The 54,210-nt window shown below is 69.0% G+C and carries 60 protein-coding genes, 3 tRNA genes and 1 pseudogene (2 of these 64 only partly in view); 32 read left to right on the top strand and 32 right to left on the bottom strand.

Annotation, left to right across the window (positions count from 1 at the left end; genetic code table 11):
• The 3 genes from ACOCEP_RS13525 to ACOCEP_RS13515 all read right to left on the bottom strand — a co-directional run.
• A protein-coding gene (locus ACOCEP_RS13525) for an alpha/beta fold hydrolase (protein ID WP_482337538.1) crosses the window boundary here: on the bottom strand, positions 1–49 show its 5' portion. It extends 764 nt beyond the left edge of the window; 49 of the gene's 813 nt are visible here — the first part of the coding sequence; the start codon lies at positions 47–49; its stop codon lies beyond the left edge, outside the window.
• 168 nt (positions 50–217) lie between these two features.
• Positions 218–1,393 carry a L,D-transpeptidase gene (locus ACOCEP_RS13520; RefSeq protein WP_482337536.1) on the bottom strand — a complete coding sequence of 392 codons (1,176 nt, stop codon included), beginning with the start codon at positions 1,391–1,393 and terminating at the stop codon, positions 218–220.
• A 213-nt stretch (positions 1,394–1,606) separates the two neighbouring features.
• Positions 1,607–2,659, bottom strand: coding sequence for a UDP-N-acetylmuramate dehydrogenase (locus tag ACOCEP_RS13515; RefSeq protein WP_482337535.1), 1,053 nt, complete (start codon positions 2,657–2,659; stop codon positions 1,607–1,609).
• A 26-nt stretch (positions 2,660–2,685) separates the two neighbouring features.
• Here ACOCEP_RS13515 and ACOCEP_RS13510 point away from each other — a divergent pair, with 26 nt between their 5' ends.
• The 5 genes from ACOCEP_RS13510 (at position 2,686) to ACOCEP_RS13490 (ending at position 6,192) form a co-directional block, all read left to right on the top strand.
• The gene (locus ACOCEP_RS13510) at positions 2,686–3,183 is read left to right on the top strand and encodes a DUF2505 domain-containing protein (RefSeq protein WP_482337534.1); all 498 of its coding nucleotides are present in this window, start codon (positions 2,686–2,688) and stop codon (positions 3,181–3,183) included.
• Positions 3,165–3,962, top strand: a complete 798-nt coding sequence (locus ACOCEP_RS13505) for a class I SAM-dependent methyltransferase (RefSeq protein ID WP_482337532.1) — start codon at positions 3,165–3,167, stop codon at positions 3,960–3,962. Before ACOCEP_RS13510 ends, ACOCEP_RS13505 begins: the two co-directional genes overlap by 19 nt.
• Before the next feature lie 63 nt (positions 3,963–4,025).
• Positions 4,026–4,685 (top strand): DedA family protein, encoded by a 660-nt coding sequence (locus tag ACOCEP_RS13500; protein WP_482337531.1) that lies wholly within the window; start codon positions 4,026–4,028, stop codon positions 4,683–4,685.
• The gene (purU, locus tag ACOCEP_RS13495; protein ID WP_482337530.1) at positions 4,663–5,547 is read left to right on the top strand and encodes a formyltetrahydrofolate deformylase; all 885 of its coding nucleotides are present in this window, start codon (positions 4,663–4,665) and stop codon (positions 5,545–5,547) included. The genes ACOCEP_RS13500 and purU overlap by 23 nt, the downstream gene beginning before the upstream one ends.
• Before the next feature lie 15 nt (positions 5,548–5,562).
• On the top strand, positions 5,563–6,192 hold the full coding sequence (locus ACOCEP_RS13490) for a pyridoxamine 5'-phosphate oxidase family protein (protein WP_482337529.1): 630 nt from the start codon (positions 5,563–5,565) through the stop codon (positions 6,190–6,192).
• Positions 6,193–6,272: 80 nt separating this feature from the next.
• On the opposite strand, the gene ACOCEP_RS13485 is transcribed toward ACOCEP_RS13490, so the two are convergent.
• The 3 genes from ACOCEP_RS13485 to ACOCEP_RS13475 form a co-directional block, all read right to left on the bottom strand.
• Positions 6,273–7,271 (bottom strand): NADP-dependent oxidoreductase, encoded by a 999-nt coding sequence (locus ACOCEP_RS13485; protein WP_482337528.1) that lies wholly within the window; start codon positions 7,269–7,271, stop codon positions 6,273–6,275.
• A 99-nt stretch (positions 7,272–7,370) separates the two neighbouring features.
• Positions 7,371–7,805 (bottom strand): SRPBCC family protein, encoded by a 435-nt coding sequence (locus ACOCEP_RS13480; RefSeq protein WP_034310528.1) that lies wholly within the window; start codon positions 7,803–7,805, stop codon positions 7,371–7,373.
• 148 nt (positions 7,806–7,953) lie between these two features.
• Positions 7,954–8,874, bottom strand: a complete 921-nt coding sequence (locus ACOCEP_RS13475) for an ABC transporter substrate-binding protein (RefSeq protein ID WP_482337526.1) — start codon at positions 8,872–8,874, stop codon at positions 7,954–7,956.
• 149 nt (positions 8,875–9,023) lie between these two features.
• Between ACOCEP_RS13475 and ACOCEP_RS13470 the strand changes: the two genes are divergently transcribed.
• Together ACOCEP_RS13470 and ACOCEP_RS13465 are read left to right on the top strand one after the other, a co-directional pair.
• Positions 9,024–9,710, top strand: a complete 687-nt coding sequence (locus ACOCEP_RS13470) for an ABC transporter permease (RefSeq protein ID WP_073846211.1) — start codon at positions 9,024–9,026, stop codon at positions 9,708–9,710.
• On the top strand, positions 9,707–10,423 hold the full coding sequence (locus ACOCEP_RS13465; protein ID WP_482337525.1) for an ABC transporter permease: 717 nt from the start codon (positions 9,707–9,709) through the stop codon (positions 10,421–10,423). Before ACOCEP_RS13470 ends, ACOCEP_RS13465 begins: the two co-directional genes overlap by 4 nt.
• On the opposite strand, the gene ACOCEP_RS13460 is transcribed toward ACOCEP_RS13465, so the two are convergent.
• The 5 genes from ACOCEP_RS13460 to ACOCEP_RS13440 all read right to left on the bottom strand — a co-directional run bounded on the left by ACOCEP_RS13460 (position 10,362) and on the right by ACOCEP_RS13440 (position 13,835).
• Positions 10,362–11,813: an aromatic amino acid lyase gene (locus ACOCEP_RS13460; RefSeq protein WP_482337524.1), complete on the bottom strand. Its 1,452-nt coding sequence runs from the start codon at positions 11,811–11,813 to the stop codon at positions 10,362–10,364. The two genes, ACOCEP_RS13465 and ACOCEP_RS13460, sit on opposite strands and share 62 nt — an antisense overlap.
• Positions 11,810–12,364 (bottom strand): YbaK/EbsC family protein, encoded by a 555-nt coding sequence (locus ACOCEP_RS13455; RefSeq protein ID WP_350572961.1) that lies wholly within the window; start codon positions 12,362–12,364, stop codon positions 11,810–11,812. Before ACOCEP_RS13455 ends, ACOCEP_RS13460 begins: the two co-directional genes overlap by 4 nt.
• 14 nt (positions 12,365–12,378) lie before the next feature.
• Complete coding sequence (locus tag ACOCEP_RS13450) at positions 12,379–12,672, bottom strand: DUF2516 family protein (protein WP_482337523.1); 294 nt, start codon at positions 12,670–12,672, stop codon at positions 12,379–12,381.
• Positions 12,673–12,756: 84 nt separating this feature from the next.
• The gene (locus ACOCEP_RS13445; RefSeq protein ID WP_482337522.1) at positions 12,757–13,431 is read right to left on the bottom strand and encodes a hypothetical protein; all 675 of its coding nucleotides are present in this window, start codon (positions 13,429–13,431) and stop codon (positions 12,757–12,759) included.
• Complete coding sequence (locus ACOCEP_RS13440; protein ID WP_482339708.1) at positions 13,428–13,835, bottom strand: helix-turn-helix domain-containing protein; 408 nt, start codon at positions 13,833–13,835, stop codon at positions 13,428–13,430. The genes ACOCEP_RS13445 and ACOCEP_RS13440 overlap by 4 nt, the downstream gene beginning before the upstream one ends.
• Before the next feature lie 151 nt (positions 13,836–13,986).
• Here ACOCEP_RS13440 and ACOCEP_RS13435 point away from each other — a divergent pair, with 151 nt between their 5' ends.
• Positions 13,987–15,117, top strand: a complete 1,131-nt coding sequence (locus tag ACOCEP_RS13435; RefSeq protein WP_482337521.1) for a methyltransferase domain-containing protein — start codon at positions 13,987–13,989, stop codon at positions 15,115–15,117.
• Here the strand turns inward: ACOCEP_RS13435 and ACOCEP_RS13430 are convergent.
• The 3 genes from ACOCEP_RS13430 to ACOCEP_RS13420 are packed head-to-tail and all read right to left on the bottom strand — an operon-like array spanning position 15,082 to position 16,514.
• Complete coding sequence (locus ACOCEP_RS13430; protein WP_482337520.1) at positions 15,082–15,738, bottom strand: P-loop nucleotide/nucleoside kinase family protein; 657 nt, start codon at positions 15,736–15,738, stop codon at positions 15,082–15,084. The two genes, ACOCEP_RS13435 and ACOCEP_RS13430, sit on opposite strands and share 36 nt — an antisense overlap.
• Positions 15,739–15,740: 2 nt before the next feature.
• Positions 15,741–16,112, bottom strand: a complete 372-nt coding sequence (locus ACOCEP_RS13425) for a TFIIB-type zinc ribbon-containing protein (RefSeq protein WP_482337519.1) — start codon at positions 16,110–16,112, stop codon at positions 15,741–15,743.
• A 33-nt stretch (positions 16,113–16,145) separates the two neighbouring features.
• Positions 16,146–16,514: a VOC family protein gene (locus ACOCEP_RS13420; protein ID WP_482337518.1), complete on the bottom strand. Its 369-nt coding sequence runs from the start codon at positions 16,512–16,514 to the stop codon at positions 16,146–16,148.
• A gap of 93 nt (positions 16,515–16,607) precedes the next feature.
• Between ACOCEP_RS13420 and ACOCEP_RS13415 the strand changes: the two genes are divergently transcribed.
• Positions 16,608–17,075: a CGNR zinc finger domain-containing protein gene (locus tag ACOCEP_RS13415; protein ID WP_482337517.1), complete on the top strand. Its 468-nt coding sequence runs from the start codon at positions 16,608–16,610 to the stop codon at positions 17,073–17,075.
• A gap of 414 nt (positions 17,076–17,489) precedes the next feature.
• On the opposite strand, the gene ACOCEP_RS13410 is transcribed toward ACOCEP_RS13415, so the two are convergent.
• Positions 17,490–18,788, bottom strand: a complete 1,299-nt coding sequence (locus ACOCEP_RS13410; RefSeq protein WP_482337516.1) for a DUF445 domain-containing protein — start codon at positions 18,786–18,788, stop codon at positions 17,490–17,492.
• 29 nt (positions 18,789–18,817) lie between these two features.
• Between ACOCEP_RS13410 and ACOCEP_RS13405 the strand changes: the two genes are divergently transcribed.
• Entirely contained in the window at positions 18,818–19,981 is a 1,164-nt protein-coding gene (locus ACOCEP_RS13405; RefSeq protein ID WP_482337515.1) for a pyridoxal phosphate-dependent aminotransferase, read from the top strand.
• Positions 19,982–20,005: 24 nt separating this feature from the next.
• On the opposite strand, the gene ACOCEP_RS13400 is transcribed toward ACOCEP_RS13405, so the two are convergent.
• Positions 20,006–20,479 (bottom strand): sigma-70 family RNA polymerase sigma factor, encoded by a 474-nt coding sequence (locus tag ACOCEP_RS13400; protein ID WP_482337514.1) that lies wholly within the window; start codon positions 20,477–20,479, stop codon positions 20,006–20,008.
• A 365-nt stretch (positions 20,480–20,844) separates the two neighbouring features.
• Between ACOCEP_RS13400 and ACOCEP_RS13395 the strand changes: the two genes are divergently transcribed.
• Positions 20,845–21,897: a hypothetical protein gene (locus ACOCEP_RS13395; RefSeq protein ID WP_482337513.1), complete on the top strand. Its 1,053-nt coding sequence runs from the start codon at positions 20,845–20,847 to the stop codon at positions 21,895–21,897.
• A 514-nt stretch (positions 21,898–22,411) separates the two neighbouring features.
• Here the strand turns inward: ACOCEP_RS13395 and yczR are convergent.
• Positions 22,412–23,866 carry a MocR-like transcription factor YczR gene (gene yczR / locus ACOCEP_RS13390; protein ID WP_482337512.1) on the bottom strand — a complete coding sequence of 485 codons (1,455 nt, stop codon included), beginning with the start codon at positions 23,864–23,866 and terminating at the stop codon, positions 22,412–22,414.
• A 61-nt stretch (positions 23,867–23,927) separates the two neighbouring features.
• Here yczR and yczE point away from each other — a divergent pair, with 61 nt between their 5' ends.
• Entirely contained in the window at positions 23,928–24,560 is a 633-nt protein-coding gene (yczE, locus tag ACOCEP_RS13385; RefSeq protein ID WP_482337511.1) for a membrane protein YczE, read from the top strand.
• Positions 24,561–24,862: 302 nt separating this feature from the next.
• On the opposite strand, the gene ACOCEP_RS13380 is transcribed toward yczE, so the two are convergent.
• Complete coding sequence (locus tag ACOCEP_RS13380) at positions 24,863–25,387, bottom strand: Clp protease N-terminal domain-containing protein (protein WP_482337510.1); 525 nt, start codon at positions 25,385–25,387, stop codon at positions 24,863–24,865.
• On the bottom strand, positions 25,387–25,596 hold the full coding sequence (locus ACOCEP_RS13375) for a sigma factor-like helix-turn-helix DNA-binding protein (protein ID WP_004559389.1): 210 nt from the start codon (positions 25,594–25,596) through the stop codon (positions 25,387–25,389). The genes ACOCEP_RS13380 and ACOCEP_RS13375 overlap by 1 nt, the downstream gene beginning before the upstream one ends.
• Before the next feature lie 61 nt (positions 25,597–25,657).
• On the opposite strand from ACOCEP_RS13375, the gene ACOCEP_RS13370 reads away from it, so the two are divergent.
• Together ACOCEP_RS13370 and ACOCEP_RS13365 are read left to right on the top strand one after the other, a co-directional pair.
• Entirely contained in the window at positions 25,658–26,431 is a 774-nt protein-coding gene (locus ACOCEP_RS13370) for a protein phosphatase 2C domain-containing protein (RefSeq protein ID WP_482337509.1), read from the top strand.
• A gap of 53 nt (positions 26,432–26,484) precedes the next feature.
• A pseudogene (locus tag ACOCEP_RS13365) lies at positions 26,485–27,036 on the top strand (DUF998 domain-containing protein); the annotation flags it as partial.
• Positions 27,037–27,114: 78 nt separating this feature from the next.
• Here ACOCEP_RS13365 and ACOCEP_RS13360 read toward each other — a convergent pair.
• Positions 27,115–28,119: a D-cysteine desulfhydrase family protein gene (locus ACOCEP_RS13360; RefSeq protein ID WP_482337508.1), complete on the bottom strand. Its 1,005-nt coding sequence runs from the start codon at positions 28,117–28,119 to the stop codon at positions 27,115–27,117.
• 74 nt (positions 28,120–28,193) lie between these two features.
• On the opposite strand from ACOCEP_RS13360, the gene ACOCEP_RS13355 reads away from it, so the two are divergent.
• The 7 genes from ACOCEP_RS13355 (at position 28,194) to ACOCEP_RS13325 (ending at position 34,692) form a co-directional block, all read left to right on the top strand.
• A complete protein-coding gene (locus ACOCEP_RS13355; protein ID WP_482337507.1) occupies positions 28,194–29,576 on the top strand; it encodes an amidase in 1,383 nt (460 codons plus the stop codon).
• Positions 29,573–30,121: a TetR/AcrR family transcriptional regulator gene (locus tag ACOCEP_RS13350; protein WP_482339707.1), complete on the top strand. Its 549-nt coding sequence runs from the start codon at positions 29,573–29,575 to the stop codon at positions 30,119–30,121. The genes ACOCEP_RS13355 and ACOCEP_RS13350 overlap by 4 nt, the downstream gene beginning before the upstream one ends.
• The gene (locus tag ACOCEP_RS13345) at positions 30,118–30,969 is read left to right on the top strand and encodes an oxygenase MpaB family protein (RefSeq protein WP_482337506.1); all 852 of its coding nucleotides are present in this window, start codon (positions 30,118–30,120) and stop codon (positions 30,967–30,969) included. Before ACOCEP_RS13350 ends, ACOCEP_RS13345 begins: the two co-directional genes overlap by 4 nt.
• A 176-nt stretch (positions 30,970–31,145) precedes the next feature.
• The gene (locus ACOCEP_RS13340) at positions 31,146–32,594 is read left to right on the top strand and encodes a hypothetical protein (RefSeq protein WP_482337505.1); all 1,449 of its coding nucleotides are present in this window, start codon (positions 31,146–31,148) and stop codon (positions 32,592–32,594) included.
• Positions 32,591–32,998, top strand: a complete 408-nt coding sequence (locus ACOCEP_RS13335; RefSeq protein WP_482337504.1) for a FixH family protein — start codon at positions 32,591–32,593, stop codon at positions 32,996–32,998. The genes ACOCEP_RS13340 and ACOCEP_RS13335 overlap by 4 nt, the downstream gene beginning before the upstream one ends.
• A 19-nt stretch (positions 32,999–33,017) precedes the next feature.
• The gene (locus ACOCEP_RS13330) at positions 33,018–34,151 is read left to right on the top strand and encodes a hypothetical protein (protein ID WP_482337503.1); all 1,134 of its coding nucleotides are present in this window, start codon (positions 33,018–33,020) and stop codon (positions 34,149–34,151) included.
• Positions 34,144–34,692, top strand: coding sequence for a hypothetical protein (locus tag ACOCEP_RS13325; protein ID WP_482337502.1), 549 nt, complete (start codon positions 34,144–34,146; stop codon positions 34,690–34,692). Before ACOCEP_RS13330 ends, ACOCEP_RS13325 begins: the two co-directional genes overlap by 8 nt.
• A 58-nt stretch (positions 34,693–34,750) precedes the next feature.
• On the opposite strand, the gene ACOCEP_RS13320 is transcribed toward ACOCEP_RS13325, so the two are convergent.
• Complete coding sequence (locus tag ACOCEP_RS13320) at positions 34,751–35,005, bottom strand: DUF397 domain-containing protein (RefSeq protein ID WP_482337501.1); 255 nt, start codon at positions 35,003–35,005, stop codon at positions 34,751–34,753.
• A 306-nt stretch (positions 35,006–35,311) separates the two neighbouring features.
• Here ACOCEP_RS13320 and ACOCEP_RS13315 point away from each other — a divergent pair, with 306 nt between their 5' ends.
• The gene (locus ACOCEP_RS13315; RefSeq protein ID WP_482337500.1) at positions 35,312–35,584 is read left to right on the top strand and encodes a hypothetical protein; all 273 of its coding nucleotides are present in this window, start codon (positions 35,312–35,314) and stop codon (positions 35,582–35,584) included.
• Positions 35,581–35,853: a hypothetical protein gene (locus ACOCEP_RS13310; RefSeq protein ID WP_482337499.1), complete on the top strand. Its 273-nt coding sequence runs from the start codon at positions 35,581–35,583 to the stop codon at positions 35,851–35,853. The genes ACOCEP_RS13315 and ACOCEP_RS13310 overlap by 4 nt, the downstream gene beginning before the upstream one ends.
• Positions 35,854–35,859: 6 nt before the next feature.
• Here the strand turns inward: ACOCEP_RS13310 and ACOCEP_RS13305 are convergent, their stop codons facing one another.
• Genes ACOCEP_RS13305 through ACOCEP_RS13295 form a run of 3 tightly spaced genes read right to left on the bottom strand, consistent with a single transcriptional unit; the run spans position 35,860 to position 38,397 of the window.
• Entirely contained in the window at positions 35,860–36,708 is an 849-nt protein-coding gene (locus tag ACOCEP_RS13305) for an SAM-dependent methyltransferase (protein ID WP_482337498.1), read from the bottom strand.
• Between the two features lie 14 nt (positions 36,709–36,722).
• Positions 36,723–37,538, bottom strand: a complete 816-nt coding sequence (locus ACOCEP_RS13300) for an SAM-dependent methyltransferase (RefSeq protein WP_482337497.1) — start codon at positions 37,536–37,538, stop codon at positions 36,723–36,725.
• 1 nt (position 37,539) lies between these two features.
• The gene (locus ACOCEP_RS13295; RefSeq protein WP_126733165.1) at positions 37,540–38,397 is read right to left on the bottom strand and encodes a helix-turn-helix domain-containing protein; all 858 of its coding nucleotides are present in this window, start codon (positions 38,395–38,397) and stop codon (positions 37,540–37,542) included.
• A 217-nt stretch (positions 38,398–38,614) separates the two neighbouring features.
• Here ACOCEP_RS13295 and ACOCEP_RS13290 point away from each other — a divergent pair, with 217 nt between their 5' ends.
• Both ACOCEP_RS13290 and gndA read left to right on the top strand, forming a co-directional pair.
• Entirely contained in the window at positions 38,615–39,523 is a 909-nt protein-coding gene (locus ACOCEP_RS13290) for an MBL fold metallo-hydrolase (protein WP_482337496.1), read from the top strand.
• Between the two features lie 389 nt (positions 39,524–39,912).
• Positions 39,913–41,352 (top strand): NADP-dependent phosphogluconate dehydrogenase, encoded by a 1,440-nt coding sequence (gndA, locus tag ACOCEP_RS13285; protein ID WP_482337495.1) that lies wholly within the window; start codon positions 39,913–39,915, stop codon positions 41,350–41,352.
• Positions 41,353–41,430: 78 nt separating this feature from the next.
• Here gndA and ACOCEP_RS13280 read toward each other — a convergent pair whose 3' ends face one another.
• Positions 41,431–42,150 (bottom strand): Clp protease N-terminal domain-containing protein, encoded by a 720-nt coding sequence (locus ACOCEP_RS13280; RefSeq protein WP_482337494.1) that lies wholly within the window; start codon positions 42,148–42,150, stop codon positions 41,431–41,433.
• Positions 42,151–42,182: 32 nt separating this feature from the next.
• Positions 42,183–43,397: an NAD(P)/FAD-dependent oxidoreductase gene (locus tag ACOCEP_RS13275; RefSeq protein WP_482337493.1), complete on the bottom strand. Its 1,215-nt coding sequence runs from the start codon at positions 43,395–43,397 to the stop codon at positions 42,183–42,185.
• An 88-nt stretch (positions 43,398–43,485) separates the two neighbouring features.
• Between ACOCEP_RS13275 and ACOCEP_RS13270 the strand changes: the two genes are divergently transcribed.
• The 4 genes from ACOCEP_RS13270 (at position 43,486) to ACOCEP_RS13255 (ending at position 48,673) form a co-directional block, all read left to right on the top strand.
• Positions 43,486–44,835: a nucleobase:cation symporter-2 family protein gene (locus tag ACOCEP_RS13270; protein WP_482337492.1), complete on the top strand. Its 1,350-nt coding sequence runs from the start codon at positions 43,486–43,488 to the stop codon at positions 44,833–44,835.
• 24 nt (positions 44,836–44,859) lie between these two features.
• Positions 44,860–45,360, top strand: coding sequence for a hypothetical protein (locus tag ACOCEP_RS13265; protein ID WP_482337491.1), 501 nt, complete (start codon positions 44,860–44,862; stop codon positions 45,358–45,360).
• Between the two features lie 239 nt (positions 45,361–45,599).
• Positions 45,600–48,377: an EAL domain-containing protein gene (locus tag ACOCEP_RS13260; RefSeq protein ID WP_482337490.1), complete on the top strand. Its 2,778-nt coding sequence runs from the start codon at positions 45,600–45,602 to the stop codon at positions 48,375–48,377.
• Entirely contained in the window at positions 48,374–48,673 is a 300-nt protein-coding gene (locus ACOCEP_RS13255) for a GNAT family N-acetyltransferase (RefSeq protein ID WP_482337489.1), read from the top strand. Before ACOCEP_RS13260 ends, ACOCEP_RS13255 begins: the two co-directional genes overlap by 4 nt.
• A 4-nt stretch (positions 48,674–48,677) precedes the next feature.
• Here ACOCEP_RS13255 and ACOCEP_RS13250 read toward each other — a convergent pair whose 3' ends face one another.
• Complete coding sequence (locus tag ACOCEP_RS13250) at positions 48,678–49,499, bottom strand: arylamine N-acetyltransferase family protein (protein ID WP_482337488.1); 822 nt, start codon at positions 49,497–49,499, stop codon at positions 48,678–48,680.
• A 157-nt stretch (positions 49,500–49,656) separates the two neighbouring features.
• Here ACOCEP_RS13250 and ACOCEP_RS13245 point away from each other — a divergent pair, with 157 nt between their 5' ends.
• Positions 49,657–50,436, top strand: a complete 780-nt coding sequence (locus ACOCEP_RS13245; RefSeq protein ID WP_482337487.1) for a S1 family peptidase — start codon at positions 49,657–49,659, stop codon at positions 50,434–50,436.
• A 128-nt stretch (positions 50,437–50,564) separates the two neighbouring features.
• On the opposite strand, the gene ACOCEP_RS13240 is transcribed toward ACOCEP_RS13245, so the two are convergent.
• From ACOCEP_RS13240 to ACOCEP_RS13225, 4 genes are all read right to left on the bottom strand, one after another.
• Positions 50,565–50,638 (bottom strand) — tRNA-Phe (locus ACOCEP_RS13240).
• A gap of 31 nt (positions 50,639–50,669) precedes the next feature.
• Positions 50,670–50,743 (bottom strand) — tRNA-Asp (locus tag ACOCEP_RS13235).
• 28 nt (positions 50,744–50,771) lie between these two features.
• Positions 50,772–50,844 (bottom strand) — tRNA-Glu (locus ACOCEP_RS13230).
• A gap of 234 nt (positions 50,845–51,078) precedes the next feature.
• Positions 51,079–51,336, bottom strand: coding sequence for a hypothetical protein (locus tag ACOCEP_RS13225; RefSeq protein ID WP_020633070.1), 258 nt, complete (start codon positions 51,334–51,336; stop codon positions 51,079–51,081).
• A gap of 551 nt (positions 51,337–51,887) precedes the next feature.
• Here ACOCEP_RS13225 and ACOCEP_RS13220 point away from each other — a divergent pair.
• Positions 51,888–52,307 (top strand): hypothetical protein, encoded by a 420-nt coding sequence (locus tag ACOCEP_RS13220; RefSeq protein WP_482337486.1) that lies wholly within the window; start codon positions 51,888–51,890, stop codon positions 52,305–52,307.
• 116 nt (positions 52,308–52,423) lie between these two features.
• Here ACOCEP_RS13220 and ACOCEP_RS13215 read toward each other — a convergent pair whose 3' ends face one another.
• Positions 52,424–52,627: a cold-shock protein gene (locus tag ACOCEP_RS13215; protein ID WP_003097368.1), complete on the bottom strand. Its 204-nt coding sequence runs from the start codon at positions 52,625–52,627 to the stop codon at positions 52,424–52,426.
• 421 nt (positions 52,628–53,048) lie between these two features.
• On the opposite strand from ACOCEP_RS13215, the gene ACOCEP_RS13210 reads away from it, so the two are divergent.
• Positions 53,049–54,210 carry the 5' portion of a L,D-transpeptidase gene (locus ACOCEP_RS13210; RefSeq protein WP_482337485.1) on the top strand. Its footprint extends 80 nt past the window's final position, so only the first 1,162 of its 1,242 coding nucleotides appear in the window; it begins with the start codon at positions 53,049–53,051; its stop codon lies beyond the right edge, outside the window.

The raw sequence follows: 54,210 nt of genomic DNA, 5'->3' as shown, positions 1-54,210 counted from the left end.
CCCACAAGCCGATGCGGGTCCCGCCGTAGCCGACTACCTCGGTCTTCATACACCGCAGCCTAGGAGGTCAGTCCCACGGTGACCCAAGGCGCTTTCGTCTTTTGAAGTCGCGCGTCTTGGCCGCGAGGCCCCGCGAACGTGGCTGCGGGCCGCCCTCTGCGGAACCGCCGCACTCAGTGCCAGGCCACGGCCCGTAGACACGTTCGCGGTCGCGCGATTATTTGACAGCCGAAAGAGCCTTCCACGACTTCCAGTCGTAGAACCAGTTCTTGACGTCCGATTTGGTCGGGCTGCCCAGTTTCGAACCGGTGATCTCGACCGGGTCGCCGATCATGGCCGAGTCGAAGTACTTCTTGGCGTCGGCTTCGAGCAGGTTCACGCAGCCGTGCGAGGTGTTGGCCTTGCCGATGTTCGCCGCGTTGTCCTGGTTCTCGTGGATGTACTCGCCGTTGTTCGAGATCCGGCAGGACCACTTCTTGTTGACGTTGGTGTAGCCGTAGCGCGCGTTGTCGAACCGCGCCATCGGCTCCTTCGTCATCACGATGAACGTGCCGTTCGGGGTGTTGCGCTGGACGTCGGAGTCCAGCCCGTTCGAACACGGGTAGCTCGCCGATTGCGCGCCGCCCCGGTAGACCTTCATCACATGGTCCGGGGTGTTGATCTTGACCACCTGGTTGCGGCCGATCTTGAACTCGGTGGTCACGTCGGCCTTGCCGTACGCGCCACCGCCGAGCGCGACGCCGTAGAGCTTCGCCTCGACGTTGACCTTGATGTTGGCGGGCCAGTACTCCTTGGGCCGCCAGTCGACCTGCGTGTCCGACAGCCAGCCCCAGGAGCCCTCGACGTCCTTGTCGGTCTTCACCGTGAGCGCCTTTTCGGCGGCCGCCTTGTCCTTGACCGGGGACGCGAACTTCACGCTGATCGGCATCGCGACGCCGACCTCGGCGTCGTCGGTCGGGTTCAGCGTGGCGCGAACCTCCTTGGCGGGTTTGACCGTGCTGAACGAGCCCTTGAACTCGGCGGGCTTGTTGTCGCTGCCGGTGGCTTTCGCGGCGTAGGTGTACGTCTTGCCGTACCCGAGGACCTCGGTGCTGGTCCAGGTGAGCCCGTCGGGGGAGAGTTCGCCCTTGACGTCCTTGCCGCTGTCCCCGGTGACCTTGACCTCGGTGAGCTTGCCGTCGGCGACCTTCACCACGACCGGCGTCACCACGGAGGCGTCCTTGGCGTCGGCGGCGGGTTCGGCGGTGATCTTGGCGACCGGGGCGGCGTTCTGGTCCCCTCCGCCGCCGCCTTCCGGCTTGGCGGTGCCGTCTTCTCCGCTGGAGCAGGCAGCGGCCAGCATGGCCGCCCCCGCGGCGAGCGCGGCCTTGAACACCGTGCGCCGTTCGATCACGTGTACCTCCCATGAAGATCCCCGCGAGCCCCTACCCGCTCAGCGCTGGGAACCTCTCCGACGTTACCCGCGGCGACGGAACTCACCCGCGCCACTCACGGGGATAGACGCACGAGGGTGGCGTGGGGTTGTTCACCCTCCCGCGTTTCGTCCTCTAAATGCGATCTTTGCGCGTGCAAGTACCGCATTTAGAGGACGAAACGCGGGAGGTGGCTAAAGCGAGCAGTTGATCAACAGGGGTTCCGGATGCAGCGAAACGCCGAAGCGAGCTTCGACGCCATCGCGCACTTCGCGCGCCAGAGCGAGTAGGTCCTCTGTCGACGCCTTACCGCGGTTCGTGAGCGCGAGCGTGTGCTTCGTCGACAGCGAGACCCGGCCACCGGGCCCTTCGTGCCCCTTCGCGAACCCGGCCCGCTCGATCAGCCACGCGGCCGACAGCTTCGTGCCGCCGGGCGCCGGGTACTGCGGAACACGCACGTCCTCGCCGACGACCTCCACGATTCCCGCCAGCACCTTCGCCAGCCGCGCCTCCCCGATGATCGGGTTGGTGAAGAACGAGCCCGCGCTCCACGTGTCGTGGTCGTCAGCGTCCAGGACCATGCCCTTGCCGCGACGCAACCCGAGGACGGCTTCGCGTGCTTCGGCCGCCGAGACCCGGTCTCCGATCTCGACGCCGAGCGTGCGAGCGAGTTCGGCGTAGCGGATCGGGGCGGAGAGGCCGTCTTCGGTGACCTTGAAACGCACTGTGAGCACGACGCCCGCATCCGTCCCCTTCAGGATCGATGTGCGGTAGCCGAAGCCCAGCTCTTCGGCGCTCAACGTGCGGATTTCGCGGGTGGCGCGGTCGTAGAGATCGACCGAGACCAGGGACTCGGCCACCTCGCAGCCGTACGCGCCGACGTTCTGGATCGGCGTCGCGCCGACCGAACCGGGAATCCCGGACAGGCATTCGAGCCCGCCGACGCCCTTCGCGACCAGATCCTCGACGAAACCGTCCCAGTTCTCCCCCGCCGCGACCTCGACGAGATCCCCGTCACGTGTCCAGCCGGTGGTGCCGACCTTCAGCACCGTGCCGTCGAAGCCGTCGTCGGCGACGACGAGGTTCGAGCCACCGCCGAGCAGCAGCACGGGCTCACCGGCGTCGTCGGCTTCGCGGACCGCGTCGACCAGGGCCTGCACGGTCGTGGCCTCGGCATAACGCCGTGCCGGACCGCCGAGGCGCAACGTGGTGTGGTCGGCGAGGGTGGGAGTTTCGGCAGTGCTCACGCCCGTGAACGGTACTGTCTGGCGCCATGGCCTCCCGTATCGAGCACCGATCGACGTTCTCCGCAGACCTCGCGACCACGTTCGACGCGGTCGCCGGCGAGGCGGCGCTGCGGGCGAGGCTGGAGCAGATCGGCGGCGACGAGGCGGAGCTCCTGGAGTACGCCCCGGCCGGCGACGGCGTGCGCTACAAGCTGCGCCAGGGCATCAGCTCGGACAAGCTCCCCTCGGCCGTGCGGACGCTGCACCGGGGCGATCTGATCGTCGAACGAGAGCAGAGCTGGACGGCGGCCGGTGACGGCTACACCGGCAGCGCGACGGCGTCGGTCTCGGGCGTGCCGGGCGAGATCACCGCGAAGACGTCGCTGACCGGCGAAGGCGAGCGGACGACGCTGGTCAACAGCGGCACGGTCAAGGTGCGGATCCCGTTCGTCGGCGGGAAGCTGGAAGGCGTGATCGCCGAACAGGTCACCAAGCTGCTGGAGCGCGAGGCCGAATTCGTCGCGAAGTGGCTGGCCGAGCGCTGAAACCGGTCGGGGCACCGACACGGGGCACGACCAATCCCAACCGGCTCCGCCGCGTCGACCGATGGCTCGCGAGCGATCCTGGCGTGACCGCGCTGCTGCATCGCGCGGACGAACCGCTCGTGGTGGACCTCGGCTACGGCGCCTCACCGGTGACCACGGTCGAGATGGCGCGCCGGCTGCGCACGGTCCGGCGCGACGTCCGGGTGCTGGGCCTGGAGCTGGACGCCGAACGGGTCGCCGTCGCGCAAAGCGCCGTCGACCGGCCGTGGCTGGACTTCCGGCGCGGCGGTTTCGAGCTCGCCGGGACGCGGCCGGTGCTGGTGCGCGCGTTCAACGTGCTTCGCCAGTACGACGAAGCCGAGGTCCCGGGCGCCTGGTCGCTGATGCTGGACGCGATGGCGCCGGGCGGGCTGCTCGTCGAAGGCACCTGCGACGAGATCGGGCGGCTGAGCACCTGGGTCGCGGTCGGCTCCGGCGGGCCACGCAGCCTGACCCTGTCCGTCCATCTCGCCAGCCTGGAGCGTCCGTCCACTGTGGCCGAACGGCTGCCCAAGATCCTCATCCACCGCAACGTTCCCGGCGAACGAGTTCACGAACTACTGTCCCTTTTGGACACCTGCTGGGCGACGGCGGCGCCGCACCAGAACTTCGGCGTCCGTGCCCGCTGGGCGCACGCCGTCCACCTGCTCACCGCCCGGGGCTGGCCGGTGCTGAACCGGCCGTCACGGTGGCGGATCGGTGAACTCACCGTGCCGTGGTCGTCGGTGGCTCCCGACTAGGAATTCACCGGTCGAACCCCGCTCCGTCACCCCAATGCGACCTGCGGTGATCACCATGGAACCGTGGAACTGCTGGAGTACGTCACCGGGCTGCTCGAGGGCACGCTCGGATCGCCCTGGCTGTGGGTGATCGTGTTCCTCGTGTCCGGCTTGGACGCGCTCCTGCCGTTCATGCCGAGCGAGACCACCGTCATCACCGTCGCCGTCCTGATCGGCACGGACTTCCCCCAGCTGGCACTGCTCGCGCTGGTCGCCGCGCTCGGGGCCTGGCTGGGCGACTGCCTGAGCTACACCGTCGGCGCGGCCGCGGGCCCGCGAGCGCTCGCCCGCCTGCAGCGCGGACCGGACGGCGTCCGGCGCTACGAATGGGCGAAGATCCAGGTGCGGCGCAACGCCGTCCTGCTGATCCTCGCCGCCCGCTACCTGCCTGGAGGCCGGGTCGCGAGCGGGCTCGCCAATGGCAGTCTCGGCTACCCGCCGCGCAAGTTCGTCCCGCTCGACGCCCTCGGCGCGAGTATTTGGGCGGTGTACAGCGTCCTCATCGGTCTCGTCGGCGGAGCGGCCTTCGCGGACGAGCCGGAGAAGGGCCTACTGCTGTCCTTCGCGCTCGGCCTGCTGCTGGTCGCGGCGATCGAGGTCGGCCGGCGGGTCCGCGTCCGGATACTGACCCGGCGCCGCGCGGCGGCCGAGACCAGCGACAATGGGGTCCGTGTCGAACCCTGAACGTCGCTATGTGATCTCCTTCGGCTGCCCGGACCGCACGGGCATCATCGCCCGTATCTCGGGTTTCCTCGCCGAACACGGCGGGTGGATCGTCGAAGCGGCGTACCACACGGACCCCGACACCGGCTGGTTCTTCACCCGCCAGGTCGTCCGCGCCGACTCGCTCCCGTTCGACGCGGCCGAGCTGCGCGCGCGCTTCGCCGAGGTCGCGGAGTCGCTTTCGGCCGAGTCGAGCTGGCAGGTCAGCGACAGCGGTGAGCGGCGTCGCGCGGTGATCCTCGTCTCCAAGGCCGGGCACTGCCTCTACGACCTCCTCGGCCGGGTCGCCTCCGGCGAACTGGACGTCGACGTCGCCGCCGTCATCGGCAACCATGCTTCGCTGGGCGACATCACCCGCGCCCACGGCATCCCGTTCCACCACGTGCCGTTCCCCGCCGGTGACGCCGCCACCAAGGCGTCCGCCTTCGCCGAGGTGCGGAAACTCGTCGACGAGCACGACCCGCACGCGGTCGTCCTCGCCCGGTTCATGCAGGTCCTGCCGCCGGAGCTGTGCGAGGCGTGGGCCGGGCGGGCGCTCAACATCCACCACAGCTTCCTGCCGTCGTTCGTCGGCGCGCGGCCGTACCACCAGGCTCACGCGCGCGGGGTGAAACTCATCGGCGCGACCTGCCACTACGTCACCGCGGACCTCGACGCCGGCCCGATCGTCGACCAGGACGTCATCCGGGTCGATCACGGCGACTCCGTCGAGGACATGGTCCGCAAGGGCCGCGACATCGAGAAGGTGACGCTGGCGCGCGGGCTCCGGTGGCATCTGGAGGGGCGCGTGCTGGTGCACGGGAACCGGACTGTCGTGTTCTAGTGGTTCACTGTCGCTATGGGGACCTCAGAGATCAAGGCGATCGAGACGCTCGAAGCGCTGCGTGAGCACCTCGGCCACCCGGCCGAGCGCACCAAGGGGAAGATCATCCCCTTCCTCGACCAGCACGCGCGCACGCTGATCGAACACTCGCCGTTCTACCTGCTGGCGACGGCGTCGTCGGACGGAACCTGTGACGTGTCCCCGCGGGGCGACCCGGCCGGTTCGGTGAAGGTGCTCGACGACAGGACGCTGGTGCTGGCGGACCGCCCGGGCAACAAGCTGCTCGACAGCCAGACCAACATCCTCGAAAACCCGCACGCCGGGCTGCTGTTCCTGATCCCGGGGATGAACGAGACACTGCGGATCAACGGCCGCGCGAAACTGGTCGCGGACGCGCCGTTCTTCGACGACCTCGTGGTCAAGGGGAAGCGGCCCGCGCTGGCGATCCTGGTCGAGGTCGAAGAGCTGTACATGCACTGCGCCAAGGCTTTCCTGCGCTCGTCGCTGTGGAAGCCGGAAACCTGGCCGGAGCGGTCCAGCCTGCCGACGGCGGGCCAGATCTTCCGTGACCAGATGAAGCTGGACATGTCGGCGGAGGCACTCGATGCCGCGCTGACCGAAGGCGCGCTCACGACGCAGTACTGAGCCCAGATGTCATGAAAGGGTCGTTCAGGACGAAAAATGTCCTGAACGACCCTTTCATGACATCCAGCGTGGGGGCAGGGTCAGACGCGAACCAGCATCTTGCCGGTGTTCGCCCCGCCCAACAGGTCCAGGAAGGCCTGCGGCGCGTTGCGGATACCGTCCACAATGGTCTCCGAGTACTTCAGCCGCCCGGAGGCGACCAGCGGAGCGACCTCCTGCACGAACTGCGGCTGAAGCGCGTAGTGGTCGCCGACCAGCATGCCGCGCATGGTGAACCGCTTCGCGATGATCGACGCGAGATTGCGCGGCGCCGCGGCGGGCTCGGTGTTGTTGTAGACCGAGATCATCCCGCAGATCGCCATCCGGCCGTGCAGGTTGATCGAGTCGATCGCGGCTTCGAGGTGCTCGCCGCCGACGTTGTCGAAGTACACGTCGATACCTTCGGGCGCCGCCGCGCGCAGCTGCTCGACGACCGGGGCGTCCTTGTAGTTGAACGCCGCGTCGAAGCCCAGTTCGTCGGTCAGCCACTTGACCTTTTCGTCCGTGCCCGCGCTGCCGATGACCCGCTTCGCGCCCTTCAGCTTCGCGAGCTGGCCGACGACGGACCCGACGGCGCCCGCCGCCCCGGACACGAAGACGGTGTCGCCCTCCTTGAACTCCGCGACCTCGAGAAGTCCGGCGTACGCGGTGAGCCCGGTCATACCGAGGACGCCGAGGTACGCGGTGACCGGCGCGGCTTCGGGGTCGACCTTGACCGCGTGCTTCGCGGCGACGACGGCGTGCGAACGCCAGCCGAGGCCGTGCAGCACGATGTCACCGGGCTTGAAATCGTCCACGGTGGACTCGAGCACTTCACCGACGGCGCCGCCGTGCATGACCTTGCCGACCTCGTACGGTTCGGCGTAGGACTTCGCGCTGCTCATCCGGCCGCGCATGTACGGGTCCACGCTCAGCACCTGGTTGCGGACCAGGATCTGCCCTTCGCCCGGCACCGGGATCTCGACGTCGGCGATCTCGAAATTCTCCAGCGTCGGGACACCGTGCGGACGGGAGGCGAGCCGGATCTCGGTTGCGTTCACGAGGTAACTCCAAGTCTGTTGCCGAAGCGGGGCGATCGCCCCGTATTCACGCCGGGTACAACGAGCGAACCGGGGCGGCCATTCCGGTTGTGGCGAGGACTACACGACCTCGGCGAGTTTGCCGAGCACTCCCTCGTAGATCCGCTTGAGGCCACCTGGCGCGAAGGTCTTCTCGAAGAAGCCGCCGATACCGCCCGCGCCGTCCCAGGTGGTCTCGATGCGGACGACGCTGCCGTCCGGCACCTCGCGGACGGTCCAGGTGGTGACCATGCTGGAGTTCGCGTCGGTCTCGACGAGGGTGCCTTCGGACGGCTCGGTCACCGTCGCGGCGACGTCACGCACTCGCTTCGACGTGGCCTGCAGCTTCCAGCGCGCCTTCGTGCCCGCGCCGACCCCGCCTTCGGTCACCTCGTAGTCGCGGTAGTGCTCGGTGAGCAGCTTCGGCCGGGTTTCGGCGTAGTCCGCGACGAGCGCCCTGACCTTGTCCGCCGGCGCCTCGATGGTGCGCTCCGCGATGGCCGTGACCTTTCCCATCCCACTCCCTTTCACCCGTGGTGCAACGACAGCGTCCACGATTCCACCGCCGTCCGCAGCCGGCGCGGGCGGCCCCTCTCGCGCGAGTACGTGAAGGCCCCCTTCACTGCGTCTAGCGCAATGAAGGGGGCCTTCACGTACTTCAGCCCTAGATGAGGGACTTCTCCTTCAGCCAGTCCTTCGCGACGTCGGCCGGCTTCTCGCCGTCCGAGTCGACGCGCTTGTTCAGCTCACGCAGCTGCACGGTGTCGAGGGCCTTGCTCACGGCGTTGACGGCGGCCGCGAAGTCGGCGCCGCGTTCGTCGAGGACCTTCTTGTTCACCGCGGGCACGACGTTCTCGGTCGGCACGATGCCGAGGTCGTCCTCCAGCGCCACGAACTGCGGGTCGCCGACGAGCGGGCTCACCGAGTCGACCGGGATGACGGTGACCTTGCCGGACCGCAGCTGCTCGACGCGCGGCCCCGCCTCCTGCACGGTCTGGAACGTGGCCTTCAGCTTGTAGACGTCGGTGAAGCCCTTGAAGCAGGGAAGCCGCTTCTCGCACTCCGGCCCGCCCGCGACGACGACGTTGTCGACCTTGGACAGGTCGCTGATCTTCGCGAGGCCCTTCTCCTTGGCGAGGTCGGCCTTCACGATGTAGGTGTTCTTGTCCTCGGCGGGCGAGTAGTCCAGGAGACCGATGCCGTCGGGCTCGAACAGCTTCTTGAGCTGCTCGTGCTCGCCGGCCGCGTCCTTCGCGGCCTCCTTGCCGAAGCCGGTGGTGATGGCGGCGCCCTGATATTCCGGGATGAACTGGAGTTCGCCGGATTTCAGCGCCGGGTAGATCAGCTCGCGCGAACCGAGGTTCAGCTTGCGGGTGATCGGATATCCCTTGGCCTCCAACGCGTTCGCGTACAGCTCGGCGAGGATCAGGCTGTCGGTGAAGTTGAAGGAGGCGACCACGATCGGCGCCCCGCCCTTGCTCTGCGCGGCCGGGGCCGCCGCGTCGTCTCCGCCCCCACAGGCGGTCATACCGAGGATGGCGGCGGCGAGCACCGCGCCCACTCGAACATTCCGTGTCCAGCGCACGTGCACACTCCTATGACTCGTTCAGAGGAATGAACCGTATCCCCGGGTCACGACAGAATCCACATTTTGAGAGTTGCACCCCTTGCGCTCCCAGAGAACGGAATCCGACGCCCCGAACGGGGTAAGGTCGGCCGGTGCGAGCATCCTCCGTGTTCCCCGTTCCCGCCCAGGGCGGACGGCCGCTCTTCGAGTGGCGGTGGGTGGACCGCAACCTCGACGAGATCTTCGAGCGGCTCGGCGAGCACATCACGCTGACCGCGGCGGCGCTCGCCATCGGGCTGGTGGTGTCGATCGGTGTTTCCGTGGTCTCACTGCGTCGCCGGTGGTTCTACGTCATCGCGCTGAGCACCGCGGGTTCGCTGTACGTCATCCCGAGCCTCGGCGCCTTCGCCGTCCTGGTGCCCTTCACCGGCCTGACGTCCTTCACCACAGCGGTGATCCCGTTGGCGACATACACGTTGCTGATCCTCATCCGCAACATCGTCACCGGCGTCGAACAGGTGCCCAAGGAAGTCCGCGAAGCCGCGATAGGCATGGGTTTCACCCGTTCGCGGTTGCTGTGGCAGGTCGAACTCCCCCTCGCGCTGCCGGTGGTGATCGCGGGTCTGCGGGTCGCCGCGGTGACCACGATCGGGCTCGTGACGGTGACCTCCATGCTCGGCAAGGGCGGTCTCGGGTACTTCATCCGCAACGGGATCCAGACCGCGACGCCGAATCCGACGTCGATCATCGTCGGCGTCGGGCTTTCCGTGGTGCTGGCCGTGGTGGTGGATCTGCTGCTGTGGCTCGGTGGGCGCGCGCTCGCGCCGTGGTCGCGGAAGGCGGCGTCGCGATGAGCATCATCGACCAGACCATCGAGTGGTTCGGCGAGCCGAACCGCTGGAGCTGGACCGATCCGGCGGGTGTGCCGTACCGGACGGTCGAGCATCTCCAGTTCTCCTTGCTGGCGCTGGCGATTTCGGCCGTGCTGACGATCCCGCCCGCGTTGTGGCTGGCGCACTACCGCCGCGCGCAGTTCCTCGCGACCAGCGCGGTGAACATCGGCCGCGCGATCCCCAGCTTCGGGCTGGTGATCCTGTTCTGGTTCCTGGCTTCCCGGCTCGAAGCCGACACGACCTTCTGGCCGTTGATGCTCGCGCTGGTGGCCTTGGCGCTGCCGCCGTTGTTCACCAACACCTACGCGGGCGTCATCCAGCTGGAGCAGGAAACCGTCGACGCCGCGCGCGGCACCGGCCACCGCGAGTGGCAGATCATGCTGCGCCTGGAGTTGCCGCTCGCGTCACCGGTCATCCTCGCGGGTGCACGTGTCGCGTTCCTGCAACTGGTGGCGACGGTCGCGATCGGCGCGATCGTCAACGACGGCGGCGGGCTCGGACGGTACATTGTGGACGGTTTCGCGCTCGGCGATCCCGGCCACGGCGAGATCCTGGCGGGCGGTATCGCGGTCGTCGTGCTGGCGTTGGTGTGCGAAGGGGTTTTCGCGCTCGTCACGCGTTGGGTGACCCCTCGCGGGCTGGCGATCCAGTCCCGCGCGGAAACCCGTTCCTGAGCGCCGAAACCAAAGCCGTCACCTCCGGCCCCAAGGCCCGATCCTCCTCGACGGGCGGTACCAGCTCCCGCAGCCGCTCGTAGGTCGCGCGCAGCTTCGGCGCCCCGTCCCCGGACGCCAGCCACCGCGCCTGCGAACCCGTGATCAGCTCGCAGGCCGTGATGGCGAACATCCGCGCACAGGCGTCACGGAGCTGGTTCCCCGCCGCCCACGCGAAGGCCTGCACGTCCTCCTGCCCGCCGGATGTGTCGACGGAACCCAAGGTCGCGGGCGTGGCCAGCCGCCGCAGCGCGTGCAGCTCCCCCACCGCGCGTTTGTGCAACGGGATCAGCCCCGCTTGCGGCCCAGGGTCCACCGCGAGCTGCGCGGGCAGGCCACTGAACCGCTCGTCGAGCAACCGGTGCGTCCGCTGCACGCTCACTTCGCCCAGATGCACCAGCGCCGCCGTCACCGCGTCCATCCGCAGCCCGAGTTCGACGGCGTGGAACCCGGTCGTGGACACGAATTCGCCGTCGAGGAACACCGGCGAATCGGTCGGCATCGAGCGCCCGAGCACCTCGTCCAGTTCGGCGGAGACCCGCGTCAGATGAGCGAGCGCGCGCGGGGCCACCCGCACGGAAACGGGCGCCTGCACGACCGGCCGTTCGACGGCACCTCGGATCAGACCGTTCATTTCGCGCAGGACCGAGCGCAGCACCTGATCGTCTCCGGCCAGCGTGGGGCGATAAATCCCTTGCGGCGCACCGAGAACGTCGATCGCGATCGCGGCGGCGAGTGTCTGGAGGTCCGCCACCTGCCGGACCTCGGCCCGCGCGAAGGCGGCGAGCGTCTCCGCCAGTGGCGAACCCTGAATGAGCGTCGCGGCCTCCTTGAGGCCCGGCTCGTACGGTTCCGCCAGCACCTCCGCCGCCGGGGTCTCGACGCCGTCCACCAGCACGGTCCCGACGCCGAGGAAGGTCTGGAAGGCATGCGCCAGCGGGATGATCTCGCCGGCGCTGCCCAGTCCCGTCCGCGGCACGGCGGGCGTGAACCCCTCGTTCAGCCGGTCGACGAAGAACGTCACCAGCTCCGGGCTCGCGCCCGCCTCCGGCGCGAGCAGATCCCGCAGGCGCACCAGCAGCAGCCAGCGCACCTCTTCGGCCGAGAGCCAAGGCGGGCCGCCGACGGCCCGGCCGATCAGCAGGTTCCGCTGGTGCGCGCTCGACGCGGGCGCGGCGAGGCCCGCGAGCCGCCCCATCCCGGTGTTCACGCCGTAGACGGGGCGCTCGTCCAGCGCGGCGAGGACCCTGGCGCGATTCTCGCCGAGCCTCGCCAGCAACGCGGGATCGATTTCGAGGACCTCTGCCTCGAAGGCCGAGGCGAGCGGAAAGTCCTTTGTGGACAGCCTCACTCGACGGGGCGCGCGAGCCCGTCGATCACCTCGGCACCCGGCAGGGACGCGAGGACGGAGCCCGGGATCAGCAGCTTGCCGCCGCGGATACCGCTGCCGATGACCAGCTCGGGTTCGTCGGCGACGCGCTGGTCGATCAGGATCGGCCACTCCGCGGGCAGGCCGACCGGCGTGATGCCGCCGTACTCCATTCCGGTGAGCGAGACGGCCTCGTCCATCGGGGCGAAGGACGCCTTGCGGACGTCGAGACGGCGTTTGATCACGCCGTTCACGTCGGCGCGGGTGGTGGCGAGGATCATCGCCGCGGCGAAGCGGACCTCACCGGCGCGTTTGCCGGCGACGACGACGCAGTTCGCGGACGCGGAAAGCGGGGAGCCGTACGCCTCGCAGAAGGCGGCGGTGTCGGCCAGCTCGGCGTCGATCTCGACGACGCCGACGGCGTCCGGATCGGGCAGGGCGGCGAGCGCCTTCGCGACGGGCTCGGCGAGCAGATCCGTGCGGGTGAGGGCGGGGACGACGGTGAGGCTTCCGGCGATGGTCCAGTCAGTCACACCGCCCACCCTAATCACCAGTTACGGCCGCCGCGCTGCACCTCGATGAGCTTGGGGCGGACGTCCACGAGGTAGACCAGGACCGCGACCAGCGCGGGCAGCCACAGGATCATGCCGCCGCCGTAGAACTGGAAGAACGTCAGCACCACGGTGGACCCACCGGTGATGAGCATCCAGATGGGTTTGGTCTTCCGATCGGCGGCCGAATACGCGTCCGCGCGCTGCAACAGCGCATGCACGAAAGCGAACAGCCCCGTCAGCGCGCCGCCCCAATGGATGGCGACGAGGATCCAGGTGGCAACGAACACGAACTCAGCTTACGTCAAACCGGGCGAATGACCCGGGCCCCCGGCACCGAAGGCGGCGCCGGGGGCCCGGAGTTCACGCGGACCTTACTTCTCGGTGGTCTTCGGCGCGGTGGCCGGCTTCTTGGCGGCCGGGCCGGCGGTGGTGCGGCGCGCGGTGGCCGTGGTCTTCGGCGCGGTCTTGTTGGCGACCTTGCGCGAAGCCGAGCGGGTCTCGTGCGCGAGGTCGTCGCCGATCTCCTCGACCTCGTCGGCGATCTCGCCGGCGACCTCGGTCACCTTGCGGGCGGTCTTCTCGCCGACGGAGCGGGTGCCCTTGGTGACCTTGCCGAGCACGGTGTCGATGCGCTCACGGGCGTCGGTGGTCGCACCCTCGACGCGGTCCTGCGCGGTGCTGATCGCGTCTTCGAGCTGCTCGATGGCCTTCTTGACCTGCGGCTGCGCGGCGATCTTGTCCCACGCCTGCTCGCCGGACTCGGCCAGCTTGTTGTACAGCTTCAGCGCGGCTTCGGTGTACTCGTCGATGACCTTGCGCAGCTCGGCCGGGTCCAGCTTCTCGCGGAGACCCTCGACGTCGTGCGGGAGCTCCTCGATGTTCTTGCGGGCGCTCTCGCTGCCCTCGACGACCTTCTCCTTGGCCTTGGCCACGGCGTCGACGACGGCCTGGCCGGCCAGGTTGCCGGCGCCCAGCGCGGCCAGCAGCGGCGTGCGGACCTGGTCGAGGGCGGTGTGCTTGCGGTCGTTCTTCGTGGCGGTGGTCATGCTGACTCCTTGGATTCGGCGGCTTGTTCTGGGGTCGGCGCCGCCGGCTCTGGCTTCGCGGCGGCGTTCTCTCGGCGGAACGATTCGTAGACGTCGAGCAGGACCTGCTTCTGCCGCTCGGTCAGCTCGGCGTCGGCGCGGATCGCGTCGCCGACCGGGCCGCCCGTGGGCAGATCGAGGATTCCCGCTTGCACGTAGAGCGCCTCGGCCGAGATGCGCAGGCCCTTGGCGATCTGCTGCAGGATCTCCGCGCTGGGCTTGCGGACCCCGCGCTCGATCTGGCTCAGGTACGGATTGGACACGCCGGCGAGTTTCGACAGCTGCCGCAAGGAGATCTTCGCGTTGCTGCGCTGCTGGCGGATGTACTCGCCGATGTCGGAAGCGATGTCCGCGACCTTCTCCATCGGCCCACCCGATGCGGGCTGATCCCGGTCGATGTCTGCCATCGGTCACCTCCTCGCGACGTCTTCAACGCTACGCCCGGGTGCTAGCAATTGCAAGCACTCTGCTTGCAACCATCGGGTGTGGTGGTGCTCACCCCGCTACCGTGGAGGGATGTCGAACGCGACGCGGCTGCGGCGGCGCCTCGTCGAGCATCTGCTCGCCGAGGGCGTGCTGCACGACGCGCGCTGGATGACCGCGTTCCGCTCCGTACCGAGGCACGTCTTCCTGCCGCGGTTCTTCGTCCCGGCGGCGAACGGCTGGGCCGCGGTCGAAAGCGGCGACGACGAGTGGCTCCGGCGGGTGTACTCCCCCGATGTGCTGGTCGTCCAGCTCGACGACGACTCCGGGCTCTGGGAACGGGCGCGCTATCTCGGCGCCCAGCCCGGAACGCCGACGAGTTCGTCCAGCCAGCCGTCGATCATGGCGATCATGCTCGAAGAGCTCCGGGTCGCCGACGGGCATCGCGTACTGGAGATCGGCACGGGCACCGGCTACAACACCGCCCTGCTGTGCCATCGGCTCGGTTCCGGGCTCGTGTACACAGTGGACATAGACCCGGAGCTGGTCGGCGCCGCGCGAGAACGGCTCTCGGAGATCGGATACGCGCCCTCGTGCGCGGCGGCCGACGGCGCCGAGGGCTTCCCGGCAGGCGTGCTCTACGACCGGGTCCTGTGCACCTGCTCGGTTTCGTCGATCCCGCCCGCGTGGCTGGAGCAGACGATCCCGGGCGGGCTGATCGTCACCACGCTGAACCGGCCGATCGGCGGCGGGCTGGTCCGGATCGTCGCGGGCGAAGGCGCGACGGGACGCGGGCGGGTGCTGGCCCGCGACGGACGCTTCATGCCGCTGCGCGCGCACCGCTTCAAGCCGTCGAAGGCGCTCGAAGGCGACGTCTCCTGGCGGCCGACCAAGCTGCCGATGGGAGTGATCACCGAAGTCCGCAGCCGCTTCGAGTTCTTCGCCGGGCTCCACCTCCCCGGCGTGACGGCCGCGCGGGCAGGGCAGAGCACGACGCTGGTTCATCCGGACGGCTCATGGATGCGGCATCGGCAGCGGGGCGGCGGGTTCGAGGTGGCCGAAGGGGGCCCACGTCGGCTGTGGGAGATCGTCGAGGCGGCGCACGAAGACTGGCTCGGCCTCGGTGAGCCGGGGCGGGACCGGTTCGGGCTCAGCCTCGACGGCGAAGACCAGGTGATCTGGCTGGATTCACCCGACGGCCGCGCTTGGCCGTTGCGTCCCTGAAAGCAGGCGTCGCACCCACTTCTCGACGTGATCGACGGCGTCGTCCACCGGGAGGTGGGTGGTGTCGAACAACTCGACCGGCGGATCCATCGAGGGCGCTTCGGCCTGCAGCCACTCGTTGAACTCCAGCATCTCCTCGACCCGCTCCTCGTCCCACTCACGCCAGGCGGGGCGCGCGAGCAAACGCTTGCGCAGCGCTTCGGGCTCGCTGACGAGCGCCAGGTAGTGGATGTCGGAGAAGAAGACGCGCTCGGGCAAGCGCTCGAACTCGGGCGGCGCGACGGTGCCGCAGAGCACGACCGGCCGCCCGTTCTGATGCAGCATCGCCGCCATCCGCAGCCAGGTCGAGCGGAACGCGGGATGCCCGGGGACGTCGTCCCGCAACGCCCCGGTCCACAACACGTCCTGCTCGACCACGAGCGCGAGATCGCCGAGGCGTTCCGCGAGCCGCGGCCCGACCGTCGACTTGCCGGCGCCGCTCGGCCCGGTCAGCGCGAAGAGCGGGAGACGCCGGAACGGCCACTGGTGCGCGCACACCGCGCACACCAGCAGCCCGTTCTCGGTTCGTGGCCGTTCGGCGCGATCACCGCAGGCCGGGCAGATCTTGAGATCGAGGACCACGGTCAGTCGAAGAGGCCTTCGAGGAAGCCGCCCTTACGACGCTTGTGGCCGTAACCGTGCGGCGAGTCCGCGTAGCCGCCGCGGTGTCCCCTGGGCGAGTCGGCGTAACCGCCTCGGTAGCCCTTCGGCGAGTCCGCGTAGCCGCCACGATGCGGACGCGGGGAGTCCGGCCGTCCGTAGTGCGGGGCCGGCGCGTGTCCACCTCCCTGGTACGGGGGCGGCTGGTGCCCGCCGTAGTACGAGTTCTCGGCACCGGCGATGGCTTCCAGCTCACCCCGGTCCAGGAAGATGCCGCGGCACCCCTGGCACTGGTCGATGTGGATGCCGTTCTTGTCGACGGTCTTCATGGCGTTCTGGCACTTCGGACAAATCACGTATCAGAGATTACGCATTTTTCCCGGCCGAGGTCAGCAGGCACACAGACAAAACGGGTGCCCGACCGGATCCGCGTAGACGCGGAAGGTCTCCGGCGAGTCGTCGAGCAGCTTCGCGCCGATCTTCAGCGCGCGCTCATGCGCGGCTTCCATGTCGGTGACGTCGAGGTCGACGTGGGCCTGCTGCGGGTTCTCGGCGGACGGCCAGGCGGGCGGCCGGTAGTCGGGCACGCGCTGGAACGAGAACCGCGCGCCGCCCTCCGGGTTCCGCAGCGTGACCCAATGGCCGTCTTCGGCGACCTCGGCCGCCTTCCAGTCGAGCAGCTCGCGGTAGAACTCCGCCAGCGCGACCGGGTCCAGGCAGTCGAGGGCCACCGCGCCGAAGGTCGGTACCGCACCCATGGTTCAGCCTCCAGAATGATCGAGTAACCAGTGAAGCGAGTATGAAGGTTATCGAGGCCGATGACAACCGGTCTCGCCCGTACACTGGGCGAGGTGAACACCGACGCGTCCCTGGTGGTCGAGTTTCTGAACACGGTGAACGTCGAACGCGGCACCGACCTCTTGGACGATCTGGAGTCCTGGCAACACTGGGCCCGGGATCATCGGCTTCGCGCGGATACCCCGGCGGTCGCGCGCGAAACCCGGGACGCGCTGCGGGCCGCGATCGGCGACCCCCGGCTGCCCCGGCTCGGCCTGCGCGCACCGGCGGAGATCGTCCTCGGCCCGGAAGGTCCGCTGCTGGTCTCGGAAACGGTCTGCGAGGCGGTGATGGCGGCGTCGACCCGGCTGACCGTGCTCGGCGAATGGATCCGGCTCAAGATCTGCCCGGCGGACGACTGTCTTTGGGCGTTCTACGACGAATCGCGCAACCGGTCGAGGACGTGGTGCTCGATGCGGGCCTGCGGGAACCGGGAGAAGGCTCGGGCCTGGCGGGCGCGGACGGCGGACGTCTCGACCTGAGCCCGCGGTGTGTGCTGAAAGCGTCCTTCACCGCGTGAGATGCGGCGAAGGACGCTTTCGTCGCGTGGCATGCGGCGATGGGCCCTTTCAGCCCACGGCGACGTCGCGAAAGCCCCAGGCGGAGGCAGGACGGAGCTTCGGGGTCACCCACAGAGAGGGTTGCGAAAGCCACTTTCGCAACCCTCAGCGTTGCGAAAGTGACTTTCGCAACCCCCGGCGCCGCCCCAACCCCGGGGAAACCGAGGCACCCGAACGACCACAACTTCTGGTGTCACCCACCCCCGAGTTACCCCCAGGGGTTGTGCACACCGTTAGGCCAAAAACGTGAAAAGCTGTGGATAACCCTGGGGATGACTCCACTTCCTGTGGACAACTCCCGGTGAGGCCTCCGGAGTGTGGTATACGCGCGGCCACTCAGAAGAGCAGCTGCGCGACCGTGTAGATGACCAGCCCGGCGAGCGCGCCGACCACCGTGCCGTTGATCCGGATGAACTGCAGATCCCGGCCGACCTGGAGCTCGATCTTGCGCGAGGTCTCCTCGGCGTCCCAGCGCTCCACGGTGTCGGTGATGATCGTGGTGATCTCCTTGGAGTAGTGCGTGACCACGTAGGCCGCCGCACCCTCCACCCAGGTGTCCACTTTGGACCGGATGTGGTCGTCGGAGACCAGCCGCTCGCCAAGGGTTTCAAGGCCCGTGCGCACGCGGCGCCGCAGCTCGCTCGACGGGTCCTCGGCGGCGTTGAGCAGCATCTCCTTCGCCGTCGCCCACGCCGAGCCGATCAGCTTCTGCACCTCGTCGTGCCCCAGCATCTGGGATTTGACCTGCTCGGCGCGCGCCATCACCTCGGGGTCGGTCTGCAGGTCCTGGGCGAACTCGCCGAGGAACTTGTCCAGCGCCAGCCGCATGGGGTGGTTGACGTCGGTCTTCACCGCCCAGACGAACGACAGCACCTCGCCGTAGACCTTGTCCGCGAGCATCTCGTCGACGAATTTCGGCGACCAGCTCGGCGCCCGGTCCGAGACCACGCGCAGCATCGTCGTGTGGTTGTCCCGCACCCATTCGTAGGCACGGTCGCACATCAGGTCCACCAGCTTGTGGTGCGCGCCGTCGGCGAACACGCCTTCGAGGATCTTGCCGAGCGGCGGCCCCCACGGCTTGTCCACGATCCGCTTGACCACGGCCTGTTCCATGATCGCCTGGACGTCTTCGTCGCGGAGCACCTTGACCGCCGCCCGCACGACGGTGGCCAGCTCCGACGTCACCCGCTCCGCGTTGGCGGGCTGCGCGAGCCAGCCGCCGAGCCGCTTCGAAACCTCGACCCGGCTCAGCTTCTCGCGGACCACGGTCTCGGAAAGGAAGTTCGAGCCGACGAAGTCACCGAGGCTGCTGCCCAGCGCGTCCTTCTTGTTCGGGATGATCGCGGTGTGCGGGATCTTGATCCGCAGCGGATGCCGGAACAGCGCCGTCACGGCGAACCAGTCGGCGAGCGCGCCGACCATCCCGGCTTCGGCGGCGGCGCGGACGTAGCCGACCCAGGCGGGCCAGCCGGCGGCTTCGGCCCAGCTGGTCAGCAGGAAGATCACCGTCGCGCCGAGCAGGAACGACAGCGCGACCATCTTCATCTTGCGCAGGCCGCGGCGCTTCTCCTCCTCGGCGGCGGTTCCACCGGGCGGATCGGCTGGGGTCACCTTGGCGGGCGTCAGTTGCTCCACACCGCCATTGTCCGTGAGGATGGCTGATCGTGCGCGAACCTGTCCTCGTACCCCGCCTCCAGCCCTTCACGTCGACCATCTTCGCGGAGATGACGGCACTCGCCGTCCGCCACGAAGCCGTCAACCTCGGCCAGGGTTTCCCCGACACCGACGGACCGGCCGGAATGCTCGACGCCGCCAAGAACGCGCTGTTCGGGGGTGCGAACCAGTACCCGCCGGGCCCTGGGCGTCCCGAGCTGCGCGCGGCGATCGCGCGGCACCGGCTCCGCTACGGCGTCGAGTACGACCGGGACACCGAGATCCTGGTCACCGCCGGCGCCACCGAGGCCATCGCGGCGTCGCTGATCGCGCTGACCCAGGCGGGCGACGAGGTGATCGTCATCGAGCCGTACTACGACTCGTACGCGGCCGCGGTCGCCATGGCGGGCGCGGAGCGGCGGGTCGTCGGCCTGGTGGAACGCGACGGCCGGTTCGCGCTGGACGTCGAGGGCCTGCGCGCCGCGGTGACCGGCCGGACCAGGGCGATCCTGATCAACTCGCCGCACAACCCAACGGGCACGGTGTTCACACGCGCCGAGCTGGAAGCCGTCGCCGCGCTCTGCGTGGACCACGATCTGATCGCGATCACCGACGAGGTGTACGAGCACCTCGTCTTCGACGACGCCGAGCATCTGCCGCTGGCGACCTTTCCCGGCATGCGCGACCGGACCGTGTCGATCTCCAGCGCGGGCAAGACGTTCAACTGCACCGGCTGGAAGATCGGCTGGGTCTGCGCGAGCCCCGAGCTGGTCGCTGCGGTGAAGGCGGCGAAGCAGTTCATCACGTTCGTCTCGGGCGGTCCGTTCCAGCCCGCCGTCGCCCACGCGCTGGATCACGAACTGCCGTGGGCGGAGGACCTGCGCACGAGTCTTCAGGGCAAACGGGACCGGCTCGCCGCGGGTCTCGCGGAGGCCGGGTTCGCGGTCCGGCCGACCGCCGGGACGTACTTCGTCTGCGTCGACGTCCGGCCGCTCGGTTTCGAGGACGCCGCGGAACTGGCCTGGGAGCTCCCCGAACGGGTGGGGGTGGCGGCCGTGCCCGTAAAGGTGTTCACCGATCACCCGGAAGAGTGGAAACACCTCCTGCGTTTCGCGTTCTGCAAACGCAACGAGGTCATCGACGAAGCGGTCACCCGATTGCGCAAACTGGGGTGACTCGTCCGATGTTCACGGCACTGTTCACGCCCAGCCGCTCTTTTCGAGTGCCCGTCTGAGCCGGTCCAGACACCGCCTTCGCAGCCTGCCGACGCTGGCCGGACTGATGCCCAGCTCCCTCGCGAGCTGGGCGTAGGACAGCTCCGGCCGGTACGCGAGCAGCCGTATCATCCGCCGATGCGAGTCCGGCAGGCGATCGACCGCCGCCCACAGCGCGCGGTCACGTTCGGCGCGGACGACCTCGGCCTCCGGGGTCGTTTCCGCGCCGGGCAGCGGGCGTGGCGTTTCGCGCCTGTTCCTGGTGATCATCCGGAGAGCGCGGCGTCGCGCGGTGGTCGTCAGCCAAGCAGCGAGCTTCGCTTCGTCGCGTAGTGCGCCGGGCGCGCGAAGCAGTTCCAGCCACGCGTCCTGACAGACGTCGTGCGCGTCGGCTTCGCTCAGCCGGTACGCCTTCAGCGTCTTGAGCACCGCCGCCGACAGCGCGTTCACGTCCCACATCCCGGACCTTCCCCTCCCAGCGGCTTGCGCTCGCCGAACCGATCACCGAACGCGACTTGGACGGCACACACCGCATCCGGGATCCGGAAAAGGTCAGGTCACCGAGGATTTGAGTAGTTCCACCCCTCCCCGGATGGCCGCCGGGTACACACCGAGAGTGATCAACTTCGGTACTCCAGGCACCGGAGCCGGTTGCGTCGTTCCGCCTAACGGGCTGGATCGGCGGCGGCTGAAGTGAAACACTCCCCTCCGGTGCTAAAACTGGTGCAGCCCCGGGGGAACTGCGACCTGGCCGGAAGAGACCCCAAGAAAGATCGAACTCACGCGGAAAACGTGGGTTTCAGGCGCGGACGGTGGTGATTGCCATGAGTGGTACGGCAGTCGTGCGCCGTGGTGGCCTCACCACCCCGAAGCGAATCCTTTTCGCGGGCGGGCTCGTGCTCACCGGCTGGATCCTCGGCGCCGTGCTGAGCACCTCGGCTTCGGCCGACGAACAGCCACCCGCGACGCCGGAGACCTCCGTCGTCCAGCCCGCGGACGAATCCGGATCCGGGAAAACCCCCGAAAAGCCTGCCGAGTCCGAAGAGTCCAATTCGGACTCCACCGCGACCGAAACCGCGAAACCCGCTGCGACCTCTCAAGAAGAGCCCGCTCCCGTCGTGCACGAGGAGCCTGAGGCCACTGTGGAGGAAAAGTCGGTTTCTTCGCCGGAACCGGCCGCGAAAACCCAGGCGTCCACCGGCTTGCTCGGCGGCCTCGTCGGCGGCGTGCTGAACGTCGTCACGAACACGGTCGGCGGTGTCGTCCAGACCGTCGGCGGAGTCGTCGGTGTCGTCGACGGAATCGGCGACCAGGTCGTCACTCCGATCATCACGCCGGGTCCGTGCTGCGCCGGGGGCGCCCCGGTGATCCTGCCGGGCACCGGCGACATGCTCGACCCCGTCTTCGGCGGCGGTTCCGGCGAGTCGGCGGGCGGCTCGGTCACCATCGCCGTCCCGGCCAAGGCCGTCACGGAGAACGCGCCCGCGCCGGCCGCTCCGGCCCCGCGTCCGGCCGCCCCCGCCGAGAGCCCCGCTCCGGCGACGGCGAGCCAGAACCACCGCGTCACCCTGCCCGTCCGGGTCAAGACCGACGCCCAGCCCGTTCCGGCCGCGCCCGCCGAATCCGACACGCACGCGTCCCCGGACGGCGGCGGCTCGGGCGGCGGCGGTGGCCTGCCGAGCGCCCCGGTCGCCCCGATCGCGCCCACGACGACCGCCCAGCCGGGCCACGACAACTCCGGCGGCGGCCGCGGGCCGCTCGCCGTGCTCGACGCCGGAATGCCCGCCACGCAGCTGAAGCTCATCGGAACCGGCTGCGACCACGAAGGCGAGCGCACCGGCAGGGAAGCCGCGCTTCCCGCCACCTCCCCCGACTGACCTGAACGGGTCGCCGGGGAGAACCACGTCCAAACCAAGATCAACTTCGGGTTTCGACGTCTGCTGATCACTCCGGCTCAAGCCGCTTTCGCCTGCCCCTCTTTCAGGCATCCCCTTTGTCTTTCCGAACGGCCGACCGCGCCCGGCCGGTTCGGATCCCGGCCCCGGCGCCGCGCTGCCCCTGCGGCGCCGGGACCAGCACCGGGTGGACTTCGGGGGCTTCTGCTCACCGCGCCGAGCAGGAGCCGATCAAGCTCGAAGCCCGCCTGAACCGCGGGCGGTTCCCGGCACGTCGAGGGGCTGTGCCGGGTAACCGCCGCGGTGCCCGTCCCGAGGTTCCGGCCTCGGGGCGGGCCGGATAGCCGGTGCGCTGGTCGCGCGGCGCCGATGCCCTCCCTGGAGCATCGGCCGCCCCGCCGGCGCACCGGCTATTTCCGTTCCGGCCCGCGTTTCGTCCTCTAAATGCGGTAGTTGCGCGTGCAAGTACCGCATCCAGAGGACGAAACGCGTGGGGTCAGGTCACCTGGACGGTCGCCGGGGCGGCCGCGGCGGGGGTCGCGGCCATCGAGGCGGCGGCCGCGCCCAGGCGCCGCACGGCCTCGAAAAGGCGGTCGGCCGGAAGCGCGTACGGCAGCCGCAGCCAGCGCTCCAGTCCACCGTGGACACCGAATCGCGAGCCCGGCGCCACCTGCACCCCGTGGCCCGCCGCCGCGATGGCCAGCCGCGTGCTCATCGGCTCCGGCAGCCGGCACCACACCGAAAGCCCGCCGGCCGGCACGGTGAACGTCCACTCCGGGCAGTACCAGTTGAGCGCGCCGGTCAACGCGTCACGCAGCGCCAGCGTCTCCTGACGACGATGCGCCAACGCGGCCCCGCCGTCGTCGAGCAGTTCGGCCAGGACGAGCTGCTCGAAGACCGGCGACCCCAGGTCGACGGCGAACCGGGCGGCGATCAGCCTGCCGATGACGTCTTCGGAGGCGCGGATCCAGCCGAGCCGCAGACCCGCCCAATGCGATTTGGACGACGAGCCGATCGTGATGCCGAGATCACCCAGGTACGCGCCCAGCGGCGGCGGGCCGTCGGCCGGATCGCCTTCGTGGTCCAGCTCGACCAGCGTCTCGTCGACGATCGCCGGGGTGCGAGCGCGGGTCAGCGCGGCCCCGAGACGCTGACGGCCGTCGGCGTCCATACGCAGGCCGGTCGGGTTCTGGAAGTCCGCGACGAAGTACGCGAGCTTCGGCGCGGATTGCCGCAGCGCGGCCTCGATCCCGACGATGTCCCAGCCGGTGGCCGGATCGAGCGGCACCGGCACCGGGATGGCGTGTGCGGCGCCGACGGCCTCCAGTGAGTTCGGGTACGTCGGCTGCTCGACCAGCACCCGGTCGCCCGGACCGGCCAGCATCCGCAGAACCAGCACGAACGCGTGATGCGCGCCGTTGGTGACCATCACCTGATCGGCGTTGGTCGGCAGCCCTCGTTCGGTGTAGCGGCGGGCGATCCGTTCACGCAGGATCCGCAGGCCGCGGACCTGATAGGCGTTCTCGCCGAGGTGGTCGACCAGCGCCTTGCGCGCGGCGTCCACGGCCGGGACCAGGCCCGTGATGGCGGGCGGGCACGCCTGGGCGAGGTCGATGAGGTCCTCGCCGGTCGGCAGGACCGTCTCCCGGCCCCGGCCGCCGGGGGACGCGATCCACGAACCCGCCCCGCGACGGCTGGCGACCAGGCCGTCGGCGCGCAGTTTGTCCAGCGCGGCACCGATCAGCGTGCGGCTGACCTCCAGCGCGTCGGCGAGCTCGCGTTCGGCGGGGAGTTTCGTGCCGAGCGGAAGCCTGCCGTCGAGGACCAGCAGCTCGACGGCGGCCGCCAGATCCGCGGCACCGTGGCGAGAACCACTCTGCCGCCAGTTTCCCAACAAAATGGCCAATTTCGAGCCTGAAACGCGTCCAGTCAGCGGGATCAGCGGCTCCATAAGACCAATTGTTCCAGATTGGCCATGGTCAAAGTAGCCACTTACCCCCGATGGTGGTCTTGTGGCACTCAAATTCGACCTCAGACCGGTCAGCATCTCCCAGGACACCACCCGCCGCTCGATCCAGCTCGTCGCCGGACTCGCCCTCTACGGCGGCAGCATGGCCATGCTGACCAGGTCCGGGCTCGGCCTCGACCCGTGGGACGTGCTCCACGAAGGGCTGATGAAGATCACCGGGCTCTCGTTCGGCACGGTCACCGCGATCGCGTCGGTGGTGGTGCTCCTGCTGTGGATCCCGCTGCGGCAGCGGCCCGGTATCGGCACCGTGGCGAACGTCGTGGTCATCTCGCTCACCGTCGACCTCGTGCGGGTCTTCCTGCCCGACCAGCACGTGCTCGGCTGGCAGATCTTCAACCTGGTCGCCGGGGTCGTGCTCAACGGTCTCGCCGCCGCGATCTACGTCGGCGCGCGGCTCGGCCCCGGCCCGCGCGACGGGCTGATGACCGGCCTCTCGGCCCGGACGGGCAAGTCGATCCGCCTGGTCCGGACGCTCATCGAGGTCACCGTCCTGGCCGCCGGCTGGCTGCTCGGCGGCACCGTCGGTGTCGGCACGGTCCTCTACGCGCTCGCGATCGGGCCGCTGACGCAGGCTTTCCTGCCGTACGTCGTCTGGCGGGAGCGCGCCCACCCGTGATTGGAGGCGCAACTCGCGTGTTTGGAGGCGCAACTCGCGTGTTTGGAGGCGCAACTCGCGTGTTTGGAGGCGCAACTCGCGTGTTTGGAGGCGCAACTCGCGTGATCAGAGGCGTAACTCGCGTGTGCGGCGTCCAAGCACGCGAGTTACGCCTTCGATCACGTGAGTTACGCGTCTGATCACGCGAGTTGCGCGAAGCGGGGCTTCACGTCGCCGCCGAACGGCGAGGCCGGCGGGTGTCGCGAAGGCCACTTTCGCGACGTCTGATGTCCCGAAAGTGGCTTTCGCGACCCGCCTCCCCCTCAGCTGGCCTCCCGTTGTTCCAGCAGGCGGCGGACGGCGAGGTAGTCGATCCCCCGCTGCGCGAGCACGTCGGCCGCGACACCGGGGACGGCGGTCAGCGCGAGCAGCAGATGCTCGCCTTCGATGCGCTTGCTTCCGACGTCGATGGCTTCGCGAAGGCTCTTCTCCAGCACCTTCTTCGCCTCCGGCGTGAACGGCCGATGGCCGCGCCCGGCGCGCCGTCCGCCGGTCAGCGCGCCGGGACCGTGGGTCTGCTCGACCCGCTCGACGATGTGCTCGACGTCGATGCCGAACCCGCTCAGCGCCTCGACGTCGGCGTCGCTCATCCCGCCCCGCCGCCGGACGCGGCGGAGGTCGTCGGCGAGTTCGTCCGCCGGGCAGCCCAGCGCGGCGAGCACGCCGGTGTGCCGGGCGAGGGACGTCAGCAGGTGCAGCGGGTCGACGTTCCCGGACGCCTCGTCCGAGGCGACGCGCTGAGCCCCGACGACCACGTCGCGGGCTTCGGTGGTGAAGCGCTCGAACATCAATGCCTCCCGTACTTCTTGTGCACCGCTTGCCTGCTGACCCCCAGCTCGGCCGCGATCTCCTGCCAGGACCAGCCGTGCACCCGCGCGCTGCGGACCTGCACGGCCTCGAGTTGTTCCAACAGCCGGCGCAAGGCGGCGACGGCGCGCAATCCCACCCGGGGATCGCGGTCGCCGGCTCGCGCGGCCAGATCTGTCGCTTCGGTCATGACGTCAACCTACGTTGACAACTCGCCCACGTCAACCTCGGTTGACAGTTAGGGTCGGGACATGGTCGAAATCGCAGTGGCGGAAAGGGACGGAGTAGGCGCGGACGGATCGACGCGCCCGACCGAAGACCACGTCGCCGTCCTCGGCAACGCCGTGGTGGTGCTCGACGGGGCGACCGCGCCACGGCCGGATCTGCCGTCCGGCGGCTGGTACGCGAGCCTGCTCGTGCACAGCCTGTCGCGGGCGCTGACCGCCGAACCCCAGGCCGATCTCGCGGTGCTGCTGGCCGAGTCGATCGCCGACGTCGCCCGCCGCGAAGGGCTCGAACCGGGACGATCGCCGTCGAGCACGGTCGCCATCGCGCGCTGGACGGACGACACCGTCGACGGGCTGGTGCTCGCCGACAGCCCGATCGTCGCCTTCGGCCCGTCCGGCGCCGATCCGCTCACCGACGACAGGCTGGTCTCCCTGCGCGAAAGCGGCCAGCTCCGCACCGGCGCCGACGTCCGCGCGAAACGCAACGCGCCGGGCGGCTTCTGGGTCGCCGAAGCGGAACCCAAGGCCGCCGCCGAGGCCGTCCGCCGCAGCTGGCCGCGTTCGGAGGTCGACGCCCTGCTGCTGGCCACCGACGGCGTCGCGATCGGTGTCGACGAGTACGAACTGTTCGGCTGGCCGGAGGTGCTCGCCATCAGCCGGGAGCGTGGTCCGGACGCCGTCCTCGACGCGGTGCGCACGGCGGAGAAACAGGACCCCGACGGCGAGCGCTGGCCCCGCGCGAAAAGGCACGATGACCAGCTACTGGTACTCGTCGACTTCGGGGTATCCCCAGGGTAAAACCGGGGGCTTCCCGGATCGGAAAACCGCGTCCGCGCGAGCACTCTGGACCTATGACGTTCCCTGGGGAGAGATCGCGGACCAAGCCCTGGCTGATCGCGTCGGCCGCGGCCATCGGCTGGGCACTGTTCACCATGGTCGTGCTCCACCTGATCAGCTCACGCGATCCGGTGTTCGACACGCTGTCCAGCTACGCCTACGTCGACCGCGGCACCGGCATGCTCGGCGCCAGCGTGCTCTCCCTTTCCATCGGCTCGCTCACCGCGCTCGGCGCGCTGGCCGCAGCCGGTATCCCGCTCAGCCGCACCACGAAACTGCTGTTCGTGCTGTGGTCGCTCGGCCTGGCGGCGGCCGCGATCTTCCCGGCGAGCTACCCCGAATTCCCGGATCCGGTCAGCGGCGAGATCCACCTGTACGCGTGCCTCATCGCGTTCCTCAGCCTGCCCGCCGCCGGTTTCACCCTGCGCGACAACCTGCGCGGCACGCCGGCGGCCAAGCTGGTCGGCCGCCTGGCCTGGGGCAGCGCGGCCGGGTTGATCGTCTTCGGGCTCAGCTTCATCTTCGTGCGCCTGTCCGGCATACCGTTCTTCAAGACGCTGACCGACATCGCGCCGGTCGGGGTCATGCAGCGGGTTTCGCTGGTGGCGCACGTGATCCTGATCGCCGGGATGCTGAAGGTCGCGTCAGCGGCGCACCGCGTCGGCGAATTCGGGGGCGTAGCCGTACAGGCCGGGCAGACCGCCCGTATGCAGGAAGACAACGTGCTCGTCGGCCGCGAAATGGCCTTCGGCGGCCCACTCGACCAGCGCGGCGCCCACCTTGCCGGTGTACACGGGATCGAGCGCGATCCCTTCCGAGCGGCCGAAAAGCCGCACCGCGTCCCACGTCCCGGCGGTCGGGATCCCGTACCCGGGGCCGATCGCGCGGTCGTCGATACGCAGGCCGTCGAGTGACGGGGGTTCGCTCCCCAGCAGCACCGAGGCCGCGGTGGTGAGGTCGGCCAGGTTGTCGAGGGCCTCGTCAACCGGATGGCTGACGCAGGCGATGTCCAGCGTCAGCCACTCGAGGTCGGCCGTTCCGACGACGAGCCCGGCGGACGTCCCGCCACTGGCGTGCGGGGCCACCAGCCGTGCCTTGGTGACGCCCAGCTCGCCGAGCTGCCCGGCGAGCTCCCGCGCCGCCGCCACGTAGCCGAGGGCGCCGACGCCGTCGGAACCGCCGACCGGGAACGTGGCCACCTCGCGCCCCTCGGCCGCGGCCTCGGTGATCAGCCGCTCGTAGGTCCTGCCGGTCTCCTCGCCGTCGCGGCAGACGTGCACGTTCGCGCCGAAGAGGTGGTCGAGGGACACGTTGCCGGACCGCTCGTACGCGTCACCTTCACGAGGGACCTTCGCAGTCAGCACGAGCTCGCACCGCAGCCCGAGCTTCGCGCAGGCCGCGGCGGTCTGCCGACCGTGGTTGGTCTGCAGCGCCCCGAAGGTGATCACCGTGTCGGCGCCGTTCTCGATCGCCGCGCCGAGCAGGAACTCGAGTTTGCGCAGTTTGTTCCCGCCTGCCCCGAGCGGATGCACGTCGTCCCGTTTGAGCAGCAGGTTCGGCAGGCCGAGCGCCTCCCCCAGCCGGGGTGCCGGGTGCAGCGGCGTGGGATAGCCACCGAGGTCGACGCGGGGAAAGCGATCGAGGTTCATGAACGTCACGTAACCACATAGAAGCTACTCGGTGGTATCGTTCGTTTGAACGAACGAGACGCGCAGGGGGAACCATGACCACCTCGAAACCGGACCTCGCGTTCACCGGCCTGGCCGAACAGGCCTCGCTGCTCGCCACTGGCGCGGTCACTTCCGTCGAACTCACCCGGCAGGCGCTCAAGAAGGCCGAGGCCAGCCAGCCCGTTCTCAACGCCTTCAAATGCCTTCGCGCCGAAGAAGCCCTGCGTGAGGCGGAGCAGGCCGACCGGAGGCTCGCCGCCGGTGAGACCGCTCCCCTGCTCGGCGTCCCCACCGCCATCAAGGACGACCTCGACGTCACCGGTCTGCCGACGGCGTTCGGCTGTGAAGGCGACTTCTCCGTCGCGACGGTCGATTCACCGCCTGTCGCCGCGCTCCGCCGGGCGGGCGCGGTGCTCATCGGCAAGACCAACACCCCGGAACTCGGCCAGTGGCCGTTCACCGAAGGCCCGGCGTTCGGCGCGACCCGCAATCCGTGGGACACCGAGCGCACCCCGGGCGGTTCCTCCGGCGGCGCGGCGGCGGCCATCGCGTCGGGGGTGATCGCCGCCGCGCTGGGGTCCGATGGAGCCGGGTCGATCCGGATCCCGGCCGCGTGGACCGATCTGGTCGGGATCAAACCGCAGCGCGGCCGCGTCCCGACCGAACGCGAACTCTTCCACGGCCTGACCGTGGTCGGCCCGCTCGCGCGCACCGTCGCCGACGCGGCCCTCCTGCTCGACGTCGCCGCCGGCACCGGCACCGCGTTCCAGGCCGCCGCCCGCCGCGAGCCGGGCCGCCTGCGGATCGGGCTGTCCACGCGGATCCCGTTCACCGCGACGAAAACGAAGCTGGATCCGCAGGCGCACGCGGCCGTCGTCCGGCTCGCGGAGCGGTTCGCCGAACTGGGCCACGACATCGTCGAGATCGAACCCGACTACCGGCTGATCGGCCTCACCTTCCTGCCGCGTTCGCTCGTCGGCGTGCGTGACTGGTCCCGTCGCGTCCCGGACCAGGCGCGGCTCGACCCGCGCACCCGCGCCAACGCGCGGCAGGGTTCGGCACTGGCCGGTCCGGCGCTGCGGCTCGCCCGCGCCACGGAACCGTTGCTGCAGCGGCAGATCGGCTCGGTGTTCGGGCGGGTGGACGTCGTGCTCACGCCCACCACCGCCACGCCGCCACCGCGGATCGGCACCTTCAACCAGCTCTCCGGCTGGCAGACCGATCAGGCCATGATCGCCGCGTGCCCCTACGCTTGGCCGTGGAACGTGCTGGGCTGGCCGGGGGTCAACGTCCCCGCCGGGCTGAGCCCGGACGGCCTGCCGCTCGGCGGGCAGCTGCTCGGCCCCTCGCACGCCGAGGAACGGCTGATCTCGCTGGCCGCGCAACTGGAAGAGGTCGAACGGTGGCAGGACCGCGAACCCGAGACCGCTTGGTGAACACCCGCGAGGCCATCCTCCACGCCGCCCTCAAGGTGGTCGGGGCACAGGGTGTCGGCGGGCTGACCAATCGCCGGATCGCGACCGCGGCCGGTGTCTCGCTGGGCACGCTGACCTACCACTTCCCCAGTCAGACCGCGTTGCTGCGCGAGGCGATGCTGCTGTTCGTCGAAGAAGAAACCACGAAGCTGACCGGGTTCGTCGACGCGTACCGCGAGCAGGGCTTGAGCGTCGAGCAGGCCGCGTCGGTGGTCGAGCAGGTCATCGGGCAGCTCCCGTTCGGCACCGACGAGCTCGGCGCGCACGAGCTGTACCTGCAGGCCGCGCGCGACCCCGGGCTCCAGGACGCGGCCGCCCGCTGTTTCGCCGCGTACGACGAACTCGCGCTGGTGATCCTGAAAACGCTCGGTGTGCCGTCCCCGGAACGGCTGACCGGCCCCGTCGTCGCGCTCATCGCCGGAGTGCAGTTGCGCAGGCTGGCCACGGGTGACGACGGCGTCGAGGTGGCGCAGTCGTTGATGATGCTCGTCCGCGGCGCGTCATGAGCGGTCCGCCGATCGTCAAGGGGACGGCGGCGTGGAAGTACTTCGGTGACTTCCGGGCCGGGTTGCTGGCCGGCCAGGTGCTGGTGCTGCAGGTCGCGCATCCGGTGGTCGCGGCCGGGGTGCGGGATCATTCCGACTACATCGAAGATCCGTGGACGCGGCTGATGCGCACGGCCGCGTCGCTGTCCATCTACATCTACGGCGGCCCGGAGGGCGCGCGCTACGAGGCGGACCGGCTGCGCACCTTGCACCGGTCGTTCACCGGTGTCGACGACGGCCGCCGGTACAGCGCGCTGAACCCGCACGCGTACGCCTGGGTGCACGCCACGCTTGTCATGGTTCCCGTTGACACACAACGGTTCTACGGAACGCCGATGAGTCCGTCCGAAGTGGACGAGTACTACGCGCAGATGTGCGACGTCGGGCGGCTCCTCGGCCTGCGGGAGCAAGACCTTCCGCCGACGTGGCCCGAATTCGAGCGGTACTACGCGGACATGATCGACGGATTCGGCCCGAACGCAACGATTTCGACCCTGTTCGAAACGATCCGGACGGTGAAGAAACCGTGGCGATGGCTGCCCGACGAACGGTGGGTCCGGCTTCAACGGTGGCAGCATCGAGGCCAGATGTTCGTCATCCGCGCCACGCTGCCGCCCGCGTTGCGCGAGCGCCTCGGTCTCCGGTGGACCGCTCGTGACCAGCGCCGATTCGACCGGTTCCGCGCGGTGGTGCGGCTGGTCGGCGGGCTGACGCCGGTGCCGTTGCGTTCTTCGCTGGTTCGCCGGATCGGCAGGCTCAACGTCTGGTTCCGGGCACATCCGCGCGCGTACCGTTTCCTCGGGGGCTGAAGGACGCTTTCGCCGCATCAGACGAGGCGAAGGGCGGGCGCTTTCACTGCATCGCATGAGGGGAAAGTCCCCTTCAGCCCCCACCGGAGTAAGGGCCGCCGTCCCCTTCACGGGGGACCCCGGTTCACCCCGCGCCGTGACGCTTTCGGAGACCATCGTCGTTAACTTCGGCCGGGATGGGGAATTCACCGAGGGGGCGGCGCACGGCGCCGATGGTCATCGCCCGCGTACTCGTGCTCTGCGCGCTGGCGTCCGTTCTGCTGTCCGGCACCGCGCGGGCGGACGGCGTGTCGAGCGGCGCGGACGTCCAGGTCGCGCAGACGCTCGGCACCCGGGATCTCACGGTCATCCTGCGGCGGATGGACATCGCGCCCGGCCCCCTGCACGTCGACGTCGTCACGCACGCCGGAGGCCCGCCGGGGACGCTGAAACTGCGCGCGTCGGCCGCCGGGACGACGTTTTCCGAAGCCACGGTGCGGCTGGACGGCAAGCCGGGTGCGCATTCCGCGCGGCTCCAGGTCGACCAGCCGGGGCCGTGGGAGCTCGGCCTCGACGACGGGACGGACACCGCGTCGATCCCGTTCATCGTCCCGGCCAGGGTCGTCCCGCCGTGGGAAAAGGCCACCTTCGGCGGTTTCGTCGCCGCGGGTGTGTTCCTGGTGCTCGGTCTCGTCGTCGCGCTGCGCGTCCGGCGGCCGCAACTCGCGCTGATCCCCGCCGGCGGGATGGTGGCCGCGCTCGCGGTCGCGATCACCGGCGCGATGCTGTCGGCGTCCACCCCGCCGCCGCCCGCGCCCGGCACGGAGCTGGACCCGACGATCGACAACGTCCGGGACCCGTACGCGAACGCGCAGATGTCCACTGTGGACTTCTCCCGGCCGCCGGTGAACATCGCCGCGCATGCGCCGAACGCGCGATCGGGCGCGCTCGCCGAGGTCCGGATCGCCGTCGCCGACGGCGCGACCGGCCGACCTGTCGACGATCTTCTGGTGCACGACAACGCTTTGATCCACCTGGTCGTCATCTCGCCGACGGGCAGGCTGTGGCATCTGCATCCGGTGCGGTCCGGCCCCGGCGACTACCGGGTGAAGTTCACGCCGCCCGAGGCCGGGACCTACGCCGTCGCCGCGGAACTCGCCCGGCGAGGTGGCGGCGTGCAACTGGCCCGCACCACGCTCGCCGTCGCGACCGGAACGGACTCTCCTGCCGAACCCGTTCCCACCGGAGCGGGAAAGCGAATCGTCCAGGGGAACCCGGTCGCCGTCGAGGTCGTGCCGGGGAAACCGGCCACGATCACCGCGCGGTTCGGGAAGGCGGATCTCCAACCCTGGCTGGGCATGCTCGGCCACCTCATCGTCGTCGGCCCGATCACCGGCGACCACCGGGTCGGCGCGGATGCCGCTGCCGCGCCGACCTGGGCCCATGTGCATTCGATGATCCCGCAATCCCCTGGTATGCCAGGGAAACCGGATGAGACCGTCGCCGCGTACGGCCCTGACGTCCCGTTCACCTACACCTTCTCCGCACCGGGCAAGTACCGCCTGTGGCTGCAGGCCGAACGCGACTACACGGTGCTGACCGTGCCCATGCAGATCGAGGTCCCGCCGGAAGGGGCACCGCAGTGAGTTCCACAGTGGACAGAAGAAAACCGGTTCTGCTGATCTCCGTGGTCGCGGTGCTCGCGGCGGCGATCGTCGCCTGGCTGGTGTGGCCGAGCAGTGGCGGCGAGCAGATGCAGCGCTCGACACAGGGCCCGTACACGGTGCAGCTGTCGGTCGAAGATCCGCACCAGGGCGGCAATGTCTTCGCCCTGACCGTCACGGGCGCGACACCGGACGTCGTCACCCTCGAACCCGTGATGCCGCAGATGGGGCACGCGCTCGCGCCGTCGCCCGCGATCGCGGAGGGGCCGGGGACCTTCCGCACCGGCGACGTCCTGCTGCCGATGTCGGGGCAATGGGAGATCACCGTTTCACTGCGCGGGCCGTCCGGCGCCACGCAGCACGTTTTTCCTTTGCTGGTCAAGTAAAGAGAGGGAGGTCGGGGGTATGGATCTCACCGCGGGAGGGACGAGGGCCGTCTCGGTGGCACGCAGTGAACGCACCGGTCTCGTACCGGCGGGCACGGTGCTGGCCGGGTCGGTGATCTCGCTGATCGGGCTGACCTGGGACATCCAATGGCACGGCGACGTCGGCCCGGACACGTTCTTCACGATGCCGCACCTGTTCCTGTATTCGGGCAGCGCGATCTCCGGGCTGGCGAGCCTCGTGGTCGTGCTCATGACCACGGCCGCGCGCCGGGCGGGACGCCCGATCGACGCGCGGGTCGGCGGCCGCGCGATCAACGTCTTCGGCAAGGTCTTCGCCGCGCCCGCCGGCTATCTGGTGACCGGCACCGGCGCGGCGATGTTCCTGCTGTACGGCCTGTGGGACCAGTGGTGGCACGGGCTCTACGGTTTCGACGCGGTGATCGACTCGCCGCCGCACATCGGGCTGCTGCTGTCGATCACGCTGAGCATCATCGGCACGGTCATGGTGTTCGCGGCCGCGCGGGAACACCGCTGGGGCACCGTCGGCGTGGTCGGCAGCCTCGGGGTGCTGATCGCGTTCAGCACGGTGATCGTGCTGGGGTTGCAGCAGATCGACGTCGACGGGCTCGACGTCGTGTCGGTCGGCATCGCGCTGCTTTCGGTGCTGCTGGTCTCGGCGGGCGCCGGGTTCTGGGCACGGCCGGGCGGAGCGGTCCGGGTCGCCGCGGCGCTGGCGGTCATCCAGGCGATCACCTGGTGGTTCTCGCCGTGGGCCGCCGAGGCGTACGCGGGCGCGGTGGGCCTGCCGATGCGCGACTACATCGACGGTGTCCCCGCGATGCCGTCGATGATGCCGATGGCGCTGCTGCCCCTCGCGGCCGTGCTCGAAGCGGTGTACCTGCTGTCCCGGCGCGGCTGGTCCGCGGGCCGGGTTTCGGTGCTGGCAGGCGGAATCGGCGGGCTCCTGGTCGGCGCGAGCATGCCGATCCAGAACGCGATCGTCTACGGCGCCGACCGGATGCCGTGGGCGGTCGTGTTCGCCACCGCCGCCGCCGGCGCGGTGGTCGGGCTGCTCGGCGGGTTCGCCGGGTGGCGGTTCGGCGGGATGCTGGGGCTGCTGGCCCCGGCGAAGGGGGACAACGCGCATGCGTAAGACATTGCTGGCCTTGGCGGCGGCGATCGGCCTGCTGTTCGCGACGACGCCCGCGGCGAACGCCTACGAACCGGTGAACATCGTCCACACCGAACGGGTCCAGGTCGGACCGTACGGCATGACGGTCGGCTTCAGCACGTGGCCGTTGCGCGCGATGCAATCGCTGGACTTCACGTTCATCCCGGACGACGGGATCGCCGGGAAGTCGGGGACGCTCGCGTTCCTCAATCCGGAGACCGGGCGGCTGGGCCGTCCCCAGCCGCTGGCGAAGCATCCGCGGAAACTGGAGGTGTGGGGGCTGGACATCCGCGCCCTGCAGACGGAGGGCTCGTGGACGTTCCGGTTCGAGATCGAAGGCCCCGCCGGCAAGGGCGCTGGGGAACTGCGTGATCTGGCGGTGCTCGAACAGCCGGGACCGCCCATGGCGGTGAGCTGGTCGATCAGCCTGATCCCGCTGATCGTCCTCGCCGTCCTGATCGCCGTCGCGTGGCGCAGGACGAAATCCAGGCTGCGCGGGAAGGGGCTCCCCGTGCCGGTGTGACTCGAAGTGACCGAAGATCGGATGGCTCGCGTGTCCCGATGGGCACGCGAGCCCTTCGTCACGGACTCAAATCGAACTGTCCGGCTTTGACCGCCTTGAGGAAGGCGTTCCACTCACCGGAATCGAAGACGAAGACGGGACTGTGGGCCAGCTTGGTGTCCCGGACCCCCACCAGGCCTTCCCGGCCGAGGTTGACCTCGACGCAGTTCCCCCCGTTGGGTTCACTCGCGAAGGACTTCTCCCACGCGGAGTCGTCGAACAGCGACACGGCCGTGGTCGGATCGTAATCCGCCGCCGATGGATAATCGGCCATTGGTCGTACCTCCGAACGTCGGTCGGGGGCGCGGGCCGCGACCTGCGCGAACCGTCACCGTCCCGGCTTCTCCCTGCCTCAACGGGACTATCCCGCACGGCCAAGTGGGTGATCAACTCCGCCCACCCTCGACATGAAGATTATTCCAGGAGTAGGATTAATCGCAGCGGCCGGGGCTCGGTTGTTGGTGATTCGCTCGCAGCAGGTTTCGCCGTTCCGGCAGGGCACCGACGGCAGGTGACCGGCGGGAACACCCACCCCGCGGCGCAGGACCACCCACCGCCGACCTCGTGGGGGAGGATCAGCGTGATCATTCAGGACACCATGCCGGCGACGGTACTCGCCGTCGGCAGGCTCATGGCCGGGACGGCGGGCGAAAGCCGCCGCTCCGCGCATCTCTTCGACTTGCACACCGGGGGTTCGCACCCCGAATTCCTGCACGCCCGCTGCGGCGCGGCGATGCCGTACGACCACCTGGAATGGGTCCCCGTCGGTTCGGGGATGCCCTGTGAACGTTGTCTCGGTCTCGCCGGTTCGGCCGACCAGGCGCGGTTGCCGCGTCCGAGCCGGGAGGTGTGACCGCCGTGGCCGTCCGTCTCACCACGCTGCTGTTCCGCCGTGAGGACGAACGCCTGGCCTCGGCGAAGCACCACAACCGCACCATCGGGCTCGAACTACGTCAGCGGTTCGGGTTCAGCCTCATCCAGGCGCCGTTGCGCAAGCAGCCGCCGTGGAATTCCGAAGTCGACGCGCCCGGCGCGCGCCGGGACCCGATCAGGACCGGCCGGCCACTCGAAGGTCACTTCGATCTGACGCCCCTGATCGGGCATCTGACCGGCCGGGCCTGATCTCACTCAGGGCTTGCGGCCCAGCCCGCCGAGCCCGCCGGTGAAGGTCGGGTCGTCCGCGAACCGGTCGCTCGCCCGGGAATCCGCTTCGTCGAGATGCCAGGTGGCCATCCAGTCGATACCCGGCTCCACCATCTCCAGCCCGTCGAAGAACGCGGCGAACTCCGCGCGGGTCCGCAGATGGAACGGCGCGCTCGTCTTCTTGTACAGCTCCTGGACGTTCTCCCGGTTGTCGCCTTCCTTGCGGGTGACGCCGTCCTCGGTCAGATGCGAGGACAGGAAGTACGAACCCGACGGCAGGAAATCGAGGTACCGGCGGACCATCTCGTGCACGGGCTCCTCCGGACCGAGGAAGTACAGCAGGCCGACCAGGACCAGCCCGATCGGCTGGCGCGGGTCGAGCACCCCGGTCTCCAGCGCGCGTTTCCAGATGTCGGCGGGATCCCGCACGTCGCCCTGCAGGACCGCGTGCCGCCCGAGCAGCCCCTCCCGTTCCAGCAGCAGCTGCGAATGCGCGACGGCGACCGGCTCGATGTCGACGTACACGACCCGGCTGTCGGGATTGATCGCGCTCGCGACCTGGTGGACGTTGCCGACGGTGGGCACGCCGGAGCCGATGTCGAGGAACTGCGTGATCCCCTGACGGGCCAGGTATCCCACGCCGCGGCCGAGGAAGTCGCGGCCGACGCGGGCGAACGTCTTGACCTCCGGGAACTGCTTCAGCACCTGCGAGCCGAACTCGCGGTCGATGGCCCAGTTGGCCGAACCGCCGAGGAACCAGTCGTACACCCTGGCCACGTTGGGTCGTTCGAGATCGACACCTTCTGGGGCTTCGGGGTCATGCTGCGTCGTCATACCGTCACACCTCGTCAGAAACCGGGTTTGCGGGCGACCCCGCCGATGGCGCAGTTAAGCGCAGGCGAGCGGGGGTCGTCCAGCCGCCATGCGCCGACCGGGACGAGACCCGGTGCCACGAGCTCGAAATCGCCGAAGAAACCGCGGATCTCTTCCTTGTCGCGGAAGGACGCGGGGTTGCTCGACCGCTCGTACTGCTTCACGACGCGCTGGACCTGTGCCAGCTCGTCACCCTCCACGTCGGACATCGTGACGTGGGACAGGACGTAGAAGGAGCCCGCGGGCAGCAGCCGCCGGTATCGCGCGACGACGTCGGCGAGCGCGGGGCCCGGCACGAAATGCAGGACCGCGACGGTCAGCAGGGCCACCGGTTTCGCCGGGTCGAGCACGCCGGTGTCGATGGCGCGTTCCCAGACGTCGTCCGCGTCGCGCAGATCGCCGCCGAGCACCGCGTGCCTGGCGGGATCCCCGTTCTTCTCCAGCAGGATCCTGGCGTGCGCCACGGCGACCGGTTCGTTGTCGACGTACACGCACCGGCTGTCGCCGTCGGCGTCGTCGGCGATCTCGTGGACGTTGCCGACCGTCGGCACACCGGAACCGAGGTCCAGGAACTGGTTCACCCCGTGGTCGACGCAATACCGCACCGAACGGCCGAGGAAGGCCCGGTTGGCCCTGGCGAGGGCACGGATGAGCGGGAACGCCTTGACCAGCTGTTCGCCGAATTCCCGGTCCACCGCCCAGTTCGCGGTCCCGCCGAGCGCCCAGTCGTAGATCCGGGCGGCGTTGGGCCGCTCGAGATCCACGCCGTCGGGCAGGAACCGCGGGTCCATCTCAGGATTGCATCTGGGTTCTGTACAGCTCGGCGAGTTCCTTGAGGAACTGCCGGGTCTCCTGGCGTTCCAGCGCGGCACCGCGCAGCCTGTCCCAGGAGTCGACGAAGATGTTGAAGTCCTTGACGTCGTCGAGGTACAACCCGCCCGCGGAATGTTCGATGTAGACGAAATCCCTGGTGCGGTCGGGGAACCGCATGATGGTGAAGTCGTTGGGCACGGCGGCGAGCCGCGCACCGAACGGCAGCACGTGCACGTACACGCGCGGATGCTTGTCCAACGCCAGCAGATGCTCGACCTGGTCCAGCATCACCGCCGGGGCGGAACCGCCGGGCGCGCGGCGCAAGGCACCCTCGCTGATGATGAACCGGTAGTAGGGCGGTTGTTGCTGCTCGAAGACGGCCTTGCGGTCCAAGCGGTTGCGGACCAGCGAGGTGACGTCCGTGGCGCCGGCTTCGGTGAACTGCTTGAGCATGTAGTGCTCGGACTGCAACGGGCCGGGGATGCGCTCGCCGTGCCAGGTGAGGATCTCCGCGGCCGCGGGTTCGAGGTCGGTGAAGGTGCGGAACCAGTGCGGCACCACGGATCGGTAGCCGGACCAGTGGCCGCGCTGCCCGGCCGCGGCGCGGGCCAGGTTCATCAACGTGTCGGCCTCGTCGCCGTTGATCCCGAACGCGTTCAGCATGGATCGCACATCCCCGAGCTTGACCCCGACGGCACCGGACTCGATCTTGTTGACCTTGCCCTGGGTGCAGCCGAGAACCTCGGCGACCTGCTGTTGTGTCATCCGCGCGGCGTTGCGGGCATGCCGGAGCTCGTTCCCGAGCTGCTTCCGGCGCGAGGTGACGGTGCTGGCCATCGCCTTGCTCTCCCGGACCACATAACCAGGACCGCGGCTGCCCGCGGTCCTGCGCGAATACTCGAACCCACCCAGGGTACTTCACCTTGAGGGGTTCGATGATGACATTGCGCAGCGTTCCAGGAAACGGCCGAAAACACCAGTCACCTGGTACGTCACCCTGGTGGCGGAGCGATCTCCTCACAATTCGGGCACGCCGGCCGGGCATAGTGACCGAGTGGACCAATCCCCCTTCGCCAAGCAGGTCACCGACGATGTCTTCGGGTACGTCCAGCCGGACGGCTCGTGGTGGATCAACAACTGCGGATTCGTCGCCGCGGGCGATCACACGGTGGTGATCGACACGTGTTCGACCGAACGGCGTACCAGGGCGCTCCTGGCGACGGCGGAGGCGACGGGCGGGGCGCCGGTGACCACCGTGGTCAACACGCATCACCACGGCGACCACACGAACGGCAACTACCTGGCGACCGGCGCGACGATCGTCGGTCACCGGAAGACGCGCGAGGTGATGGTCGCGACCGGGATCAACACCTACGAGAACTCGTTCACCGGCAACGACTGGGGCCATCTGGAACTGCGGCCGCCCGAGGTGCTGTTCGACGATCGGCTGACCGTGCACGCCGGCGACGTCCGGCTGGAGCTGATCCATCCCGGGCACGCGGCGCACACCACGAACGACGTCCTCGTCTGGCTGCCGGAACGCCGGGTGCTGTTCGTCGGCGACCTGATCTTCAACGGTGGCAGCCCCTTCGCGTTGATGGGCTCGCCCGCCGGCTGGCGGCAGGCGCTGGACCTGGTCCGCTCGCTGGAGCCGGAGACGATCGTGCCGGGACACGGACCGGTGTGCGGCCCCGAGGCGATCGACGTCGTCGACGGATACCTGGATTTCCTGCAGAAACTCGCTTCATACGGGAAGGCGGCTGGGCTGACGCCGCTGCAGGCCGCACGCGAAGCGGATCTCGGGCCCTACGCGGCACTGTCCGAACAGGAACGGCTTCCGGCGAACCTGCACCGGGCTTATGCCGAACTGGACGGTCTGGCCTGGGGTGCGCCGATCGATCTGGGGGCCGCGCTGGCGGACATGGTCACCTTCAACGGCGCGCCGATCCGCTGCTTCTCCTGACGCTGGCGCCCCAGCTCTCTCCTGCGGCAGGTGTTGCGAAAGCCACTTTCGCAACGTTGAAGGTTGCGAAAGTGGCTTTCGCAACCCGCCCGGCCGCTGCCCGCGTCCCCGCACGTCCCGAAGGCCACCTTTGAGACATCCAACGTCTCAAAAGCTCCCTTCAAGACACCCGAAATCCCGCCCAGTGCCCCACAAGCAGCCCCCACCCGTCCCTGGGGGGCGACCCCGAACCCAGCGTACCGCCGCTAGCGCCGCGTCAGGCCGCGTGAGCCGAGTTGTCCACAGGCAGGCCAGGTTGTGGACAACTCCCGGTTGATCCCTTCTCGCCCCGGCGCCGTATCCCTCAACGGGGATAGGCTCGGCACGGGAATCGAAGCGGAAGGGTGCGGATGAGCAAGAAGGCGAGCATCGGGGTCACCGGCCTGGCGGTCATGGGCCGCAACCTGGCCAGGAACCTCGCGAGGCACGGGCACACGGTGGCCCTGCACAACCGTTCCGAGCAGCGGACGAAGGAACTGGTCGAGCAGTTCGGCGACGAAGGCGACTTCATCCCGGCGTATTCGGCGCGGGAGTTCGTCGACGCGCTGGAACGGCCGCGCCAGGTCGTGATCATGGTCAAGGCCGGTGCGCCGACGGACGCCGTGATCGACGAATTCGTCCCGCTCCTCGAGAAGGGCGACGTGATCGTCGACGCGGGCAACGCGCACTTCGCGGACACCCGGCGCCGCGAGGCCGCGCTGCGCGAGAAGGGCATCCACTTCGTCGGCACCGGCGTGTCCGGCGGCGAGGAGGGCGCGCTGCACGGGCCGAGCATCATGCCCGGTGGGTCCAAGGAGTCGTACCAGTCGCTCGGGCCGCTGTTCGAGGACATTTCGGCGAAGGTCGACGGCGAGCCGTGCTGCACGCACGTCGGCGCGGACGGCGCCGGGCATTTCGTGAAGATGGTGCACAACGGCATCGAGTACGCCGACATGCAGCTGATCGCCGAGTCGTTCGATCTCCTGCGCGGCGCCGGCGGCTACTCCCCCGCCGAGATCGCCGAGGTCTTCCGCACCTGGAATTCGGGACGGCTGGATTCGTACCTGATCGAGATCACCTCGCAGGTGCTGGCCCACACCGACGCCGCTTCCGGCAAGCCGTTCGTCGACATCGTGGCGGACCAGGCGGAGCAGAAGGGCACCGGCCGCTGGACCGTCCAAATCGGACTGGACCTGGGCGTGCCGATCAGCGGCATCGCCGAGGCCGTCTTCGCGCGTTCGCTGTCCGGCTCGTCGAGCCTGCGCGAGGCGTCCCGCGGTCTCGGCGGCCCCACTCGCGCTCCGCTGACAGGGTCCGCTTTGGACACTTTCGCGGACGACGTAGAGCAGGCGCTGTACGCGTCGAAGGTGGTGGCGTACGCCCAGGGCTTCAACCAGATCCAGGCGGGCGGCGCCGAATACGGCTGGGACATCGATCTCGGCAAGGTCGCGTCCATCTGGCGCGGCGGCTGCATCATCCGCGCGAAGTTCCTGAACGACATCACGGCCGCGTACGCCGAAGAGCCCGCGCTGCCGACGCTCTTGACCTCGGGTGGCTTCCGCAAGGCCGTCGAGGACGCTCAGGACTCCTGGCGTTCGGTGATCTCCACGGCGGTGCGGCTGGGCATCCCGACCCCGGGCTTCTCGACCGCGCTGGCCTACTACGACGGTCTGCGCGCGGAGCGGCTTCCCGCGGCACTGGTGCAGGGGCAGCGGGACTACTTCGGTGCCCACACGTATCGCCGCGTCGACCGCGAAGGTTCGTTCCACACCGCTTGGGCGGCCGACGGCCGCCCCGAGTCCTCCGCCTGACAGAGCTGAAGGGGACTTTCCCCGCATAACATGAGACGAAAGCGTCCTTCACCGCGCGGCATGCGGTGAAGGACGCTTTCAGCCCTCCCTGGACGCGACGATCTCCGCCAGCGCCTGCAGGATCAGCTTCTCGGTCTTCTCTTTCGTAAGGCCGAGCCCGGCCAGCAGGTCGTCGCCGAGTTCGAACAGGGCCAGCAGGATGTGCTCGGTGCCGATGTAGTTGTGCCCGAGCCGCAACGACTCCCGCATGGTCAGTTCCAGCGCCTTCTTGGCTTGCGCGCCGAACGCCATCTTCGCCGCCTCCGCCGGTTCGCCGGCGGGTTCCGGCAGCCTCGCCTCCGCGGCTTCCCGGACGGCTTCGAGGGTCACCTGCTGCGCCACGATCGCCCCGGCGGCGAGCGCGGCCGGTTCCGCGAGCAGGCCGAGGACCAGGTGCACGGGCTCGATCTGCGGGCTCTTCGCCGAGACCGCCGCGTCCCGTGACGCGACGACGACCTGCCGCGCGCGATCGGTGTAGCGGCTGAACACCTTCACCAGATCTTCGAGCGACGAGCCACTGGAGTCGACGAAGCGCTTCTGGGCGGCCTGTTTCGACACCCCCATGTTCTTGCCGATTTCGGTCCAGGACGCGCCGGAGCGGCGCGCCTGGTCGACGAAGTGACCGATCAGATGGTCGGCCACTTCGCCGAGGTGCTCGCCGAGGAAGACCGCGTCGGACAGCTGGCCGAGCACGTCGCCGTCGGGATGCTGCTGCTTGATATGGGAGATGAGGTCGTCGAGCCGTACCGGATTCGTCATGCCGTCAACTTTAGGTTGACGCCCACTAATCGTCAACCGCGGGTTGACGCCACGGTGGCCTTGAGGTCGAAGCCGTGAGCCTCCAGCGTCTCGAACCGTGGTTCCGGATCCGCGGCGAACAGGCGACGCGCGGCGATGTGGTCCGGCGGCCGGTTCACCGACTCCACGCCGACGAGCACGCCGTCGCGGAACGACAGCACCGAGAACTTCCCGTCCTCCCGTTCCCCGGTCACAACGGTTCGGTCAGCCCCGGTCAGCAGCCCGGCGATCTGCAGTTTCGCGCCGAGCTGGTCGGTCCAGAACCAAGGCAGGCTCTCGTAGGGCGCCGGTTCGCCGACGATGACGGCCGCCACCGCCCGCGCCTGGTCGACGGCGTTCTGCACCGACTCCAGCCGGGTCGCCGTACCCGCTTGGACACACGGGAAGTTCGCGCAGTCCCCCACCGCCGAGATCTTCGGATCGCTCGTGCGCAGGTGCTCGTCGACGACGACACCGTTCGCCACGGCGAGCCCCGCCGCTTCGGCGAGCCGCGTCCGCGGCACCACCCCGACCCCGACCAGCACCAGATCGGCCAGCAGCCGGCTGCCGTCGCTCAGTTCCACCTCGGACACCCGCCCGTCGCCGTGCAACGCGGCGACGCCCGTGCCGAGCAGGATCGTGTGCCCGGCCCCTTCGTGCAGGGCCGCGAAATACGCCGAGACCTCGGGAGTCGCGACACGGGCCATCAGTCGTTCCTGCGCCTCCACGATCGTCACGGGCCGTCCGGCGTGCGCGGCGAATTCGAGCCCGATGAACCCGCCCCCGACCACCACCACGTTCGCCGCGCTTTCCAGCGCGGCCCGCAGAACATCGGCGTCGTCCTTGGTGCGCAGGGTGAACACACCGTCCAAAGTGGAGCCGGGAACCGGCAGGACCCGGTTGTCCGAGCCCGTCGCGAGGACGAGGTGGTCGTATCCGTGGGCGCTCCCGTCTTCGAGTACGACCTGCGAGTCGTCGCGATCCACCGCCGCGACCCGGCCGGGGATCAGCTCGATGTCCTTCTCCGCGAAGAAGTCCTCGGGCCGCAGGCGCAACTGGGCGTCGCCCGCTGTCCCGGCGAGGTACCCCTTCGAAAGCGGAGGCCGCTGGTACGGCAGGCCGGGTTCGTCACCGATCAGCACCACCCGGCCGTCGAACCCCTTGTCCCGCAGCGAGGTCGCCACCCCGAACCCGCTCTGCCCGGCCCCTACGACGAGGACGGTCTCCATCGGCGCTCCTTCCGTTGTGCCCGATGTCCATTCAACACCGCTCTCGCGCGACATGATCCTCACGCGAGGACGCGCTACGGTCAGGTCCATGAGCAGGCCCGAGGTCCACCCGGTCGACGCCCGGCCGCCGCTGCCGAAGCTGACCCTGCTCGGCCTGCAGCACATGACGATCATGTACGCGGGCTCGGTGGCCGTCCCGCTCGTCGTGGGCAGCGCGCTGAACCTGGACGCGGCGACGATCGCGTTGCTGGTCAACGCGGATCTGCTGGTCGCGGGGATCGCGACGCTGATTCAGGCGGTCGGGATCGGGAGGATCTTCGGTATCCGGCTGCCGGTGGTGGCCGGTGCGACGTTCACCGTGGTCAACCCGATGATCATGATCGCGTCCCAGTACGGCATGCAGGCCGTCTACGGCGCGATGATCGCGTCGGGCGCCTTCGGCCTGCTCATCGCGAAACCGTTCGCGAAGATGATCCGCTTCTTCCCGCCGCTGGTTTCGGGCACGCTGCTCCTGGTCATCGGGATTTCGCTGATCGGGCCGGGCGTCGGCCTGATCGCCGGCCACGACACCGGATCGCCGGACTACGCCAAACCCGCCAACATCGCGCTGGCGTTCGGCGTGATCGCGGTGATCGTGCTGTTCACGCGGGTCCTGCGCGGGTTCGCGAGCCAGATCGGGCCGCTGCTGGCGCTGCTGATCGGCCTGGTCGCGGCGATCCCGATGGGGCTGGTGAGCTTCAAGGGCATCGCCGACGCCGGCTGGTTCGGCCTCGCGTCACCGTTCCACTTCGGCCCGCCGACCTTCCCGATCGCGGCCGTGCTTTCGATGTGCGTGGTCATGCTGGTGACCTACACCGAATCCACCGCCGATCTGGTCGCGGTCGGCGAGATCACCGGACGGCCGGCCACCGACTCCGATCTCGCGCGCGGCCTCGCCACCGACGGTCTTTCGGCCATCCTCGGCGGCGCGATGAACTCGTTCCCGGACACCGCTTTCGCGCAGAACGTCGGCCTCGTGCAGATGACCGGGGTGCGCAGCCGATGGGTGGTCGCGATGGCGGGCGGCCTGCTCGTACTGATGGGCCTGGTGCCGAAGGTCGGCGCGTTCGTCGCGGCCGTACCGGAGCCGGTGATCGGCGCGGTCGCGGTGGTCATGTTCGCGATGGTCGCCGCGGTCGGCGTGCAGAATCTGAAGAAGGTGGATTTCTCCGGCAACCACAACACCTTCATCGTCGCGGTTTCGGTCGGGGTCGGGCTGCTGCCCGCGTTCGCGACGAATCGTTTCGGGAACTCGATCTTCTTCCAGCATTTCCCGGCTTGGCTTCAGACCATCTGCGGCAGCCCGATCACGGTCGCCGCGATCGTCGCGTTCACCCTCAACCTGCTGTTCAACCACCTCGGCAAACGCCGGGATCCGGATCTACTGCGGGCGCCTTAGCAGAAAAGCCACTTCGGCCACAGGTTGCACTCTTCGGTCGGCGTCGTCGAGGGCGGCGGCGGAGTGGGGTTGGGCGGCTGCGGGACGACGGTCGACCCGGTCGTCCTAGGCGGCTCGGCGGGCCCGTTCGACGACGTCGCCGTGGTGGGATCCGGGGAGTCGGACGTCGACGCGGCCGAACTCGACGTGCGGCGGCTGGACGTCGTGCGGCTGGGTCGCGACGAAGGCTCCCCCTCGCCGGTCACGACGGTCTCGGTGGACGGAATCGGCGACGTCGCGCCCGCTCCCCCGTTGTCCGAAGGCCGCTTCGGCATCTCGATGACGCTCATCTGGTTCGGTGCCGCGTTCGGTTCGGGGTCCGAATCGAAGCCGACGAGAACCGCGGCCGCACCGCAGGCGACGACCACGGCGATCACCACCGCGACAACTCTCCAGCGTGACTTTGCCCGTGACTCCTCGTGGTCGTCCCAGCCCTCGCGAATAAGCAGGTCGGCGACCGAAACATCGTCGTCATCCACCAGCTGAAACCTTTCGCACCGGGAACGAGCGAGGAGTAGTTTTACCGCAACTCACCGCCGAATGGGTGAAGTTAACCAAAAATTATTCACCCGATGGAACACGCTAGCGTAGGCCAGTCACACAGCGTGTATTCGTCTACTCCCGCGTATATCGGCGGTGACGGACCTTCGGTTCGCGTATACAGCGCCCTCGGCGGGTGGTGTAATCGACGGTGCCAGCACCGGAAGAGGGGGTTCGGACGGATCATGGAGGCTGACGCCCTCGCCGTGCCCGGAGCCGGTAATCCCGGTCGTCCGGCGGGCGCCCCGCTCGGAAACGGGCCGGTCGGCGATCTCGGCCTCGCGGGCGACCACGCCGCCATCTGGTCGTACGACTTCGAGCACGAGACCCTGTCCTGGCTGCCCGGACTGGAGTACCTGCTGGGTGGCGGCGTTCTCACCGAAGCCGAGACCGAGTCCAGGCTCGCCGATCTGGTGGCCCCGCTGACCTCCGGCACCCGCACTTCCCCGCCGTGGCGCGAGTTCGAACTCGAGCAGTCGTTCCGGAATCCGGCGGGCGAGGTCCGCTGGATCCGGCTGCGTGCCCGCACCATCGGCGACGACCAGGGCTCGACCGGGCTGCTCGGTATCGCCACCGACGTGACCGACGTCCGCGAGAACCGTCAAGCCCTCGAAGATCTCACTGACCGTTACCGGCTTTTGGTGGAACTCAGCCCGGACGCGGTCTGTGTCCACGAAGCCGGCGTCGTCACCTACGTCAACCGGGCGGCCGTCACCGCGCTCGGCGCGTCTTCGTCCGCCGAGCTGCTCGGGCGGCCGATCATGGATTTCGTCGCCGACGAATCGCTCCCGGCCCTGCTGGACAGGATCGCGTCGCTCCACCGCCAAGGCGCGTCGACCGACCCCGCCGACACCGTCATGCTCCGCCTCGACGGCACGAAGTACCTGGTCCAGAGCATTTCGGTGCGCACGACCTGGGAGGGCAGGCCCGCGTTCCAGGTCATCATGCGCGACATCAGCGCGCAGAAGGCCGCCGAAGCGACCCTGCGCTACCAGGCCGCGCTGATCAGCCACGTCAGCGACGCGATCATCGCGACCAGCGGCGCCGGCGTGGTGACCAGCTGGAATCCCGCCGCCGAGAACGTCTACGGCTGGACGGCCGGCGAGGCGATCGGCCGCACGGTCAGCGACCTCGTCGGCGCCGCGCTCGACCCGGAAACGGTGCTGCGCCGGGGCGGCGTCATGCAGACGACCCACCGCCATCGCAACGGTTCGACCCTGGCCATCCGCGTCTCGGCCGCGGAGATGAACGACGGCTTCGTCCTGGTCTGCGCCGACGAAACGGCCCGGCGGCGCGCCGAACAGCACTACAGCACGGTGGTCGCGTCCCTCGACGAAGGCGTGGTCGTGATCGGGCCCGGCGGCCTCGTCGAATCGGCCAACCCCGCGGCGTGCCGGATCATCGGCGTCGGCCACGACGACCTCATCGGCGTCCCCTGCGTGACGCTGGAGCTGTACGACGAACAGGGCCGCATCCCGCCCGCCCGGATGCCGTCGGTGGTGACCCGGCGCACCGGGGCGACACTGACCGGTCTCGTGCTGCGGCTGCGGAGGCCCGCGGGAGACGACGTCTGGATCTCGCTGACCTCGCGGCTCCTGACCCCGGAAGATCCGTCGGTCCAGGCGGTGGTCGCCTCGTTCACCGACATCACCGAACGCCGCGCCATCGGCGAACGGCTCGCCCACGAGGCCACGCACGACCCGCTCACCGAACTCGCGAACCGGACGCTGGTGCTGGACAGCCTCGCCGAAGCGCTCTCCGGCGCGGGCCGCGCCGAGCTGACCACGCTGCTGTTCATCGATCTCGACAAGTTCAAGGTGATCAACGATTCCCTCGGACATTCGGTCGGCGACAAGGTGCTCCGCATCGCGGGCGAACGGCTGCGCCGGGGCATCGGCGAGAACGACCTCGTCGGCAGGCTCGGCGGCGACGAATTCGTCGTCGTGACCGCGGAGATCACCGAGCCGCACGAGATCAAGGCGCTGGCCGAGCATCTGCGCGAGGCGCTGACCGAACCGATCACGGTCAACGGCAGGCAGCTGCACATCGACGCCAGCATCGGCATCGTCACCGCGGCCAACGACGACACCCGGACCGCCGAAGACCTGCTGCGCGACGCGGATGTCGCGATGTACCAAGCGAAAACGCTCGGCCGGGCGCGCTACGAGTTCTTCGACGTCGAGCTGCGGGAGCGGATGCAGCGGCGGCTCCGGATGGAACAGGACCTGCGCGACGCGCTGCAGAACGAGGAGCTCTGGACGGCGTACCAGCCGGTCGTGGACATCGAATCCGGCGAGATGGTCGCCGTGGAGGCGTTGCTGCGCTGGAAACATCCGGCGCACGGCACGATCTCACCGGCCGAGTTCATCCCGCTGGCCGAGGAAAGCGACCTGATCAACCTGATCGGCAAGTACGTTCTGCGCACCACCACCCGCGAGATCGCCAGACGGCGCGAACAGCTCGGCGTCGACCTCAACCTCAAGGTCAACCTTTCGGCCCGGCAGCTGGACGACCCGCATCTGGTCGCCGGGGTGCAGGACGCGCTGAAGACCACCGGGCTCCCGCCGCACGCGCTGACCCTGGAGGTCACCGAGAGCGCGCTGATGCGGGATCAGGCCGCGGCCGCCGAAGTCCTGACGTCGCTGCGCGATCTCGGTGTCTCGCTGGCGATCGACGATTTCGGCACCGGCTACTCGTCGCTCGCCCAGCTGCAACGGCTTCCCTTGGATACGCTCAAGATCGACCGCACCTTCGTCACCGGCATCGCGGAATCGCGCGACGCCGCGGCGATCGTCAAGAGCATCGTCGCGATGGCGCACGCGGTCGACCTGATCGTCGTCGCCGAAGGTGTCGAAGACGAACAGCAGCTCGCGATCCTGCGTGAGCTGCGCTGTGACCAGGCGCAGGGCTTCCATCTCGGTCGCCCCGCGCCGCCGGACGAACTTTTCGGAGCCGTGGGATGAGTGTCGAGATCAAAGCCGGAGAAGACCGCTACGACATCGTCGTGGACGGGAAACCCGCCGGGTTGCTGGAAACCCGCACGCGCACCGACGCGATCCTGTTCCTGCACACCGAGATCTCGGACGACTTCGCGGGACAGGGCCTGGCGGGCAAGCTCGTGACCGCCGCGCTCGACGACGTCCGGTCGCAGGGCAGGTCCGTCCTGCCCTACTGCCCGTACGTGCGTTCCTTCATCGCGAAACACCGCGAGTACGTGGACCTCGTCCCCGAGGACAAGCGCGCCGAATTCGAACTCTGAGCCCTCAGCCCGGGTAGATCGTCAGCAGTTTCGCGAGCTCCTCCTCGGTGAGGACGACGTCCAGCTCGCGCAGTGTCGCGTCGAGCCGCTCGGGCGGGACCGTGGTGGTCTCCTTGGTCCCGTCCGGCCGTTCGACGATGAGCTCCTCGCCGACCAGTTTGCGGCTGAGACCTTCCTCCAGCCGCATGACCACCAGCTGCCCGGTGAACGGCGACCGCGGATGCGTCGACGTGTAGTGGTGGTAGACCTCGTAGTCGATCCGGTGCATCGGCGTGAGGGTGAAGGCGTGCAGGTCGGTCCAGCCGTCGCCCTCCTTTTTCTGCAGGCGCCACCAGTCGCCGTCCGCGACGAGGCGATGCAGCCAGCCTGCCTGATCCACCACGGCGCCGTCGACCAAGGGCATCGGCACCAGCATCCCGGCGCCGAAGCCGACGTCGACCAGATGCGGGACCCCGTCGGCCTCGACCACGAGCGTCATATGCGTGTACGGCCCGTTCTTCTGCGGCTGCACCCGCGCGACCAGGCGGCGCACGGGATAGCCGAGCTGCTCGGCGGCCGCCGCGAAAAGGCTTCCGTGCTCGTAACAGTAGCCGCCACGATGGCGGCGGACGAGTTTGCCGATCACGTCTTCGAGCGCGATTCCCTTGTGCTGCCCCAAAACGACGTCGACGTTCTCGAACGGAACGGCGAGGACGTGCGCCTTCGCCAGCTCACGCAACGCGGCGGTGGAAGGCTTCGCGCGATCCTGGCCGATCCGGCCGAGATACGCGTCGAGGTCGAGGGTGCCGACGGTCCATTCGTCGACCTGCTCAGGTGCGATTGTCATGCCCCGAGAGTGACATCTCCACCTAACTCGAAGTCAAGGCTCGCCAACTGGTAACTGGCAACGGCCACCGACTTTCGTCACTTCCACGAACGAGTGACAATTGGCCACCCTTCCGGAATGAGCCGGTGAAACACACCGGTGTGGAAGGAGAAAGCAGATGAGGACTCGTTCCCTCGTCGCCGGTCTGCTGACCGGAGCGGCCGCCGTACTCGGGTTGGCGATGCCGGCTTCCGCCGCCGAACCGCCCTCGGGCGTTCAGCCGCTGATCGTGGGTGGTGTGGACGCGACCGAGACCTACACCTTCATGGCGTCCATGCAGACCAAGAGCGGCGACCACAACTGCGGCGCGTCCCTGATCACGCCGGAGTGGCTGGTGACCGCCGCGCACTGCGTCGAGGGCGAGCAGCCGTCGAACTGGCAGTACCGCATCAACACCACCGATCACACCAAGGGCGGCGAGGTCGCCGAGGTGGACAAGTTCGTGGTCCACGAGAAGTACGACGGCTCCGGACCGTACGACATCGCCCTGGTGCACCTGACCAAGCCGGCGGAAGCGACGCCGATCGAGATCGGCCAGTCGCCGGCGGCGGGCACCGACGTGCGCGAGATCGGCTGGGGGCTGACCTGTCCCACGCGCGGCTGCGGTGAGGCACCGGTGGTGCTCCAGCAGCTCGACACCAAGGTCGCCGAAGACTCCGGTTGCTCCGGCTCCGGGGCTTACGACGCGCAGACCGAGCTGTGCATGGACAACCAGGGCGGCAAGGCCAGCGCCTGCTACGGCGACTCGGGCGGCCCCGCCGTGGTGAAGTCGGGCGACAAGTGGACGCTGGTCGGCGCCACCAGCCGCGGCCAGACCGCCAGCTGCCCGGAGATGCCGGGGATCTACACCGACGTGACCGCGTTCGGCGACTGGGTCAAGCAGCAGACCGGCAAGTAGGACACCCGCCCAGCGCGCGGTGGCGCCCGATGCTCCTGCGACATCGGACGCCACCGCGCGTTGGCGTGGAATCGGCCCCAGGCATGAAAAAACCGCCTCGATGTGTATCGAGGCGGTTCGTTGAGCGGTGGCCAGGGCCGGGGTCGAACCGGCGACCTTCCGCTTTTCAGGCGGACGCTCGTACCAACTGAGCTACCTGGCCGGGAACGCCGGCGAGGAGCCGAACGATCTTGCGACCCTGACGGGACTCGAACCCGCGACCTTCGCCGTGACAGGGCGACGCGCTAACCAACTGCGCCACAGGGCCTTGCATACTGCTTTGTAACTGTACTGCGTACTCCCAACGGGATTCGAACCCGCGTTGCCGCCTTGAAAGGGCGGAGTCCTAGGCCGCTGGACGATGGGAGCCCGGTTCGGTTTCGGCGAACCGACCGACCCGCGCTCTCCGGTGTCCCCGGGAGCGAACATAACTATAGGACACCCCCGTTTCGGGCTTCGCACAGGGGGTCCCCTAGTTGTTCACAGGGCTGGGACCTGCGAGAACGCGGTGGCTTCACGATATCAGGCCCGAACGGCCGCCCGGGCCCGAAACGAAGCCCGGCCGCGCGGCACACCCCGCGCGACCGGGCCCCGTGAACGAACTCAGCGCTGAACGGGCGCCTGCCCGTCCTCGTCCAGCGTCAACCCCAGCATGTCCAGCAGCTGGACACAGTCATCGACGCCCAGCGCCCCGTTGGCCACCGCCAGCCGGGCACGGCGCACCTGGTCGTCGGACACGCGCTGCGCGTCCCCCTGACCCGTGCGCTGCGCCGGCAGACCACCGGCCAACGTCGTCGAGCTTCCCCCATCGGCACCTTCGTACCGAAGGAGGAACTGTCGAACTTCCACAGACCCACCCATGGTTCCTCCAGACGGCCAACGAACAGCTTGGCCGCGAGGCTAACCAGAGCCGGCCGCGACACACAGCCCCCCGGAGAGTGAACCTGTCGCCACGCTCCGCACAACGCAGAGCGATCACGCGTACGGCCGCGCCACATGAACCCCAGGCGAACCACAGGTGGTGCCCTGCCCGGAATTCTGCCCGCGCCCACTCGCCCTTCTCAGGAAACCGTGCAACAATCGATTTGCTGACACACCCCCGGTCAGCGCCTGTGGAGATCCCCTCCGACCCCCGCGTTCCTCCCCCTGGCGCGGGGGTCGCTCCGTTTTCTGGGGGGCCACCCCCCAGACCCCCAGGTTCCTTGAGGGTGGCGGTTGGCGGGCCCCGGACCGGTGGCGGTCGCGTGCCCCAGCGACGCTGCGCGAGTGGTTCTTTCACAGCTCCGAGGTCGCGTTTAGTGATCATCAGTGGGGGCGTATTGGTGCCGGGTTGGGCCATTCGAGACAAGAATTTAGGTGTGTCGTGGCTCACTGTGGTTGGTTTGCCGAGACCGAACCGTTATCGTGGCCCGGTGCCCCTTCCTTCCCTGAGCCGTCGTAGCGGCAGCCGCACGAACTTGAAGCCGGTCAACCCCGGTCGTCACCGCAACTCCGCCTCCAAGGAGGCCGAAGCGGTCGTCGAAGACTCGGAGCTCACCAGCTACCTTCGCGCCCTCGCCCCCGAGAACGACCCGGAGAGCACCGGCACCGGCAAGCGCTTCGGTGAAGCGCAGGTGTTCCAGCTGCGGATGAACCTCATCGCCTGCGAACAGCTCAAGGACGCCGCCGCCGAGCGCAACCTGTCGCCGCAGGCGCTCGCGCAGGAATGGATCCTCGAGCGCCTCTCGTGGGAATCGCAGGCCAACTCGGCCCAGCAGCGCCGCCACGAGGAAGCCCACACCGACGAATTCCGCTTCGACGCCAACGCGTGGGAGCAGCCCGTCCCCCGCTGACCCCGGCCGCGGAACGGAACAGCACGACAAAAGAAGGTTTCACGGCAAGAGAAAAGCCCCCGGCGAGATCGCCGGGGGCTTTTCTGATCAGTCTGAGCAACGCCTGAAGGGCGGACTCAGATCGCGCGGACCTTCTGGGCCTGCGGGCCCTTCTGGCCCTGACCGACCTCGAACTCCACTCGCTGGTTCTCCTCGAGCGTGCGGAACCCGCGACCCTCGATCTCCGAGTAGTGAACGAAGACGTCGCCCTCGCCGCCATCCTGCGCGATGAAGCCGAAGCCCTTCTCCGCGTTGAACCACTTCACAGTGCCTTGCGCCACCGCTGTACTCCTCGTTGCACATCCGCTTCGAGTGCCTCCGAAGCGACACCCAGACCGTCCCGGGCGGTTCCAACGAGTCGAGCGAAGAGCGCGTCACCGGCTCATGGCTCGCGTCAGAAGTTCCGCGAGTGTGAAGCCACGAACACGCAAAACGACGGCCTGATGGCAGCGTACCGGGATCTGGCCATATTTGAAGCCCGTGATCGGACTCTGGGCACCCCCGAGTACCAAGGTCACCGGAACGTCGTAGACCGATCCGGGTTCTGTCGGACCCCGCCGCTACCCTTTCGCCGCACGCCGACCTCGGGTCATCGCCGGACACGGAACGAAGTCGGTCATGCCCCGATCGTGAGCCGGCGCCCACCCGATTGTGACTCGCATCACTCTCCGTGGGATCAACTTATGGGGCGGCCCGGACGTCATGGTCGGTGTACAGGGGAGCAAAGGGGAAGCTTTGAGGTTCACGGAAACCGCGCGCCGCCGGGCGGCGTTCGCGGCACTGGGGTTGGTGGCCGTTCTGACGCTGGGGGCGTGCAGCAGCGAGCCGACCGTCTCGGCCAGCGGGCCGGACGGCGGCGGGCCGGTCAGCAGCGACACCGGCGGGCAGGCGCCCGCGCCCGCCAAACTGACATACGAGCCCGCGGCGGGCGCGCAGGACGTCGCGCCGGGGCAGCCCATCAAGGTCAGCGTCGCCGACGGCACGCTCGACCAGGTCGTGCTGACCAATCCCGACGGCAAGCAGGTCGCCGGCCAGCCGTCCGAGGACAAGAAGAGCTGGGTCACCACCGAACAGCTCGGTTACGGCAAGTCCTACACGTGGTCCGGCAAGGCCACCGGCACCGACGGCAAACCCGTCGAGATCGGCGGCGCCTTCACCACCGTCAAGCCGCGCAAGCAGGTGGGCGCGAACATCAACGTCTTCGACGGGCAGACGTACGGCGTCGCCATGCCGATCACGCTGACGTTCCCGAGCAAGGTCACCGACAAGGCTTCGGTCGAGAAGGCGCTCTCGGTCGAGACCACGCCGAAGACCGAGGGCTCCTGGGCCTGGGTCCACGACGACACGTCGGTGCACTGGCGGCCGAAGGCCTACTGGCAGCCCGGCACCACGGTGAAGTTCAACGCCAAGATCTACGGCGTCAAGGTCGGCGAAGGCGTGTACGGCAAGGAAGACCGTTCGGCGAGCTTCACGATCGGCCGCTCGCAGATCGTCAAGGGCAACACCCAGACCCACCGGCTCGTGGTGATCCGTGACGGGCAGCAGATCGCGGACTACCCGGCCAGCTACGGCCTCGACGCCGACCCGGGCCGCGTCACCCCGACCGGCACGCACGTGGTGATGTCCAAGCACGACACGTACTCGATGACCAACGAGCGCTACGACTACGAGAACATCGTCGTCCCGTCCGCGGTGCGGTTCTCGACCAACGGCGAGTTCATCCACGGCTACGCGCCCTCGATCTGGGCGCAGGGCAAGAAGAACATCTCGCACGGCTGCGTGAACCTGGCGCCCGCGAACGCGAAGGCGTACATGGACGGCGCCCTGGTCGGCGACCCCGTCGAGATCGAGGGCAGCACGGTGA

The sequence above is a fragment of the Amycolatopsis sp. CA-211722 genome (assembly GCF_056828465.1).
The sequence above is the reverse complement of the archived record's forward strand: the minus strand, read 5'-3'. Positions and strand labels throughout refer to the sequence as shown.

Bases quoted from the DNA above. Each gene is read 5' to 3' on its own strand.
- ACOCEP_RS13510 (WP_482337534.1), top strand. From the start codon at position 2,686: ATGGCCTCCCGTATCGAGCACCGATCGACGTTCTCCGCAGACCTCGCG.
- purU (WP_482337530.1), top strand. From the start codon at position 4,663: ATGGGGTCCGTGTCGAACCCTGAACGTCGCTATGTGATCTCCTTCGGC.
- ACOCEP_RS13490 (WP_482337529.1), top strand. From the start codon at position 5,563: ATGGGGACCTCAGAGATCAAGGCGATCGAGACGCTCGAAGCGCTGCGT.
- ACOCEP_RS13480 (WP_034310528.1), bottom strand. From the start codon at position 7,805: ATGGGAAAGGTCACGGCCATCGCGGAGCGCACCATCGAGGCGCCGGCG.
- ACOCEP_RS13465 (WP_482337525.1), top strand. From the start codon at position 9,707: ATGAGCATCATCGACCAGACCATCGAGTGGTTCGGCGAGCCGAACCGC.
- ACOCEP_RS13445 (WP_482337522.1), bottom strand. From the start codon at position 13,431: ATGACCACCGCCACGAAGAACGACCGCAAGCACACCGCCCTCGACCAG.
- ACOCEP_RS13440 (WP_482339708.1), bottom strand. From the start codon at position 13,835: ATGGAGAAGGTCGCGGACATCGCTTCCGACATCGGCGAGTACATCCGC.
- ACOCEP_RS13435 (WP_482337521.1), top strand. From the start codon at position 13,987: ATGTCGAACGCGACGCGGCTGCGGCGGCGCCTCGTCGAGCATCTGCTC.
- ACOCEP_RS13420 (WP_482337518.1), bottom strand. From the start codon at position 16,514: ATGGGTGCGGTACCGACCTTCGGCGCGGTGGCCCTCGACTGCCTGGAC.
- ACOCEP_RS13400 (WP_482337514.1), bottom strand. From the start codon at position 20,479: ATGTGGGACGTGAACGCGCTGTCGGCGGCGGTGCTCAAGACGCTGAAG.
- ACOCEP_RS13395 (WP_482337513.1), top strand. From the start codon at position 20,845: ATGAGTGGTACGGCAGTCGTGCGCCGTGGTGGCCTCACCACCCCGAAG.
- yczR (WP_482337512.1), bottom strand. From the start codon at position 23,866: ATGGAGCCGCTGATCCCGCTGACTGGACGCGTTTCAGGCTCGAAATTG.
- ACOCEP_RS13380 (WP_482337510.1), bottom strand. From the start codon at position 25,387: ATGTTCGAGCGCTTCACCACCGAAGCCCGCGACGTGGTCGTCGGGGCT.
- ACOCEP_RS13375 (WP_004559389.1), bottom strand. From the start codon at position 25,596: ATGACCGAAGCGACAGATCTGGCCGCGCGAGCCGGCGACCGCGATCCC.
- ACOCEP_RS13370 (WP_482337509.1), top strand. From the start codon at position 25,658: ATGGTCGAAATCGCAGTGGCGGAAAGGGACGGAGTAGGCGCGGACGGA.
- ACOCEP_RS13360 (WP_482337508.1), bottom strand. From the start codon at position 28,119: ATGAACCTCGATCGCTTTCCCCGCGTCGACCTCGGTGGCTATCCCACG.
- ACOCEP_RS13355 (WP_482337507.1), top strand. From the start codon at position 28,194: ATGACCACCTCGAAACCGGACCTCGCGTTCACCGGCCTGGCCGAACAG.
- ACOCEP_RS13345 (WP_482337506.1), top strand. From the start codon at position 30,118: ATGAGCGGTCCGCCGATCGTCAAGGGGACGGCGGCGTGGAAGTACTTC.
- ACOCEP_RS13340 (WP_482337505.1), top strand. From the start codon at position 31,146: ATGGGGAATTCACCGAGGGGGCGGCGCACGGCGCCGATGGTCATCGCC.
- ACOCEP_RS13330 (WP_482337503.1), top strand. From the start codon at position 33,018: ATGGATCTCACCGCGGGAGGGACGAGGGCCGTCTCGGTGGCACGCAGT.
- ACOCEP_RS13325 (WP_482337502.1), top strand. From the start codon at position 34,144: ATGCGTAAGACATTGCTGGCCTTGGCGGCGGCGATCGGCCTGCTGTTC.
- ACOCEP_RS13320 (WP_482337501.1), bottom strand. From the start codon at position 35,005: ATGGCCGATTATCCATCGGCGGCGGATTACGATCCGACCACGGCCGTG.
- ACOCEP_RS13305 (WP_482337498.1), bottom strand. From the start codon at position 36,708: ATGACGACGCAGCATGACCCCGAAGCCCCAGAAGGTGTCGATCTCGAA.
- ACOCEP_RS13300 (WP_482337497.1), bottom strand. From the start codon at position 37,538: ATGGACCCGCGGTTCCTGCCCGACGGCGTGGATCTCGAGCGGCCCAAC.
- ACOCEP_RS13295 (WP_126733165.1), bottom strand. From the start codon at position 38,397: ATGGCCAGCACCGTCACCTCGCGCCGGAAGCAGCTCGGGAACGAGCTC.
- gndA (WP_482337495.1), top strand. From the start codon at position 39,913: ATGAGCAAGAAGGCGAGCATCGGGGTCACCGGCCTGGCGGTCATGGGC.
- ACOCEP_RS13280 (WP_482337494.1), bottom strand. From the start codon at position 42,150: ATGACGAATCCGGTACGGCTCGACGACCTCATCTCCCATATCAAGCAG.
- ACOCEP_RS13275 (WP_482337493.1), bottom strand. From the start codon at position 43,397: ATGGAGACCGTCCTCGTCGTAGGGGCCGGGCAGAGCGGGTTCGGGGTG.
- ACOCEP_RS13270 (WP_482337492.1), top strand. From the start codon at position 43,486: ATGAGCAGGCCCGAGGTCCACCCGGTCGACGCCCGGCCGCCGCTGCCG.
- ACOCEP_RS13260 (WP_482337490.1), top strand. From the start codon at position 45,600: ATGGAGGCTGACGCCCTCGCCGTGCCCGGAGCCGGTAATCCCGGTCGT.
- ACOCEP_RS13255 (WP_482337489.1), top strand. From the start codon at position 48,374: ATGAGTGTCGAGATCAAAGCCGGAGAAGACCGCTACGACATCGTCGTG.
- ACOCEP_RS13250 (WP_482337488.1), bottom strand. From the start codon at position 49,499: ATGACAATCGCACCTGAGCAGGTCGACGAATGGACCGTCGGCACCCTC.
- ACOCEP_RS13245 (WP_482337487.1), top strand. From the start codon at position 49,657: ATGAGGACTCGTTCCCTCGTCGCCGGTCTGCTGACCGGAGCGGCCGCC.
- ACOCEP_RS13225 (WP_020633070.1), bottom strand. From the start codon at position 51,336: ATGGGTGGGTCTGTGGAAGTTCGACAGTTCCTCCTTCGGTACGAAGGT.